At 65.3% G+C, this 57671-nt stretch carries 50 protein-coding genes and 1 tRNA gene (2 of these 51 running past the window's edge); 11 read left to right on the top strand and 40 right to left on the bottom strand.

What is annotated here, in order from left to right; translation table 11 throughout:
- Positions 1-581, top strand: the 3' portion of a protein-coding gene (locus HY57_RS07085) for an NADP-dependent oxidoreductase (protein WP_026034114.1). 436 nt of this gene lie to the left of the window's left edge; 581 of the gene's 1017 nt are visible here — the last part of the coding sequence; its start codon lies off the left edge, out of view; the stop codon is at positions 579-581.
- An 80-nt stretch (positions 582-661) separates the two neighbouring features.
- On the opposite strand, the gene HY57_RS07080 is transcribed toward HY57_RS07085, so the two are convergent.
- The 6 genes from HY57_RS07080 to HY57_RS07065 all read right to left on the bottom strand — a co-directional run bounded on the left by HY57_RS07080 (position 662) and on the right by HY57_RS07065 (position 11403).
- Positions 662-1771, bottom strand: coding sequence for a hypothetical protein (locus HY57_RS07080; protein ID WP_019466346.1), 1110 nt, complete (start codon positions 1769-1771; stop codon positions 662-664).
- 342 nt (positions 1772-2113) lie between these two features.
- The gene (locus HY57_RS21525; protein ID WP_144240788.1) at positions 2114-2857 is read right to left on the bottom strand and encodes a hypothetical protein; all 744 of its coding nucleotides are present in this window, start codon (positions 2855-2857) and stop codon (positions 2114-2116) included.
- Between the two features lie 29 nt (positions 2858-2886).
- A complete protein-coding gene (locus HY57_RS21520; RefSeq protein WP_144240787.1) occupies positions 2887-3378 on the bottom strand; it encodes a hypothetical protein in 492 nt (163 codons plus the stop codon).
- Between the two features lie 8 nt (positions 3379-3386).
- Positions 3387-5900, bottom strand: coding sequence for a transglycosylase SLT domain-containing protein (locus HY57_RS07075; protein ID WP_019466345.1), 2514 nt, complete (start codon positions 5898-5900; stop codon positions 3387-3389).
- A 198-nt stretch (positions 5901-6098) separates the two neighbouring features.
- Positions 6099-8423, bottom strand: a complete 2325-nt coding sequence (locus HY57_RS07070; protein ID WP_019466344.1) for a type VI secretion system Vgr family protein — start codon at positions 8421-8423, stop codon at positions 6099-6101.
- A gap of 295 nt (positions 8424-8718) precedes the next feature.
- Positions 8719-11403, bottom strand: coding sequence for a M1 family metallopeptidase (locus HY57_RS07065; protein WP_019466343.1), 2685 nt, complete (start codon positions 11401-11403; stop codon positions 8719-8721).
- A 540-nt stretch (positions 11404-11943) separates the two neighbouring features.
- Between HY57_RS07065 and HY57_RS07060 the strand changes: the two genes are divergently transcribed.
- From HY57_RS07060 to oxyR, 3 genes are all read left to right on the top strand, one after another.
- Positions 11944-13971 (top strand): tetratricopeptide repeat-containing sulfotransferase family protein, encoded by a 2028-nt coding sequence (locus HY57_RS07060; RefSeq protein WP_019466342.1) that lies wholly within the window; start codon positions 11944-11946, stop codon positions 13969-13971.
- 42 nt (positions 13972-14013) lie between these two features.
- On the top strand, positions 14014-16536 hold the full coding sequence (locus HY57_RS07055; RefSeq protein ID WP_192813463.1) for a TonB-dependent receptor: 2523 nt from the start codon (positions 14014-14016) through the stop codon (positions 16534-16536).
- A gap of 407 nt (positions 16537-16943) precedes the next feature.
- The gene (oxyR, locus tag HY57_RS07050; protein ID WP_019466340.1) at positions 16944-17888 is read left to right on the top strand and encodes a DNA-binding transcriptional regulator OxyR; all 945 of its coding nucleotides are present in this window, start codon (positions 16944-16946) and stop codon (positions 17886-17888) included.
- Positions 17889-18098: 210 nt separating this feature from the next.
- On the opposite strand, the gene HY57_RS07045 is transcribed toward oxyR, so the two are convergent.
- Complete coding sequence (locus tag HY57_RS07045; protein ID WP_026034112.1) at positions 18099-18620, bottom strand: adenine phosphoribosyltransferase; 522 nt, start codon at positions 18618-18620, stop codon at positions 18099-18101.
- A 112-nt stretch (positions 18621-18732) separates the two neighbouring features.
- Complete coding sequence (locus HY57_RS07040) at positions 18733-19011, bottom strand: DUF2007 domain-containing protein (RefSeq protein ID WP_019466338.1); 279 nt, start codon at positions 19009-19011, stop codon at positions 18733-18735.
- Between the two features lie 195 nt (positions 19012-19206).
- Here HY57_RS07040 and HY57_RS07035 point away from each other — a divergent pair, with 195 nt between their 5' ends.
- The 4 genes from HY57_RS07035 (at position 19207) to HY57_RS07020 (ending at position 24316) form a co-directional block, all read left to right on the top strand.
- On the top strand, positions 19207-20991 hold the full coding sequence (locus HY57_RS07035; RefSeq protein ID WP_019466337.1) for a glutamine--tRNA ligase/YqeY domain fusion protein: 1785 nt from the start codon (positions 19207-19209) through the stop codon (positions 20989-20991).
- 24 nt (positions 20992-21015) lie between these two features.
- Entirely contained in the window at positions 21016-21573 is a 558-nt protein-coding gene (locus HY57_RS07030; RefSeq protein WP_019466336.1) for a deaminase, read from the top strand.
- Complete coding sequence (locus HY57_RS07025; RefSeq protein WP_019466335.1) at positions 21570-22307, top strand: TVP38/TMEM64 family protein; 738 nt, start codon at positions 21570-21572, stop codon at positions 22305-22307. The genes HY57_RS07030 and HY57_RS07025 overlap by 4 nt, the downstream gene beginning before the upstream one ends.
- Before the next feature lie 110 nt (positions 22308-22417).
- A complete protein-coding gene (locus HY57_RS07020; RefSeq protein ID WP_038579473.1) occupies positions 22418-24316 on the top strand; it encodes an ATP-binding response regulator in 1899 nt (632 codons plus the stop codon).
- Between the two features lie 289 nt (positions 24317-24605).
- Here HY57_RS07020 and HY57_RS20785 read toward each other — a convergent pair whose 3' ends face one another.
- On the bottom strand, positions 24606-26369 hold the full coding sequence (locus HY57_RS20785; protein WP_081500700.1) for a type VI secretion protein IcmF/TssM N-terminal domain-containing protein: 1764 nt from the start codon (positions 26367-26369) through the stop codon (positions 24606-24608).
- A gap of 543 nt (positions 26370-26912) precedes the next feature.
- Between HY57_RS20785 and HY57_RS07010 the strand changes: the two genes are divergently transcribed.
- Complete coding sequence (locus tag HY57_RS07010; RefSeq protein ID WP_026034110.1) at positions 26913-27596, top strand: LuxR C-terminal-related transcriptional regulator; 684 nt, start codon at positions 26913-26915, stop codon at positions 27594-27596.
- Positions 27597-27737: 141 nt separating this feature from the next.
- Complete coding sequence (phnD, locus tag HY57_RS07005; RefSeq protein ID WP_019466331.1) at positions 27738-28733, top strand: phosphate/phosphite/phosphonate ABC transporter substrate-binding protein; 996 nt, start codon at positions 27738-27740, stop codon at positions 28731-28733.
- A gap of 136 nt (positions 28734-28869) precedes the next feature.
- Here the strand turns inward: phnD and HY57_RS21820 are convergent, their stop codons facing one another.
- A complete protein-coding gene (locus HY57_RS21820; RefSeq protein WP_157786197.1) occupies positions 28870-29394 on the bottom strand; it encodes a DUF3617 domain-containing protein in 525 nt (174 codons plus the stop codon).
- Between the two features lie 335 nt (positions 29395-29729).
- On the opposite strand from HY57_RS21820, the gene HY57_RS20780 reads away from it, so the two are divergent.
- On the top strand, positions 29730-31166 hold the full coding sequence (locus tag HY57_RS20780) for a sensor histidine kinase (protein ID WP_019466328.1): 1437 nt from the start codon (positions 29730-29732) through the stop codon (positions 31164-31166).
- Positions 31167-31240: 74 nt separating this feature from the next.
- Here the strand turns inward: HY57_RS20780 and HY57_RS06990 are convergent.
- From HY57_RS06990 to btuB, 30 genes are all read right to left on the bottom strand, one after another.
- Positions 31241-31316, bottom strand: a tRNA-Lys gene (locus tag HY57_RS06990).
- 61 nt (positions 31317-31377) lie between these two features.
- Positions 31378-32064 carry a 7-cyano-7-deazaguanine synthase QueC gene (queC, locus tag HY57_RS06985; RefSeq protein WP_019466327.1) on the bottom strand — a complete coding sequence of 229 codons (687 nt, stop codon included), beginning with the start codon at positions 32062-32064 and terminating at the stop codon, positions 31378-31380.
- A 167-nt stretch (positions 32065-32231) separates the two neighbouring features.
- A complete protein-coding gene (gene queE / locus HY57_RS06980) occupies positions 32232-32924 on the bottom strand; it encodes a 7-carboxy-7-deazaguanine synthase QueE (protein WP_019466326.1) in 693 nt (230 codons plus the stop codon).
- Between the two features lie 10 nt (positions 32925-32934).
- Complete coding sequence (gene ybgF, locus HY57_RS06975; protein WP_019466325.1) at positions 32935-33798, bottom strand: tol-pal system protein YbgF; 864 nt, start codon at positions 33796-33798, stop codon at positions 32935-32937.
- Positions 33798-34304 carry a peptidoglycan-associated lipoprotein Pal gene (gene pal / locus HY57_RS06970; protein ID WP_019466324.1) on the bottom strand — a complete coding sequence of 169 codons (507 nt, stop codon included), beginning with the start codon at positions 34302-34304 and terminating at the stop codon, positions 33798-33800. The genes ybgF and pal overlap by 1 nt, the downstream gene beginning before the upstream one ends.
- A gap of 248 nt (positions 34305-34552) precedes the next feature.
- Positions 34553-35875, bottom strand: a complete 1323-nt coding sequence (gene tolB / locus HY57_RS06965) for a Tol-Pal system beta propeller repeat protein TolB (RefSeq protein WP_026034107.1) — start codon at positions 35873-35875, stop codon at positions 34553-34555.
- A gap of 11 nt (positions 35876-35886) precedes the next feature.
- Positions 35887-36831: a cell envelope integrity protein TolA gene (locus HY57_RS06960; RefSeq protein WP_019466322.1), complete on the bottom strand. Its 945-nt coding sequence runs from the start codon at positions 36829-36831 to the stop codon at positions 35887-35889.
- On the bottom strand, positions 36828-37265 hold the full coding sequence (tolR, locus tag HY57_RS06955) for a protein TolR (RefSeq protein ID WP_019466321.1): 438 nt from the start codon (positions 37263-37265) through the stop codon (positions 36828-36830). Before tolR ends, HY57_RS06960 begins: the two co-directional genes overlap by 4 nt.
- Before the next feature lie 12 nt (positions 37266-37277).
- On the bottom strand, positions 37278-37964 hold the full coding sequence (gene tolQ, locus HY57_RS06950; protein ID WP_019466320.1) for a protein TolQ: 687 nt from the start codon (positions 37962-37964) through the stop codon (positions 37278-37280).
- Between the two features lie 33 nt (positions 37965-37997).
- Complete coding sequence (ybgC, locus tag HY57_RS06945) at positions 37998-38426, bottom strand: tol-pal system-associated acyl-CoA thioesterase (RefSeq protein WP_019466319.1); 429 nt, start codon at positions 38424-38426, stop codon at positions 37998-38000.
- Positions 38419-39468, bottom strand: a complete 1050-nt coding sequence (gene ruvB / locus HY57_RS06940) for a Holliday junction branch migration DNA helicase RuvB (protein ID WP_019466318.1) — start codon at positions 39466-39468, stop codon at positions 38419-38421. The genes ybgC and ruvB overlap by 8 nt, the downstream gene beginning before the upstream one ends.
- A 99-nt stretch (positions 39469-39567) precedes the next feature.
- On the bottom strand, positions 39568-41445 hold the full coding sequence (locus HY57_RS06935) for a potassium transporter Kup (RefSeq protein ID WP_019466317.1): 1878 nt from the start codon (positions 41443-41445) through the stop codon (positions 39568-39570).
- Positions 41446-41472: 27 nt separating this feature from the next.
- Complete coding sequence (ruvA, locus tag HY57_RS06930) at positions 41473-42072, bottom strand: Holliday junction branch migration protein RuvA (protein ID WP_019466316.1); 600 nt, start codon at positions 42070-42072, stop codon at positions 41473-41475.
- On the bottom strand, positions 42069-42587 hold the full coding sequence (gene ruvC, locus HY57_RS06925) for a crossover junction endodeoxyribonuclease RuvC (RefSeq protein ID WP_019466315.1): 519 nt from the start codon (positions 42585-42587) through the stop codon (positions 42069-42071). Before ruvC ends, ruvA begins: the two co-directional genes overlap by 4 nt.
- A gap of 35 nt (positions 42588-42622) precedes the next feature.
- Complete coding sequence (locus tag HY57_RS06920; protein ID WP_019466314.1) at positions 42623-43357, bottom strand: YebC/PmpR family DNA-binding transcriptional regulator; 735 nt, start codon at positions 43355-43357, stop codon at positions 42623-42625.
- 102 nt (positions 43358-43459) lie between these two features.
- Positions 43460-44095 (bottom strand): esterase/lipase family protein, encoded by a 636-nt coding sequence (locus HY57_RS06915; protein ID WP_019466313.1) that lies wholly within the window; start codon positions 44093-44095, stop codon positions 43460-43462.
- Positions 44096-44329: 234 nt separating this feature from the next.
- Positions 44330-46099: an aspartate--tRNA ligase gene (aspS, locus tag HY57_RS06910; protein WP_019466312.1), complete on the bottom strand. Its 1770-nt coding sequence runs from the start codon at positions 46097-46099 to the stop codon at positions 44330-44332.
- A 129-nt stretch (positions 46100-46228) separates the two neighbouring features.
- Positions 46229-46819 (bottom strand): DUF3011 domain-containing protein, encoded by a 591-nt coding sequence (locus HY57_RS06905; protein ID WP_019466311.1) that lies wholly within the window; start codon positions 46817-46819, stop codon positions 46229-46231.
- A gap of 150 nt (positions 46820-46969) precedes the next feature.
- On the bottom strand, positions 46970-47248 hold the full coding sequence (locus HY57_RS06900; RefSeq protein ID WP_019466310.1) for an FmdB family zinc ribbon protein: 279 nt from the start codon (positions 47246-47248) through the stop codon (positions 46970-46972).
- 138 nt (positions 47249-47386) lie between these two features.
- The gene (locus tag HY57_RS06895; protein WP_026034106.1) at positions 47387-48106 is read right to left on the bottom strand and encodes an adenosylcobinamide-GDP ribazoletransferase; all 720 of its coding nucleotides are present in this window, start codon (positions 48104-48106) and stop codon (positions 47387-47389) included.
- Positions 48103-48681 (bottom strand): histidine phosphatase family protein, encoded by a 579-nt coding sequence (locus HY57_RS06890; protein ID WP_019466308.1) that lies wholly within the window; start codon positions 48679-48681, stop codon positions 48103-48105. The genes HY57_RS06895 and HY57_RS06890 overlap by 4 nt, the downstream gene beginning before the upstream one ends.
- Entirely contained in the window at positions 48678-49727 is a 1050-nt protein-coding gene (gene cobT / locus HY57_RS06885; RefSeq protein ID WP_019466307.1) for a nicotinate-nucleotide--dimethylbenzimidazole phosphoribosyltransferase, read from the bottom strand. Before cobT ends, HY57_RS06890 begins: the two co-directional genes overlap by 4 nt.
- On the bottom strand, positions 49724-50245 hold the full coding sequence (cobU, locus tag HY57_RS06880; protein ID WP_019466306.1) for a bifunctional adenosylcobinamide kinase/adenosylcobinamide-phosphate guanylyltransferase: 522 nt from the start codon (positions 50243-50245) through the stop codon (positions 49724-49726). The genes cobT and cobU overlap by 4 nt, the downstream gene beginning before the upstream one ends.
- The gene (locus HY57_RS06875) at positions 50233-51717 is read right to left on the bottom strand and encodes a cobyric acid synthase (RefSeq protein ID WP_019466305.1); all 1485 of its coding nucleotides are present in this window, start codon (positions 51715-51717) and stop codon (positions 50233-50235) included. The genes cobU and HY57_RS06875 overlap by 13 nt, the downstream gene beginning before the upstream one ends.
- Positions 51714-52712 (bottom strand): threonine-phosphate decarboxylase CobD, encoded by a 999-nt coding sequence (gene cobD / locus HY57_RS06870; RefSeq protein WP_019466304.1) that lies wholly within the window; start codon positions 52710-52712, stop codon positions 51714-51716. The genes HY57_RS06875 and cobD overlap by 4 nt, the downstream gene beginning before the upstream one ends.
- The gene (cbiB, locus tag HY57_RS06865) at positions 52705-53634 is read right to left on the bottom strand and encodes an adenosylcobinamide-phosphate synthase CbiB (protein ID WP_019466303.1); all 930 of its coding nucleotides are present in this window, start codon (positions 53632-53634) and stop codon (positions 52705-52707) included. Before cbiB ends, cobD begins: the two co-directional genes overlap by 8 nt.
- The gene (locus tag HY57_RS06860; protein ID WP_019466302.1) at positions 53631-54929 is read right to left on the bottom strand and encodes a cobyrinate a,c-diamide synthase; all 1299 of its coding nucleotides are present in this window, start codon (positions 54927-54929) and stop codon (positions 53631-53633) included. Before HY57_RS06860 ends, cbiB begins: the two co-directional genes overlap by 4 nt.
- Positions 54930-54975: 46 nt before the next feature.
- Complete coding sequence (gene cobO, locus HY57_RS06855) at positions 54976-55575, bottom strand: cob(I)yrinic acid a,c-diamide adenosyltransferase (protein WP_026034105.1); 600 nt, start codon at positions 55573-55575, stop codon at positions 54976-54978.
- 17 nt (positions 55576-55592) lie between these two features.
- The gene (locus HY57_RS06850; protein ID WP_050997956.1) at positions 55593-56126 is read right to left on the bottom strand and encodes a hypothetical protein; all 534 of its coding nucleotides are present in this window, start codon (positions 56124-56126) and stop codon (positions 55593-55595) included.
- 113 nt (positions 56127-56239) lie between these two features.
- Positions 56240-57671 carry the 3' portion of a TonB-dependent vitamin B12 receptor gene (gene btuB, locus HY57_RS06845; RefSeq protein ID WP_081500698.1) on the bottom strand. Its footprint extends 530 nt past the window's final position, so the window shows 1432 of its 1962 coding nt (coding positions 531-1962); the start codon falls outside the window, past its right edge; the stop codon is at positions 56240-56242.

Here is a 57671-nt window from a genome sequence, read left to right as displayed (position 1 = left end):
CTCCCGTTGAAGCCGGCGAGACGCTGGTGGTATCCGCGGCGGCGGGCTCGGTGGGCTCCATCGCCGGACAGATCGGCAAACTGCGCGGCGCTCGCGTGGTCGGCATTGCGGGTGGCGCGGAAAAGTGCCGTCATCTCGTCGAAGATCTCGGCTTCGACGCCGCCGTCGACTACAAGGCCGACGACTTCAAGCAAAAACTTGTCGCCGCGACACCAGACGGCGTACACGTCAACTTCGAGAACGTCGGCGGCCCGGTGATGCGCGCGGTACTGTCGCGCATGGTCAACGGCGGTCGCGTCGCGCTGTGTGGGCTTATCGCCAACTACGCCAGCGGCGGCAAATCCTCCGACGACTACGGCGTCATCATCGTCAAGCGACTCACCGTGCGCGGCTTTCTCGCCTTCGACTACAAACACCAGGCGGAAGCCGTGAAGGATCTGGTGGGCTGGGTGATCAGCGGCAAGATCAAGGCCGGCGAAACGGTGGCGGAAGGTTTGGAGAATGCACCACTCGTGCTCAACCGCCTGTTTGATGGCAGCCATACGGGCAAGCTGGTGCTGAAGGTAGCTGACGACGGTTGAGGTAACCTGGGATAGTCCAACCTGACCCTAGTTGTAACTCTAGTTGTACTCCTGCGGGGTAGTCCAGACTTTACCCATTTTCAGCCGCCAAACAGCGCAGGATTGTTTTTCTTGAGCTCGCCGTAGGGAATAAACGACCATTCTGGGTTGTCGCAAGCTTTCTCGGCCCGTGCGAAATAGGCGCCGACGTACATGCCCTTTTCGGCCAGACGCCACGAACCGAACTTCCAGACGTCCGGATCGGCATAGTTGCAGCCATTATCGTCGCCAACCGGCATCATTTCCTTTGGGTACAGCCGCTTGAGCAACTTCACCACGGCAGGGCCGAATACCGCGTCGCGGTATTTCATCCAGGCATCCGAGTTTGGGGCAGGCTTCGAACCGATGCCGAGCCAATACACATCTTCCTGAGTGAGCCGCTTGCCGGTCTTCGCATCAATGGTCGTTCCGCCTAAAGCAAAGTCCGGGTGCGCCGCCCCAGCGCAAAACCAGCTATTGGACACGGCGTAGCTCACAAAGCGGTCGTCCAGATAACGGTCCGAGACCTGCAAAGTGTCCGTGCCTGGCTTGCCGGTTTCGTCCGAGCAACCGAAATAGCCACTTAGGTTTTCGTAGAAGTCACTGTCGATCACGTTGTTGATCGACGCGATGACCGGCGCCGGATAGCCACTCACCACACGGAACATCGACACCTTGGAACGCGACTCGGTGTACCACTGGATCACGTATTTGCCACCAACGGTCTCCGTCTTGCCGGGCGCGAAGGTAAGATTCGCCAGCTGCAGCTTCTCGTAGTCATCTAGACCCCGCGAGAAATGCAGGCCCGGCTTGGGTTCGGGCACTGCCCCGGACGGAATGACGTGCAAATCTACCGGCAACTGCTTGCCACTCCCGCTCGTGAAGGCACCCTTGATGCCATCCTCGGCACGGGTCAGCTCCAAGTGGTCCACATCCTTGTCGTCGTTGCCGTAGATCGATGAGCTCAGCACATAGCCTTGCCCATTGAGCTGCCCTCGCAGCGGGATGTCTTGTTTGTACTTCTCATAGAAATACGAACCCGACACCTGGCCATCAGCATTGGCCAGCTTCATCACGACAGGGTACTTTCCAACCGTGCCACGCAGCAGCAACGTCTCCGCATGAAGGCTCGCCATCGTCAAAGTTGCCGCAAGTATGGCGACGTACTGCATAGCTTTTTTCATAGCACCCGACTCATCGACGTCTCGTTTGAAATGAATATGATCACATTTTGGCTAAGTTCCAACTTCTGACATAAGCCATTCAAGACGCGACTTCATCGTGTCCAAGATGCACTTTTCATCGTGACTACAAGCATCGCGTCTCGGATTCCACGCGCGTTGATCGCCAACAGCCCTTATTACATCAGCGTTAGCGTTTTTTGCTTGCTTTATGAGTTGCTGATACGCCTCTGCGACACTTTTATCAAATGAAGCGAGTTCGCAATAGAGCCCTGCTTTTATATGTCGCAGACATGAGTGGATGCCTCATTTAAGATGAGGTGGCTAGGGGCGTCACGGACAAAAGTCTATCGCCTTGCAGGCTACCCATCCCTCAAAGGGTTGGCCGTCATCTCGGACATATTGAACCTTCCAAAACTTCAAATCATCGGATATCGCGACCGGCTTTACGTACTGACCTTTAACAATTGTGTCTTTTAATTCAACCGATCTTTTTGGCATGCGATACAGATGAGTTTTATCCAATACAATAACTCGCTCACCTGTGTGCAAATCCTTTTGCTCTGCTTTTAGCTCTGCCTTAAAAGGTCCATAGAAGAAATCCCCCTGTGGCTCTTTCTTTACGTCCCATAGAAGCCTGTCGTTAATTAAAGTCAGCTCAGCTATCCCGTCTTTTGCGCCAAAGAAGGAATAGAAATGTACAACGGCCTTTCTTCCTGTCGCGCCGGCGCGGCCTGCAATGTTTAATTCTTTTCCACGGTCGTCGCAATCAATTCTGTTGCCAGACTGCAGTATGAAACAGTATGACCCTCGAATTGATCCGTCCTTATCCTCCAGAAGCTGAATCTGCAAAGTCGAATACGGCACTTCCGATCCTGCATGATGCTCAACAAATGACCATCGCCCCGTAAAAGCGCTATTTTCAAGTGCCAGGACGGAAATGCTTACAATTAAACAGCCAAGAGAAAGTATGAAAAGGATTTCCTTTCTAATCTTCACATGCGGACCTGCAAAGGGACTGACAAGTACATCATCTTTATTGGGGCAATGGCATCCTGTTTTATATGCCGCAAACAAGAGTGAATGCCTCATTTGAGATGAGGTGGTTAAGGTGGCGCGATCCCCAGCTTCTTCCGCACGTATGACTTGCCATTGTAGATGTATGTTGCAGACTCTTCTCGCCCCGCAGTTCCACCTGAAATGACTATGTCGACCATGCCTTTATGAATTCCTTTTGATGCAGTTATTGAGTAGCCCCCCGTGCAAAGAAGCACGGAGACTTTGTGTGCACCCATCGCCCCAACTATCCAAATGGGGCCCATCGCCGCTCCCCAACCGCAGCCGTCTGCGGTGGTAACGAACCATGCCCTATTTGATTTATTTTCAGAAAGGCCAAGTTCCACTCCTTTCGTTTGGCAATTTAGTTGTGCAAACACACCGAAGGACTTGCTACGGATCAGCATAGAGTTGATCTCGCTGGGAATGGCCTTTAGCTCAGCGCTCTCAACGGAGGCCAGGGGCACTTCGCAGCGAGATGGCGGACTAAAAAGGCAAGCAACGAGAAAAGCTGAAAAAACTGCTATGAAGCTTAATTTCATACGAGTCCTCAATCCGCAATATTCAAGCAAATGTGACTCAATATGGTGTCAAACCATGGCATCACGCTTGACTCCGATATCTGCCGTCCACCGTAGGCTAATGACGGACCATCATGATGATAGGCGTACGTCATGGTGAACAAGTTGCGTCCTGTCGCACCGCCGTTCTGAGCTAGCCTCTTATTTTCCATGTAATGCTTGACCAGAGCCTCAGCACCCTTCTCAACATCGAAGCGCTGTTCGTCGGAGTTAATACCGTAGGTGCTAGCTGTTTGATCGACAAACTGCCCGAGTCCAGATGCTGACGTTGTCCCCGCAGCTGCATCCGGATTAAACCCGGACTCATGCCTTGCTGTGGCTAAAATCATTGCAATATCTTCTCGACACAGATGACGCGCTTTCGCTTTCTCTACGAGTGCGTCAATCGCCTTTATTTGAACTTGCTTGATTGCATCTCCCGCGCGCCGGCTGTTGCCGGCAAACCTCCCTGAACTACGGTCAATCGGCGTGCGATAGTGACTATGAATAACAATTTGGCTATCGCGGTACTCTGGCGAGGCCCTCTCGACCAAGATTGCGTCGTAGACGATGCACTTGCATGGAGACGCAAAATTCCCCACCAACGCCACCGGATGGATGTGATACACGGCGGGGCTCTCAGGAAACCCTTCCACCTTGCCTCTCACCTCATCCCACCACTGCAACTTTGCGATGCGCTGCATCTCGCACTGCCAGTTCTCACGCGCGTCGCGCATGAACGGCGTGAGCGCCTCCCAGCGGCTCATGCTGCCGCCCCATTCGCTCTCGTAGCGCAGGATGAGATGGCTGATGGCGTGAGCGAGCCACGGGATACGCAAGGCTTCCTGCATGGCGCGTGCGTTTACCGGGTAGTCGGTGAGCAGCCTGTGGAGCACACCCTCGCGCTTGCGCTTGCCGAGGATGGCGGCTAACCGCTGGAACAGTGGGCTGGCCTCCACGCGGGCGATGGCGCCTTGGTATTTATAGACTTCCAACCCTTCCGCCGAGCCGGTGGAAACGAGGTTGCGCTGAAATGCGTCGGCCAGAGCCAGCGTGGTGGCGTCCACCAGTTCGAAACCGGGCCACGCCCACGAGCTTTCCCAGGTGGTGCCGGTGTGCGTGTCGCGGACCCAGCCACGGGCGGCGCGCCCGTCGGTCGTGCCGATCTCGATGCGCCACCAGTGATGGCCCTGGTCGTCGCTGGCGCGGTCGGCGCCGTCGAGCGCATCGAGGGCGGCGCGTGTATAGGTGACGGCCAGTGCATTGACCGGTCCGTTGTCGGCCGGTTGCAGCGGAAAGCGGCTCCAGGCTGGCGTGGTGGCGGTGACGGTGGCCAGTTGCGTGCGCTCGATCCACACCGGCGGTCCATCCGGTTGGTCGATAGGGAGGTTCGGGGTCGGGCGGCCATACGGCTGCACCTTGACCCAATGGCCTTCGGCCGGGCTATCCGGTGTCGGCTTGGCACTGCTGAAGCGCTGGGTATACCGGTCACTCACCTGGCGATCGGCGCGCGAAGGCTCGTTAGTGAGGGTGGCACCCGCCGTGATCAACAGCGTGGTTTTCTGATCGGCCGGCAGGGATGCAGCGCGGGCCCGGCTGCGCGCGAGCCATGCCGCGAAGCCGTCGTCGGCGAACACCTCCAGATGCAGCAACTGACGCGCCGGTACGGGCGGCAGCGGCGATGCGTGTTCGTAGTCGATGTATTCGCCCAGTTGGCCCAGCAAGGTGCCGGCCTTGATCGGAATCGGGGTGGGGGGAATGACAACGCTGCCAACACGGGTCGGCTCCGTGACGGCGTGTTGCTCGTGCAGGTAGATCCAGCCCCAGTCACCGGTCGGTGTGACAGGCGCATCGTTAGGCGCACCGTCGGAGCGATGCCAGGGACCATACAGATCGTCGTCGCCGCCAAACACGCCGCCGCTGTCCGCACTGATCATGGCGCCCGCCGTGATGGCGGCGATATGGCCCCAGGGTCCGCGCTTTTCGTCAATGCGCACTTCGCTGCCCTCAGGCAGAAAGCCGACGAGTTGGCCGGACGTGTAGCGTCCGCGCGCGGCGGGTTTGGGCTCGGTGCGTACGCGTGCGCCCTTGGCGGTGCCGCCGCTTTGGGTATCGGCGTGGCCGATGCGGAACGCTTCCACGCCGATCCACCAGCCCGGTCGCTTCAGTGCCCCATCCGCCAGATAGGTCGACCAACTGGCCAGATGCATGTACAGGCTGTACAGCGTTTGGGCGTCATCGGCTGACGCGCCGCCGCGGGGATCGGGCGGCAAGGTGAGGGTGTGACGCACCAGCACGAAGCCGGTGGAGTACATCGCCCAGTGATTGTCCTGGGTGAAGTGCAGCTTGGGGTAGGTGTCGTCGAGCTTGTAGGCAACGATCTCGCCATCGGCCAGGCAGCGCACACCGCTCGCCTGATCACAGGTGTGCGCGGTGTGGGCACCGAAGTGCACGCCGCCATGTGGGAAGCCGTTGACGCCGAGCGGAAAGAAGCCGTCGTCCATCTGACCCAGTGCGTCGTAGAGCGCTTGTGGCCGGGAGACCTCGGAGCCATCGCGAGACAGGAAAGGGTATCGCCAGGTGAGCGGCGGTGTGCTGTCGGTCGCGGGTAGTGGCGCCGGAGCGGACGAAGGGCGCGATGGTGAGGGCGTCGTCATAAAGGATTCGTTCGATGCTGGAAAAGGACAAAGCGCCTCCGGCGTTTAGCCGGAGAACTTGGAGCCGTGGCGGGTTAGGCCGGCGAGCACCTGTGCTCCTGGCAGCGCAACACTTTTTGTCTCGGAGCACGCGCCCTGTGTCCCCCACCACGCGCACTTTTCGTAGATATCGCCTGGTGTGCCGCTTTCGATGCGGTTGCTGTTGATCTTGATGTACGAGCCGCCGGCGCCGATCCACACTTCGTCTTTGGCGCTGAGGATCAGCCTGCCGTTGCTGCTGGTGATGGTGAGGTCTTTCAGGGCGGCCAGATTCATGTCGTCGTTCTGGGCCTGGATCGTGACCTTGCCTTTGGCGGCAAACAGTTTGATACCCAGCTTCTGCGCGAACAGGCTGATCGCCTCGCCCGCCGCGACGGTGAAATTTTTCAGCACGCCCACGTCGGCGTTGTCGCCTGCGGTGAAGGTGAGGTTTTTGCCGGCGCTGTGCTGGATGGTTTCCGGCGTGGTGATGGCGATGGACGCTTTGGCGGAGAACAGCATCACCGCCTCGTTGAGGTCTTTCAGTTGCTGCTGCAGAACGGCCTGCACCGCCTTGGCGTCGGCGGCGTCGGCCTGGGCGGCCTGCGCGACTTGGGCCAGGCTCTCCAGCTGCGCGTGCGCGGCGCTCAACTGCTGCACCGCCTCCTGCATGTCCAATTGCTTGCCCTGGGCACGCGGACGATCATCGGTGGTGACGAATAGACCTTGGCCCGCCCGCACCGCGCCCTTGGCGGAGGTGCGCAGTTCAAAGCCCTCGCCGCGCGTCTCGCGCTGGCCGTTGACCATCGCGCCGCTCACCATGTGGCCGAGCGTGAGTTGGCTCTTGCCGGCATGCTCGGTGCTGAGCTTGACGTGCTCCTGGCCTTCCCAGTCTTCCATCTGCAGCTTGTTGTCGCTTTGCGTGCGGATGACGTTGCGCGACATCCAGCGATCCTGGTTGGTGATCAGGTCGGTGGCTTGGCTGTGGTGATGGAACGCGGCGATGTAGGGTTTGTTGGGGTCGCCGTCGCGGAAGGCGATGACGGCTTCGTCGCCATCCAGCGCCGGGAAGTGCATGCCGGTTTGCAGCTTGCCGGCGAACGGCTTGGCGAGGCGCAACGGCACGCTTTCGCCACCGGGGTTCCAGGGGTCGAAATCCAGGTCGAAGCGCACGACATACTCACCCGCCTGGGTGAGATAGGCGTACTTGTACTTGCTTGGTGAGGTAACGCGGGCGGAGAGCGTGCCCGGGATGACCGGCCACTGGTCTTCGTGCAACGCCAGACGGAAGCGCCGGTCGGCCGGGATGGCTTTGAAGGTGTTGCGATAGGCCTGATCGCGGGCGCCGGTGTGTTCGACAGCGGTGATCACCATGCCATGGGGTGCATCCGGCAACGCCAAGTCGGTTTGCACGACGCGCGCACATGTCAGCCCGGCGTAGGTGCTGGCGCCGTCGTAGATGACCTGGCCGGCGAGGGCTGCTTCGTGGCGAAGCTGTGCCTCCCATCTCGCCTGCTCCTGGTCGAGATGGCCGGTGCCGTAGACGTAGGGTTGCCCGTAGGTGGTGGGATCTTTGCTGGCGAGGTTGGCGTCGGCCTTGAAGCGCTCCCACGCCTGCCGGGGGTTGTAGTCGGCGACCAGCACGGATTGCGGAACGGTGTACGTGGCGGTGGCAAGCGACAGGATGGCGTCGCGGTTCGTTTCCAGGCCGGCTGATTCGCGGTACGGCAAGGCCAGTGTCGGCTGGTACAGGTAGTGATCGATGTCATCACCCAGCACGAACACATCGCCGTGTTCGCCGGCGAGGAAATAGCTGTAGATGCCCTCCTGCTCCATCAGAAGACGGAGGTAATCCCAGTCGCTCTGCTGATATTGCAGGCGAAATGCGTGCGTGGGGTACGTGCGGCGCAGCTTGAAGGCGAACTGATGGCCCTGGAGGCCGTGGCGGCGCAGGATAGCCTCGATGATTTGCGGGGCGGTCTGTTGCTGAAAGATGCGCGAGGCGCGGGTGAGCTTGAGGCGGGCGACGTGGGCCTCGATGACGAATACGTAGGTGACTTCGTCGCGGGTGCGTTTGAGCTGGCTGAAGCCGGTGATGCAGCCTTGCCACTGGCGCGGTTCACCCCCAGCCGGTGCCATGCGGAAGGTGGCATCTTTGCCAAGGTAGTCCTGCCGCGACAACGCCTCGGGATGGGTCAGCGTGAGCTCGATGTGGTAAGGCTCGCCGAGCGCTTCCTTCAGCGTGAAGCGAACCAGCGAGAGCGCGCTGGCGCCTGGCGTGCCGGTAACGTCAACGAAGTACTGCTGCTGGCCGGGAATGAGCGTGGCGAGTCGGTCGATGGCGTCCTGCATGGCCGGGTTTCCTTGAGCGTGATCGAGCGAGATGTTTCGCGCGCGATCCTCCCGTGGCCGTGCGCGATGGAAGAACGACCTTAACGTGACTGGGCGTCGCCATCGGTACACATGGCTGCTTTTCGCCTGAATTTCAGAACTTCCCCACGCAACCCGCGCAGGGCTGACGGGCGCGCACGGGGCGCTCGCCCAAGCCTGGAAGTCCGTTTGATGTCTTTGTCTTGATCCTTGGGAAACGCCCAAAAAAAACGCCGGGCGGTTTGCACCGCCCGGCGTTGATGGAACCCACTAACGATCAGCGAAGGATGACAGCCGGATTCTGCTTCTCCACCAGTGCCGAGCACAGCACGGTGGCTTCACTGGTCTGTGCCAGGCCACGTTCGGCGCCGCTCACCTGCTTCGCGCGATCCTTGAAGAAGGCCTGCAGGCGATCGGCTTCGTCCTGCGAGCAACCGCCGCCGCCCACAAGGTCAGGCAGACGGCCGCCGGAGAAGCTGCCGGTGCGCTCCACGATCTTGTCGTAGTTGGTGGTGGCCCACTGCCATGCCGCATCGCGCTCGGTGCGGGTGTCGCGGCCGCCGCGCAGCAGCATACCCATCTCGCCCACCTTCACCTTCTTGTCGAGGGCGAAGTTGCGCACCTGCTGGGTCAGCGCCGGATCGTTCGCTTCGGCGAGGCCATCGAGCATGGCGTTGCGCAGGGCCGGGTCGCTGGTCTGCGGCAGTTCGGCGATGAGCGCATCCACCGCCGGCTTGCCGCGCTCCTGCACGGCCACGGCGAGCGCGCTGCCGATCAGGTCCGGGTCGGCGGCGGCGAGGTCGAGGCGGCCATCGGCCTTGCGCTTCAGCGCGGCGTCGCCCTGCTTGAGCAGTTCGGCTCGCACTTCCGGCAGCTTCACCACCAGCGCGAGTTCATCGGCCAGGGTGTTGCGCAGCAGCGAGTCGCTGTCCGCCTCGTTGGCCTTGCGGTGGTAGCCGAGCTGGGTCATGCGCGGCAGATAGGCTGCCTTGGCCCACGCGGCCAGCTTGGCGCGTTGCGCGTCGGTCTGTGCGAGGTTGCGATAGATCCAGTTGAAGCTGCTCAGCGGCGCAATGGCCACTTCGCGCGTCTTGGACGACGTGAGCGGCTTGAGCGCGGCGAGCACGTCGCCCGCATCGAGGTCGCCATGCTTGAAGCTGGCGTTGACGGCGTCGGCGTAGGCGAGCTGTTCGGCATCGTCGAGCTTGCCGATCTGCTTGCCGAGGCTGCCCAGGTCGTTCTTCGCCATGGCGAAGCGGTAGTAACCCGTAGCGTTCGCATTGGGCAGCACCCAGGTGCCCTTGCTGGCGCCTTCGAGCACCATGGAACCGGTGGCCTGGTTGAACAATTCGCAGCTCACCTTGCTGCCGCTGGCGGTGCCGTAGCGCACGCACATCGGCACGCCCCACACCTGCTTGGTGTCGCCCTTGCTGCCGTAAGGCAGGTAGCGGCTCTGGCTGAGCTTGAGCACGGTCTTGCCGCCTTCCTGGCTCAGCTCGGTCTGCACGTAGGGCACGCCAGGCTGGTTGAGGAAGCTCTTGAACGCCTGCTTGAAGTCGTCGCCCTTGTCGGCGGCCTTGGCGATGGCGTCGATCAGGTCGTCGGCGGTGGCGTTGCCGAACTTGTGGTCCTGGATATACGTGCGCATGCCCTGCTGGAACGTCGGCTCGCCGACGTAGCCTTCGAACATGCCGAGCACCGCCGCGCCCTTCTGGTAGGTGATGCCGTCGAAAGCGGTTTCGATGTCGCCATTGCCGGTGATCGGCTGGCGGATCTTGCGCGTGGTGACCAGGCTGTCGCCGTTCATCGCGCCCTGCGCGCCGCGCACGCGGTCGAGATCGGCACGGTATTCCGGGTGCACCTTCTGCGTCACCTTCTGCTGCATCCAGGTGGCGAAAGCTTCGTTGAGCCACAGGTCGTCCCACCAGGCCAGCGTGACGGTGTCGCCGGTCCACTGGTGCGCGAGCTCATGCGCGGTGACGTTGAACGAACCGCGCACGTAGTTGGCCGAGGAATCCGGATCGATCAGCAGCAGCCAGTCGCGGAAGGTGACCAGGCCCGGGTTTTCCATCGCGCCCGCGGAGAAGTCCGGCGCGGCGAGCAGGTCGAGCTTGTCCCACGGGTAGCCGAAGCCGTAGTAATCCTCCAGCGTGTGGATGATGCTCGGCGTTTCGCCCAGCACGTGTTGCATGCGGTGGCCTTCGCCCTTGGCGGCGATGCCGCGCAGTTCCAGCTTCTCGCTGCGGTACTGGCTCGGCAGGATGTCCAGGCCCTTCACCACGTCCCACGGACCCACGCCGAAAGCCACGAGGTAGGTCGGCAGCGGCTTGGTGGTGGAGAAGGTCAGCTTCTTCCAGCCCTTGCCGGCGGTCTCTTCCTTCACCTGCTTGGTGTTGGCCACGCCCACTTCGTCGTCAGGGATGGTCAGGCGGATGTCGAAGGGCGTCTTGAAGCCCGGTTCGTCGAAGCCGGGGAAGGCGAAGCGCGCGCTGATGGGCTCCATCTGCGTCATCGCATACGGCTGGCCCTCGTGGCTGACCTTGTACAGGCCCTGCAGCTGCTGGTTGAGCGGCGCGGTGTAGTCGAAGGCCAGGGTCAGTTCCTGCGGCTGCAGGGTGCCGCCAAAGTCGATACGCACCACACCTTCCTGCGGTGCCACTTCCACGTATTTCGCCGCGTGCTTCTTGCCGGCGGCGTCGGTGACGGCGACCTTGCCCACCTTCAGTTCGCGGCCGTGCAGCCACAGGTGGTCGGAGGCCTGGGTGAGCTTCACCTTGATGACGGTGGTGCCGGAGAAGTCTTGCTGGCGCGGATCCACCTTGAAGTCGAGCTGGTAGGACTCCGGCTGGGCCCAGCCCGGCAGCCTGCCGTGCGGCTGGTCATCGGTGGCCGGCGCGGCCAGGGCGGCGCCGCAGCAGGCAGCGAGTGCGGTGAGAACGAACGGGCGGACAAGACGACGCATGCGAGGGAGCTCCCCTGGGGAAAGACAATCGCTCACGCTAGGTGCTGCCATGACGAATGACCCAGTGCCAGAAGGCATAGCCTTCCCCGTCCTTGCGGGGCGCGGCCTATCGAAAGCCCCGTGTCAGGCCCGGTTAACGCGCAACCGTGATCGCCGTCGCTGCTTCACGCAGATGCCCCCGCCCTCCGACATTTTCCGATACCCACCCGCCAAGGCGGGGCGTAGGGTGGACCGCAAACCAGAACAACAGCGGGCGTGAGATGAACCTTTCTTGCGGGCATGGCAGGCGATACCACCGATCGTTGCACACACCCTTCGCCACGCCACCGGACGCCGCAGGCGCCCGCCAACGCCCCCACCGAATACCGCTCGCCGGCTGATCACCCCGCTCGCTTCATCAGGGCGCCAAGCATTGCGCCTGATGGATGCCCTTGTTTTGTCCAGGAGTCGCAATCGCCCCATGCCCCACGCCGTACCTGCGCCGCTTCGCCAGATAACCTGCCTGGAAAGACCCCTCGCACCGCCATCGGTGCGCGGCGCATGAGGGCTCCCGACGACGCCACCGGCACCCTGCAACAAGCGCTGCAACACACGGCGCGCCTGCTCCAGAACCAGCCGGCGCTGGCCGCCGAGCAAGCCGCGGAAATCCTGAAGGTCGTACCGGAACACCCTGCGGCGCTGCACCTGCTTGCGGCGGCGCGATCGGCGCAAGGCGACACGCAAGCGGCCATCGACATCCTGACGCCTCTTGCCCAGGCGCAGCCGACGTGGTCCTTCGCCCATGCTGATCTCGGCGTGGCGCTGGCCAGCGCGGGACGCCACCACGAAGCCATCGAAAGCCTGCGCAGGGCCGCCGCACTGAAAGCCGACTTGCCGCAGGTATGGCGCGCACTGGCAGACAGCCTGCACGCCGTGGGCGATCACGCCGCAGCCGATGCTGCCTACACGCAGCACGTCCAGCACGCCACGCATGATCCGCGCCTGCTGGCCGCTGCGGCGGCGCTGGCCGAGAACCGCCTGCCCGACGCGGAAACCCTGCTGCGTGAGCAACTGAAGCAGGCACCCACCGACGTCGCCGCGCTGCGCATGTCCGCCGAGGTGGCCGCGCGCTTTGGTCGTCACGACGAAGCACGCCAGCAGTTGGAGCATTGCCTGGCCCTTGCGCCGAGCTTCGATGCGGCGCGCTTCAACCATGCGCTGATCCTTCATCGCAGCAACCAGCCCGAACAGGCGCTGGCGGAAATCGACCGGCTGCTGTCCACGGAGCCGGCGCATGCCGGCTATCTCAACCTGAAGGCCGCCGTGCTGTGCCGCATCGGCGACTACGAGCCGGCCATCCGCATCTATGGCGAGCTGGTAGCCAGTGATGCACGTCATCCGCGCGTCTGGATGAGCTATGGGCATGCGCTCAAGACCGCCGGCCACGCGGATCGCGCCATCGAAGCCTATCGCCGCGGATTGGCGCTGGAGCCGTCCTGCGGCGAGATCTGGTGGAGCCTCGCCAACCTCAAGACGTTCCGCTTTGGCGGCGACGACCTCGCCACGATGCGCCAGCAGTACGCGCGCCATGATCTGAACGAGGACGATCGCCTGCACCTCGCCTTCGCCATCGGCAAGGCGCTGGAGGATGCCGCCGAATACGAACCGTCATTCCAGCATTACGCCCAGGCCAATGCGCTACGGCGCGGGCAGCTTCGCTATCACGCCGAGGATACGAGTGCGCGCGTGCGCTATATCCGCCAGCGCTACACGCACCAATTCTTCGATGCGCGCGCCGGCATGGGCAGCGAGGCGCGCGACCCCATTTTCATCGTCGGCCTGCCGCGCGCCGGCTCCACCCTGATCGAGCAGATCCTGTCGAGCCACAGCCAGGTGGAAGGCACGATGGAGTTGCCGGAGATCACCTCGATCACGCGCGTATTGCGCGAGCGCGGCGAGGCGGAAAGCGACGCGCCCTACCACGATGTGCTGGCGACGCTGGACGCGGCGGCGCTGCGCGATCTTGGCGAGCGTTACCTGGCCCACACGCGCATCCAGCGCAAGACCTCGGCACCGCTGTTTATCGACAAGATGCCGAACAACTTCATGCACATCGGCCTGATCCACCTGATGCTGCCCAACGCCAGGATCATCGATGCGCGACGCCATCCGCTGGCGTGCTGCTTTTCAGGCTTCAAGCAGCATTTCGCGCGCGGCCAGAGCTTCAGTTACAGCCTGGAAGACATCGGGCGCTATTACCGCGACTACGTGTCGTTGATGGCGCACTACGACGCGGTGTTGCCGGGCCGCATCCACCGCGTCGTGTACGAACGCATGGTCGAGGACACGGAAGGGGAGATCCGGCGTCTGCTCGACTACTGCGGCCTGCCCTTTGAAGCGTCCTGCCTGCGGTTCTTCCAGAACGACAGGCCGGTGCGCACCGCAAGTTCGGAACAGGTGCGCCAGCCGATCTACCGCGAAGGCGTGGATCACTGGCGGCACTACTCGCCATGGCTGGCACCGCTGGAGGAAGTATTGGGGCCGGTGCTGGGGAGCTATCCCGACGCACCGGCGTGCGAGGCGACATAACAGATAACCATCAGTCGCCGTTTTTGTTGGGGAGGGAAGTCGATGCACAAAGTCAGGCTGAGGGGGCCGACAAGTACGCGGCACATCACGTTGTCCCGGTTGCCGCTGGCGGCGGCGATCTGCCTTGCCATGGCGTCACCCGCCGTGGCGCAGGACGCCGGGCAGAACCCGGCCAGCAATCCGGCACCGGGCCCGCTGGAGAAAACCAAGACACTGAGCGCGGTGACGGTCACGGCGCAGAAGCGCGAGGAAAACCTGCAGAAAGTGCCGATCAGCCTGCAGGTGCTGGATACGGACAAACTGCAGGAACTTCACGTCCAGAATTTCAACGACTATGTGAAATACCTGCCCAGCGTGTCGTACCAGACGTACGGCCCGGGCTTTGCGCTGATCTACATGCGCGGCGTGGCCAGCGGCGGCGACGGCAACCATTCCGGTTCGATGCCAAGCGTGGGCGTGTACCTGGATGAGCAGCCGATCACCACCATCCAGGGACCGCTCGATGTGCACATGTATGACATCGCGCGCGTCGAATCGCTGTCGGGCCCGCAGGGCACCCTGTATGGCGCCAGCGCCGAAGCCGGTGCGATACGCATCATCACCAACAAGCCCGACCCCAGCGGTTTCGCCGCCAGCTACAGCGCGGGTGTGAACTCCGTCGATCACGGCGGCGTGGGCTATACCGCGGAAGGCATGGTCAATATTCCCATGTCGTCGAACGCCGCGATTCGCCTGGTTGGGTGGGACGAGCACGACGCGGGGTATATCAACAACGAAGTAGGCTCCCGCACGTTCCCGACCTCGGGCATCACGGTGAGCAACGCCAAGGGCTGCTCCAACCCGCCCAGCCTGGTGTGTACCGGCCAGGCCAAGAAGGACTACAACGACGTCGACATCCAGGGTGGCCGCCTGGCGTTGAAATACAACATCAACGACGACTGGTCGATCAGCCCCACCGTCATGGGGCAGCACACCATCACCAACGGCAACTTCGCCAGCGACCCGCAGGTGGGCTCACTGGCATTGACGCACTACTACCCCGACTACGCCAATGACCGCTGGGTGCAGGCGGCGCTGACGGTGGAAGGCAAGATCGGCAATTTCGACCTGACTTATGCGTACTCGCACCTGACGCGCAGCCAGGAAGAAGACAACGACTACAGCGACTACTCGTTCTGGTACGACACCATCGCCCACTACGGCGCTTACATCCAGGACAACGCCGGCAACCTGATCAACCCGTCGCAGTACATCCAGGCGCACAACCACTACACCAAGCAAAGCCACGAGCTGCGTATCGCCTCGCCGGCGGACGAGCGCCTGCGCGTGGTGGGCGGCGTGTTCTTCCAGCGGCAGGTGCACGAGATCCAGCAGGATTACCTGATCAATGGCCTGGCCAATTCGCTGTCCGTACCGGGCTGGCCGAACACGCTGTGGTTGACCCAGCAGGAGCGCGTCGATCGCGATGAAGCGTTGTTCGGCGAGCTGTCGTACGACTTCATTCCGGAAACGCTTATCGGCACCGTCGGCGGGCGCTGGTTCCACACCAACAACAGCCTGAAGGGCTTCTACGGTTTCAGCGCGGGCTTCTCGCCCACGTCGACCTATGGCGTGGCCGGCTGCACCTCGTCGAACCCGTTCCACGGCGCGCCGTGCATGGATTTCGACAAGGCCACCAAGGAGACCGATTCGCTGGGCAAGGCCAACCTGACCTGGCAGATCTCGCCGGACAAGATGATTTACGGCACCTGGTCGCAGGGCTTCCGGCCCGGCGGCATCAATCGCCGTGGTTCGCTGCCGCCGTACAAGTCGGACTTCCTCACCAACTATGAGCTTGGCTGGAAGACCACCTGGTTCGACCACCGGCTGTCGTACAACGGCGCGGTGTTCCGCGAGAAATGGAAGGACTTCCAGTTCAGCATCCTCGGCGCCAACGGCCTCACCGAAATCCGCAACGCGGGACAGGCGCGCATCAACGGCATCGAGCAGGACGTGAACTGGGCGGCCACGTACAACCTGCAGATCGGTGCGGGCATGGCCTACTACGACGCTAAGCTGACGCAGGACTACTGCGGCTTCACCGACACCAGCGGCAACCCGATCTCCAACTGCCCCGCCGGTTCGATCAACCCGATCACCGGTGCCGTGGTGACCGGCCCGCTAGCGCCCAAGGGAACACGCCTGCCGGTGACGCCGAAGCTGAAGTACAACCTCAACGCCCGCTACACCACCAACATCGGCGACTACGAGGTGTTCGGGCAGGTCGCGGTGGTGCATGTGGGCGAGCGCAGTTCGGACCTTCGCGTCTTCGCCAACGACCTGGTCGGCAACATGCCGGCCTACACCACGGCGGATTTTTCCGCTGGCGCGAAGTACCACGGCATGTCTCTGGATCTGTACGTCAACAACGCCTTCGACAAGCGGGGCCAGCTGTTCCGCTACACCGAATGCGCCGCCGCGACCTGTGCCGCCCACAACGTGGTGCCCGGGTATCCGGACGGGCAGGTCTACACCGTCATGAACCAGCCGCGCACCGTGGGTATCCGCTTCAGTCAGGAGTTCTGAGCAAAAAAACAGTTGTCACCCGACCTTTGCCCCGGTGCATGCCGGGGCATTTTTTTTGCGCGGCTACCATGATTCGGCGGCTGTTCTTTCGCTCGTCATCCCAGCGAAGGCTGGAGGCGATCTTCAACAGTCTTATGGCTGGTCATCCAGCGACTTCGTCTTTGCCTCGATGGCAGCTCTTTCGCTCGTCATCCCAGCGAAGGCTGGGATCCAGTGACTTTGCCCCCTGGCGCGGCTATCAATGGACTAAAGACGCTGGATCCCAGCTTTCGCTGGGATGACGGATAGAAGGGTGCCCGTAGCCATAGGAGTGCCCCTAACGAATTCATTGGGCGGGCATTGCCTCCGCCGATGACAACCACCAATATGATAGACACAACCTATCGGCAATCCCGGGGCAGCTGACCATGAACCTGCGTGACCTGCACTACCTCGTCGCCCTCGCTGAGCACCGGCATTTCGGACGCGCCGCCGAGGCGAGCTTCGTGAGCCAGCCGACCTTGTCCACCCAGATCAAGAAGCTGGAGGATGAGCTGGGCGTGGCGCTGGTGGAGCGCACGCCGCGCAAGGTGCTGCTGACGGAAACCGGGCGAGAGATCGCGCGCCGTGCGCGTGGCGTGCTGTCGGAGATCGAAGAGATCAAGGCCATTGCGCAGCGCACGCGCGATCCGGAGTCGGGCACGTTGCGCCTGGGTATCTTCCCTACGCTGGGCCCTTACCTGCTGCCCCATCTGGTGCCGCTGGTACGCAAGCAGTTCCCGAGGCTGGAGCTGCTGCTGGTGGAGGAGAAAACCGAGCAGGTCATCCGCATGCTGCGCGAGGGTTCGCTGGACGTGGGCATCCTCGCGCTGCCGCTGCACGAAGAAAGCCTGCATTCGGAATTCCTGTTCGAGGAGCCCTTCGTACTCGCGGTGCCGGAGGACCACCCGCTCGCGCACAAGCAGAAGCGCCTGAAGCTTGACGATCTGGAAGACGAAAGCCTGCTGTTGCTCGAAGATGGTCACTGCATGCGCGACCAGGCGCTGGAAGTCTGCCAGCTGGCCGGTGCCGGCGAGCGTTCGGGTTTCCGCGCCACCAGCCTGGAAACACTGCGCCAGATGGTGGCGGCGAACGTCGGCATCACGCTGCTGCCGACACTCGCCATCAAGCCGCCGGTGGCGCGCACGGACAACGTGCACCTGCTGGAATTTGCAGGGCGCCCGCCGAGCCGGCGCATCGCACTGGTGTGGCGCAAGAGTTCGTCGATGGGCACGTTCCTGGAGCGCTTTGCGGCGGTGATTCGCGACCTGCCTGCTGGCCTGCTGCAGCCGGATATTCTCGAAGCCAAGCCCGCGCGAACGCCGGCTCGTTGACGCGCGACGACGCCGGTGAGGGGGCGTGCGGGTTTATGTGGAGCGCGTGGGGCTGGCGGCGTGATCTGCGGCGATTCGGCGAGTCCCGTCGCGCACAGGGTGCGCTCCCACAGACAAGCCGGCGAGTCCCTGTGGGAGCGCACCCTGTGCGCGACGGCTCTTCGCCGCATCCGCCGGGCAAATCAAGGGCGCGACGCGCCGGCCCTGCACTCAGTAACGCAGCAAGGCATGCAGCGGCGCACCCTCGTCCGGCCAGCGCGCACGCCCCTGCAATGCAGCCAGTTCGATCACCACACTCGCCCCGACTAGTTGCGCGCCGAGTTTCAACACCAGTGCGCGCGCTGCGGCCAACGTGCCGCCTGTCGCCAATACGTCATCGACAATAAGCACCCGCTCGCCAGGCCGCAGGGCGTCGTTGCGCGCCTCCAGGCGATCCACGCCATATTCGAGCTGGTAGTCCACCGACACGACAGGGGGCGGGAGTTTGTTGGGCTTGCGCAAGGGCACGAAACCCGCGTGCAGCTTCTGCGCCAGCGCCGCGCCAAAGATGAAGCCGCGCGATTCGATGCCGCAGACTGCCTGCACGCCGCTGCCCTGCCACGGCTGCGCCAGGGCGTCGATGCAACGCGCGAAACCGCCGGCATCGGCCAGCAGCGGTGTGATGTCGCGGAACATCACGCCGGGCTTGGGGAAATCCGGCACGTCGCGGATCAGCGACGCGATCTGTTGCAGCGAGGTATCCAAGGTCTGTCACTCCGCAGGGTCAGGACGGCCGCAGGGCAGGATAACGCGTCGCTGCCGGGCCACCGGGCACGGCAACGGCGTCGTCTACCGGGGGGTGCGTTCAGCAAAAAGCGGGATACGGCGCGTCGGGGTCTTCGTCCGGGTCGCTCAGCGCGAGGCGAGCCTCCCGCAGATCCCGCTCCACCTCCCGCACCACTTGCTCGGCGGCCTCTTGGCTGGCCTCGGGAACCAGCACGGCCACGTAGTCCAGGGCGGGCAACTGCCCGACGGCCCCGGTCAGGTATTCGCCGGACACGAAGGCAGGGATCTCCGCGCGCTCCAGCGCATCCTTCACCAGATGGGCGTCGATCAGGCTTTCGGCTCGGTAGGCAATGCGCATGGGGCCACGCTAGCGCCGGGGCGGGATGAGGGCAAGTTCTTGTCACAGGCGTGTTGCCGGGGTGAAGACGACCGTTCGCGGCCATTTGCCGCCCTTTGGCCACTGGGCCCGGCGGCTGAAAAGCCGGTAAAACACCCCCACCTAAGGACAGGGTAAACTCCCCTGTTTCCACCACCGCGTACGAGCCTCGCTCCGATGTCTACCGAAAACACCGCCGTTGAACCCGTCATCTCGCCCGCTGCCGCGCAGGCCGAGGGGCAACGCGCCGATGTTCAAAGGGACTTCATCCGCCAGATCATCCGCGAGGACCTGGCCAGCGGTAAGCATCACGCCATCCGCACGCGCTTCCCGCCCGAGCCCAACGGCTACCTGCATATCGGCCACGCCAAGGCGATCTGCCTGAACTTCGGCATTGCCAGCGAGTTCACCGGCTGGTGCAACCTGCGCCTGGACGACACCAACCCCGGCAAGGAAGACCCGGAGTTCGTCGAGGGCATCAAGGACGACGTGCGCTGGCTGGGCTACGAGTGGCACGACCTGCGCCACGCCTCGGACTACTTCGAGGTGTTCTACGACGCGGCGGTGAAGCTGATAAGGGACGGCGTGGCCTACGTGGACGACCTGAGCCCGGAAGACATGCGCGCCTATCGCGGCACGCTGACCGAGCCGGGTCGCAACTCGCCGTTCCGCGAGCGCAGCGTGGAGGAGAACCTCGACCTGTTCCGCCGCATGCGCGAAGGCGAGTTCGCTGATGGCGCCAAGACGCTGCGCGCGAAGATCGACATGGCCTCGGGCAACATGAACATGCGCGACCCGGCCATCTACCGCATCCGCAAGGTGCCGCACCAGAACACCGGCGATGCGTGGCCGATCTACCCGATGTACGACTACGCGCACTGTCTGTCCGATGCGCTGGAAGGCATCACGCATTCGCTGTGCACGCTGGAATTCGAAGACCATCGCCCGCTGTACGACTGGTTCGTCGACAAGGTCGACCTGGTCAACCATCCGGAGCTGTGGCAGCACCTGCGCGAAGGCGGTTTCCGCACGGAGCCGGCCAAGCCGCGACAGATCGAGTTCTCGCGCCTGAACCTGTCCTACTCCATCACCAGCAAGCGCAAGCTCGCCCAGCTGGTGAACGAGAACCTGGTGGACGGCTGGGACGATCCGCGCATGAACACGCTGCGTGGCCTGCGTCGTCGCGGCTTCACGCCGGGCGGCCTGCGCCTGCTCATCGAGCGGCTGGGCGTGAGCAAGCAGAACAGCATCATCGACTACTCCATTCTCGAGAATTGCGTGCGCGAGGATCTCGACGCCTCCGCGCCGCGCCGCATGGCCGTGCTCGATCCGCTGAAGTTGGTCATCACCAACCTGCCGGAAGGCCACGAAGAGACGCTGACGTTCTCCAATCATCCCAAGGACGAGAGCTTCGGCACGCGTGAAGTGCCGTTCTCGCGCGAGCTGTGGATCGAGCGCGACGACTTTGCCGAGGTGCCGCCGAAGGGCTTCCATCGTCTCAAGCCGGAAGGCGAAGTGCGCCTGCGCGGCGTGGGTATCGTGAAGTGCGAGGCGATGGTGAAGGACGCTGACGGCAACGTCACGGAACTGCATGGCACGCTCGACCTCGAATCGCGCCAGGGCATGCCGGGCGCCGACCGCAAGGTGAAGGGCACCATTCACTGGGTGAGCGCCAAGCACGGCGTCGCCACCGAGGTGCGCGTGTACGACCGCCTGTTCAACGTGGCCGACCCGGACGATGAAACCGACGGCAAGACCTGGATCGAGCACATCAACCCGGAGGCCAAGCGCGTGGTCACGGCGTGGCTCGAGCCGGCCGCGGCGAATGTCGACCCGGAGCAGCGCTTCCAGTTCGAGCGCCTGGGTTACTTCGTGGCCGACCGCATCGACCACACGGCCGCCAGGCCGGTGTTCAACCGCACCGTCACCCTGCGTGACGCGTGGACCACGAAACAGGCCTGACATCCGCATCACAAGGACCGTTTCATGCTGCGCCAACAGATTCACCTGACCCTGCCGCCGTGGATCGGCGATGTGGTCGACACCAACAAGCGTTACACCACCGACGAGGAACGCGTGGCGCTGGCCATTGAACTCTCGCGCCTGAATGTCGAGCGCAGCCATGGCGGCCCGTTCGGCGCGGCGGTGTTCGACGGTCACGGCCGCGTGGTGTCGGTGGGCGTCAACCGCGTGGTGCCGCAGACCTGCTCTGTCGCGCACGCCGAAATGATGGCCTACATGAGCGCGCAGCAACGCCTTGCCGCCTTCCGTCTCAATGCGGATGGCGGCCGCTACGCGCTGGCCACCAGTGCGCAACCCTGCTGCCAGTGCTACGGGGCCACCGTGTGGGCCGGCGTGGACGAGCTGCTGATCGGCGCGCGCGCCGAGGACGTGGAAGAACTCACCGAGTTCGACGAAGGCCCGCTGCCGGCGGACTGGATCGGCGAGCTCGAGCGCCGCGGTATCGCCGTGCGCCGCGACATCCTGCGCGAGCAGGCGCGCGGCGTACTGGCCGCCTACGGCCAGAGCGGGCAGCACTATTGAGCCGCCTGCGCGCCGCCCTGCCGCTGATCCTGCTGGTGATCGCCGGCATCGCCTTGTTCAGCTCGGGCCTGATGGACCGGCTGCACCCGGAACAGCTGGTGCAGCACCAGGCGCAGATGCGCGCCGACATCGATACCGCCCCCTGGCTTAGCAGGATCACCTACATCGGGCTGCTCACGCTGGCGATGTCCACGGGCATCCCGGGCACGGTGATCATCATCATCGCCGGCGGCTTCGCCTTCGGTGCGGTGGAAGGCACCATCTACTCGTCCATCGGCCTGACCCTGGGCACGCTGATCCTGTTCCTGGCCAGCCGTTATGCCTTCGGCGCCGGCAGCAAGCATCCGCCTGCCCTGGTCGACAAGCTGCATCACGGGTTCGAGCGGCACCCTGTGGCCTACACCATGTTCCTGCGCTTTGTGCCGGTGGCGCCGTTCGGCCTGGTCACGGTCGCGCTGGCGTGGCTGCGCTGCCCGCTGTGGCTGTTCCTGGGCGCCAGCTGGCTGGGCGGAACCGTCTCCCTGGTGTTCGAGACATCGATCGGCGCCGGCCTGGGCGAAGCCCTGGCCAAGAGCCACGGCCAGTTCGGGCCGGGCCTGCTGATGCAACGAGGCATCTGGATGCCCCTCACCGCCATTGCCGTGCTGGCCCTGCTGCCGCTATTGGTCGAACGGTTTACCCGTCGTCGTCACCAGGCCGTCATGGCCAACGAGGCAAACCCGCGCCAGGATTGAATTCCGCGGCCACCTTGGCCAACGCGGCTACACCAGTCGGCCTGCTGTCTCATCTGAAAAATCGCGCTAGGCTGATTCCGCCTGACGCTTCACGCGTGCAAGGGGATCCGATGGGTACAGGGGCCAACTCGCGGACGGTGCAATGGTGGCGTCGCACGTCGCTGATGCAGCGGCTTGCGCTGGTGACCCTCGTGCCCACCCTGGTGACGGCCACGCTGCTGGTCGCCATGCTCGCGCCGCAGCAGCTGATGACCCTGCGCAGCATGGAGCAGAACACGGCCGATGCCATTGCCACCCAGGCGGCATCGGTAACGGCCGCGCCGCTGCGCGACATGCAACGGCGCGAGCTGGTGCGCATCGCCGAATCCATCGGTGACCTGCCCCATGTCGCCCGCGTGCAGATCCGCGCCGCCGACGGCGAGATCCTGGCGGACAGCCTGGGTCGCAGCGGCGCCGACAACAACGAAAGCCTGACCGTGGTGCGCGACGTGGTGGACACGGAGCGCCCCGGCCTGCCGGTGCTCGGCTCGGTGGTGATCGACGTGAGCCTGCGCGATGCCATCGCCATGCAGCAGGCCAGCCTCCGGCACGCGCTGATTGCCCTGGCGATCAGCCTGATACTGGCGGCGATCATCGCCTGGCAGGCAGCCCGCTGGATCAGCGCCCCGCTGCGCCGCCTCGTCGACGCCGTGCATCAGCTGGGCCGCGGTGATCGCCGCGTCGAGGTGGAGGTCACCGACCAGACCGAGATCGGCGAACTGCAACGCGGCTTCAACAGCGCGGCCATGGCGCTGTTCGACGTGCAACGCGGCATGGAGCGCGAGATCGAGCACGCCACCGTGGAACTGGCACGCAAGAACGCTGCGCTCGAAGCCGCCAGCGTCGCCAAGGCACGCTTTCTCGCCGCCGCATCGCACGACCTGCGCCAGCCGCTGTATGCGTTGACCCTGTTCTCCTCGGCGCTGGCCGAGGACGAGCGCGACCCGATCCGGCTGGACCGCATCGCGCACATCCAGGAATGCGTGGAGGCACTGGACCATCTCTTCAGCGAGCTGCTCGACCTGTCGCGTCTGGAAACCGGCGCCATGCAGATCGAGATCGCGGAATTCCCGCTCGACCATGTGTTCCAGGAAGTAAGCCGCAACTTCCGCATGATCGCCGAGCAGCATGGCCTGCGCCTGATCATGCGCGCCACCCACCTGTGGGTGCGCAGCGACCGCACGATGCTTTCGCGCATCCTCAACAACCTGGTGAGCAACGCGCTGCGCTATACCAGTCGCGGCGGCGTACTGGTCGTGGCGCGCCGCCGCGAGGACGGCACCGTGCGCGTGGACGTGTGGGATACCGGCAGCGGCATCGCGCCGGAACACCAGGTGCGCGTGTTCGACGAGTTCTACCGCGTGGAATGCCACAGCAACGAGCACGACGCGGGACGCCGTCGCGGCCTCGGCCTTGGCCTTGCCACCGTACAGCGCCTGGCCGAACTGCTCGACACGCGGGTGCAACTGAAATCGAAGCCGGGGCATGGCAGCGTATTCACCTTCCACCTGCCCGAAGTGCCCGCGCAGCAGCTGCCGGCGGCCGGTGGCCATGAACCGTCGCCCGACGTCTCTGGCATGCGCGTGCTGGTGATCGACGACGAGCCGGCCATCTTGTCCGGCATCCGTTACCTGCTGGCGAGCTGGGGCTGCGAGGTGGCCGTCGCCGAGGACCGCGTGCAGGCGCTGCAGGCGGCGGAGGAATGGAACGTGCCGCCGGATATCGTGATCTCCGACCTGCGCCTGCGCGACGGCGAAAGCGGCCTCGACGTGCTGGCCGCGCTGGACGCCCACTACCAGATCGACGGCATTCCCCCGTTCTCGCGCCTGCTCATCACGGGCGAAACCCGCAGCGACAGGCTGCGCGAAATCATGGCCGCGCGGATACCCGTGCTCTACAAGCCCGTATCGCCGGAACAGCTGCGGGAAGCCTTGATGGCCGCGTGGAGCGCATCGCGCGCCGCCGCCTGAACACCACAGCGACGAGAGGCGGACTTAGAGCGGCTTAGAGCCTGTTCACGATCTTGCTTGAACGCTCATTCCCCCTCATCGTCATTCCCCCTCATCGCCCCCCTCATCGTCATTCCCGCGAAAGCGGGAGGCGTCTTTCAACAGCCGAACGGCTGGTCATCCAGTGACTTTCAGCTTTCGATGGCGTTTAAAAGGCGCTGGATGACCAGCCATTCGGCTGTTGATACAGCGCCTCCCGCTTTCGCGGGAATGACGATATTGAAACATCACAGGGTTTTGTCAGCCGCTCTTAACCCTTGGGCGCCACGCGACGTGCGAGCACCCGGTCGGCGGGCAGGAAGCGATGGAAAAGATCGTCGACGAAGTCGCCGCCCGGCGCCTCGCCGCGCGAGCCGCCCGTGACATACAGCCCCTGCCAGTACAGGCGATGCTCGCCACCGGCGTCGTTGGCCTGGAGCCGTTCCACGAACGTGTGCAGCCCACGCTGCAAACCCTGCAGCGCCTGGAGAAAGGCAAATGCCTCGCGACGCCGGTGCGGATCGCGCTCCACCGCCAGCACGGCGAGCGCAGCGGAAATCAGGCGACCGGACACCATGTCGGCATGGACGTCCATACGTCCATCCAGCATGCCGTCGCGTACCGGGTTCGCGTGGCGCCATCCCAGCACGCGACGAAACACCGACGAGGGCAGCGCGGCGCGGAAGGCACCGTGGCCCGGCAAGGCTTCCAGCCCGGTCACCACCACGTAAACCGGCAGCTGCAACTGCAGGAGGCGTGTCGCTTCGTCGGCCAGCCGGTGCAGGCGATCGGCATGGGAGGCGACTGCCCCCTCCGCCTCGCGCAGGCTCTGCGCCGCCATACAGACCACCAGCCCATCGAGCGGAAGCTTGCGACGCTCCCTGGCCAGCAGGGACAAGGCTTTCGTCCACGGCGCATCGCCCTCGCCGATGGTGGCGTGCGGATGCGAGAGGCGCGGACCGGGCTCGATCGCCACCAACGAGCGGAACACCCACCAATGCCAGGGTGTATCGCTGGCGCGGGACAGCTCCCGCGCATGGGGCGAAACCACGGCAGCCTGGAGCAGGGAGCGCACATCGGCCGCGCTGTCGCCCACAAACAGCAGCCAGGGATGGCGGGACAGCTGTCGCCATTCGCCACGCCGGCGGAAGGGATGGAGCAAGGCGCCACGCAGGCGGCGGGCGGCGTCCGTCACCACGGCGGAAAAACTGCCGATGCCGTAGCCGGCCTCGGTACTGTCCGCCACACGCGTGTGTGCGCGCATCATCACCAGCGACTGCCAGGCGAGCACGCCCGTCCAGCCAAGCAGCCCCAGCACGGCCACTACGATGCCGCCCACGAACCATGCCTGCTCGGACACTGCCTGACTGAAGACCGGTGCCACGAAGGCGACGAACACCAGCACCACCACCACGGCGGCGACCAGCTGCGCCAGGCGGCGCCCCACCCACGTCGCCGGCAGGCGCAGCACCGGCGACCCGGGCGTCATATAGGGTTGCGGCGTCACGGACTCGCGCTGCAGCGACTGCAGCACGGCCTGTGCCGTCGTGCCTGCCGGGCAGTACAGCGCCTTGATGCGCCCCAGCTCGCCGCTATCGCCCTGCTCGTAGTAGTACTGGCCGGAGAAGCCGAGCAGCAGTGCCATGCTGAACACTTCGCGGACTTCTTCCTCGTTGTTGCCGAGCCGGCCGAGCTGGTCGAAGAACTCCGTGGCGGCACTGCCGGTGCGGAACAGCGTCTGCTGCAACGAACTGACCCGATGGCCCCAGCCGCCGCACCGCATCGCCACCTCGTCGAGCCAGGCAACCGCCGCGAATGCCGCCAGCTCCACCTCCGCCAGCGGCTTGCCCAGCGCGAACGCGGCACCACGCCCCTGCTCCACCAGCGCGAGCGCGCGCGCGTGGATGGACGGCCATTCGTCGTCGGGGAGGTTCTGGGTTGCCGCCTGCTCGTCGATCAGCAAGCCGTAGGCGAACAAAGGGGCGAAACATTCCAGCAGCCGCATGGCATCGATAGCCGTCAGAGCCCGTTGCATGTTGCTCCATAGCCCCCGCAGGAACGTGCCGCGCCTGCAGGGGACGCGCGCCGAAGTCTACGACGATAGATGCCTTCGTGCCGACCACCGCCTGCCCGTGGTGAGACTCCGCGCCGGAAAACCGGCATCCGCCCCACGGCGACTGGGGGGCTGGGCCGCAAAGGCAAGGCCGTCAACGCCCTCGTCACGCCCGCTGCCTTGCCGGCACCGCCGGCTCGCAGGAGCGCGGGGCAGCCCTCATGCCCGGCCGGGCCGATGACGCTACGCGTGGCTTTCATGCAGGTGTCGGGCTCGTTGATCGGCGTGGGCCATGTCGAAGGTTTGCCCGGCCCGAGTCGCCATCGCTTCCCTCGAAGCGCGGCACCTGAGTGACTCCCCTGTTGCAGTGGGCGGATTTTCACGGCCGGTGCCCCGGGGCGGCCATACCCCGTTGAGACTATGCCGTTCGTACGCGCTTTGAGGTTGCCGCGCACACAGGCTGGGGCTATGTTGCGCAGGCGGATGCGCGGCGATGGGAGTGCCGCTGACGCCATGGGGAACGAAATGCGCATATTGATCGCGGACGACCATCGGCTCATCGTCGAGGGTGTCAAGCTGAAGCTGGCCGAACTTGGGCCGGCCACGGATTTTGTCACTGCCATGGACATGGCGGAGCTTCGCGAGGCGATCCATGCGCCGGAGGCACCGTCGCTGTCCCTGGCGCTTATCGACCTGGCCATGCCGGGAGTGCATGGCAGCGAGCATCTGGCCGAGGTCATCGAACATCTGCCGCACGTTCCCGTGATGGTGCTGTCGGGTTCCGAAGACGCCACGCTCATGAAGAGCCTGTTGGCCATGGGCGTGCAGGGTTTCATCCCGAAGGCTTATTCGCCCGACGTCATGCTGTCCGCCGTGCGCCTGGTGCTGTCGGGCGGCATTTATGTGCCGCCGCTGTTGCTGCAGGAACGCACGGATGGCGCCGCCGCCACGCCGGCGCCGTCGGCCGCCACGCAGCCGCCGCCGAACACCGCCGACTCACTGGAAGAGCGCCTGCGCAAGCTGCTTACCGAACGGCAGATCGATGTCCTGCGCCTGCTGTCGCAGGGCAAGCCGAACAAACTGATTGCCCGCGACCTGGGGATCAGCGAAGGCACGGTGAAGATCCATCTGGCCGCCATCTTCCGCGCGCTCAACGTACGCAACCGGGTCGAGGCCGTGGTGGCTTCGCGTCGCATCAGCGGTCTCTGAGGACCTGTCCTCCCCAGTCAACGCCATCAGCCCCATGTTTCGCCGGGATGCTCTGATCTGTTCGGAGATCACGCCGTGTCGAAAGAAAGGATCGCCAGGACTCGCCGGAAGGCTCGTCCTGGAGGCTTCATCCCAGCGCTGATGGCGGCGCTGCTCCTGCTTGCCCTGCCCGCCGCACCCACGGCATGGGCCGGTCCGGCGCAGGACAGCGGGCATATCAATGCCCTGACCTTCGGCATTCTGCCCATGGGTGGCCCGTCCGAATCGCTCGCCGCCTGGCGCCCGATGCTCGACGACCTGAGCCGCACGCTGCACTTGCCCGTCCACAGCCTGTCGGTGAGCACCTATGAGGGCCTGGGGCAGGCCATGGCCGAGGAGCGGGTCGACTTCGCCTTCGTCTCCGGCCGGCTGGCGCTGGATGCGGTCGTGCACGACCGCATGCAGGTGATCGCGCAGCTCACGCGCACCAACGGCTCACGCGGGTATTACTCCGTGCTGATCGTGGTCAAGGACTCGCCCCTGCAGCACCTAGACGACCTCTTCAGACAGCCGGGCAAGCTGCGCTACGGACGCGGCGAGGTGTTGTCGGTGTCGGGCTATCTGGTCCCCGAAACCCAGGTGTTCGCCAACCGCCGGCTGGATTCGGACACCTTCTTCGCCACGGTCGCGGTCGACAACCACCAGAACAATGCGCTGGCCGTGGCCAACAACGAGGTGGACATCGCCACCAACAACACCGCCGACCTGGAACGGTTCGCGGTGCGCTTTCCCGACCAGTACGCGCGCCTGCGCGTGCTGTGGACCTCCAGCCTGATTCCGCATGCCGTGGTGGTGATCCGCACGGACCTTCCGGCCGAGCTGCGGCAGCGCGTGGCCGCGGCGCTGACGTCGTATGCGAAGGGCAGGAACGCCCAGGCCGAACTGGCCAAGCTGCGCCTGATCCACGACATCAGCGGCTTTGCCCCCGCTGGCAACGAGGCCCTGGTACCCTTCGCCGACATCGAGTTCAACCTGGACCGCCGCCGCGCCTACAGCGCGCAATGGGTCAGCGATGCCGCCATGCAGACGCGGCTCAAGAAGATCGACGCCGAGCACGAAGCGCTGGTGCGCCAGCTGATGGCGCCCAGCACTCCCTGACTGCCGCGGCGCCTGGAGCCTGCTCAAAATCCCGCCGTAGCACCTTGCTTGCCTTCACCGTCATCCCGTTTTGTGGGGTCCCCGCGGGGATGACGGTGAGGAAATCTGGCGCTTGAAGGAGGTCGCGAATGGGCTCTTAGTGCCCCTGCATGTCCTTGATGTTCATGGTCTGGCCGTTGGGCATGATCATGTCGCCCGGCTTCTGGCCCGCGGCGCACTGCCCGACCCAGCGACCGGTGCTGGTGATGGCCATGTCCGCATGGCCCATGATGGCGGGGTTGTACGTGATGTGGCCCTGCGTCGCGTAGGAGGTATCGCCCTGGTAGGTGGTCTCGCTGTGGCTGGTCATGTCGACCCCGCCGTTGGGCGTGTTGATCTTGCAGACGGCATCCGTCACCACCTTGTTGCTGCCCTGCACGTCGATCTTGAACTTGCTGCACATCTGGCCGCTCATGTGCGTGCCCATCTTGTACATCGCCGTGTCGGTATCGGCGTCAAGGCAGAACTTGGTCGTCTGAGACTGTCCGCCCATGCCGGAGGTCTGCATTTCCCACAGACCCGGCTTGCGCTTGGGCATGTTGGCGGGAATATCCTGCGCCAGGGCCGCACCGGCCAGGCCCAGCAGGGAAACGGCGATCATCCAGCGACAACGTGAGGACATGGGGTTCTCCAATCCGCCCGGGGTGGGCGTGCGGGTGGCAAGGTAGCGCCAAACGTGGCCGCCGTCATGCCAGAGGATGCCGCAACGCAGCACCATACGGCGTCCGGCCCATAGTCCGTTAGCACTATGGCGCCTCGCGCTAGAACGAAGTGCGTATCGAAGGGGCCCTCTGGATTCTTTAGAGTGCCAACCAGGGCCTATCCGCGCCGCGGTGCGTCCCTGGGCCCTTTCGTACCCTGATTGCCGGGATCCAAGACATGTCGTCAATCTGCGTCTCCCCGTACTCCAGGCCCGCATCGCCACCGGCGCACGGCCGCGCCCGGGAGGCCTGACGCATGGAGCCGCGCGCGCAACTGCTGCCCCGCCTGTTCATCGATGTGGTTTTGCCAAGCACCATCGCCGCCGTGGCTTTGATCCTGGCGCTGTGCGTGCAGCAGAGCCATGCCCTGGCCGAACGCGTGGACTCCACCGCCAGCCTGCGGTTGGCGCGGCTGGCCGGCGAGCTCGACGTGCCCGGCGAACTGTCGCCCCAGATCGCCCTCGACCGCACCCTGCAGGAAGGCCAGGCCGACCGGGTGGTGCGCGTGGAATGGCATGGCGCCGACGGCACCCTGTGGAGCAGCGGCAAGCCCTCGTCCAGCGACGGCACCACCTACCGCAGCGAGGTAAGGCCCCACGGCACTGCCACGTCCTGGGTAAGCATGCAGGTGGACACGCGCCCGCTGCGGCAGGCGCAGGCCATGGTCTGGCTGCTGGGGGCGCTGTGCGTGGCCGGGGTGCTGGTGCTTGCGTGGCTCGCCCGCGTATCCATTCGCCATCGCGTGCTCGAACCGCTGTCGCAGGTGCGCTATGCGGTGCATGAGCTGGTGAATGGGCGGCATCCGCAGCTGGACAACACCCCTGCCAGCGCCGAGTTCATCGAAGTGCGCAAAACCCTGCAGCGCCTCTCCGAGCTGCACGAAGAGCAGCGACGCGACTGGAGTGCGATGCAGCACGACAACGCCGTCGAGGCCTTGGATCGCCTGCGCCAGAGCCAGGCGGCGACGCGCAGCAAATCGCAGTTCATTGCCCTGGTCAGCCACCACTTCCGGCAGCCGCTGCAGGCGCTGGAACTGTTTGCGGCTGGCCTGGACCAGAACGTCAGCAACGAGCAGCAATCGCTGTTCCAGCAGATGCGCCACAGCATCGCGTCGATGACCCGCCTGCTGGATGCGCTGCTGGAGATCTCCCGCCTCGACGCCGGCGTGATCGCCGTGAAGCCCATCGGCTTCACCGCCGCAGAACTGTTCATGCGTGATCGCACCTCGCTCAACCACGAGGCCGCGCAGCACCGCGTCACACTGGCCTGGCGAGGCAGCCAGCACCAGTTGCACGGCGACGCCGATGTGGCGGCCAGCCTGCTCTATCAACTGGCCAGCAACGCCATTGCCAATGCGCCCGAAGGACGCGTGCTCATCGCGGCACGCCGTCGCGGCCAGTCCATCCGCATTGAAGTGCGCGACAACGGTCCGGGCATCGCCGTGATCCATCAGCAACGCATTTTCGAAGAGTTCGTGCAGTTGCAGGGCGGGGAAAGCGAGCGGCGCGGTGGCTACGGCCTCGGCCTGGCCATTGCCGAACGCCTGGCGCGCCTGCTGGGCACCCGTATCGGGCTGCGTTCGGAACCGGGGCGTGGCAGCACCTTCTGGTTCGACCTGCCGCGCATGCCGATGCTGGAGCGCCACTCCTGCCCGCAGAAGCAACCTGCCGCGGCGTGGCGCGAGGCGAGCTGAGTCGCCGCCCTTCCCGCCCAACCGGCTTCCCACAGGCAAAAAAAGACCCGCGTTTCCGCGGGTCTCATGCGTTCTGGTGGGCCGTGATGGATTCGAACCATCGACCAATAGATTAAAAGTCTACTGCTCTACCGACTGAGCTAACGGCCCACACTTGAAAAGCAAGCCCGACATTTTATGGGCTGGGCGCCCACGGCACAAGCAAGCCCGTTCAGGCGTAGCGGGTGGGGTCCGGCAGACCGGCCGCGCTGAAGCCCTGCGCGCGCAGGCGGCAGGCGTCGCAATGGCCGCAGGCGCGTCCCTCGGCGTCGGCCTGGTAGCAGCTGACCGTCTCAGAGAAATCCACGCCCAGGCGCTGGCCCTCGCGGGCGATGTCGGCCTTGCTCATGCGCATCAGCGGGGCATGGATGCGGATGCCCGCCCCTTCCACGCCAGCCTTGGTGGCCACGTTCGCCAGCTGCTCGAACGCCTCGATGAAGGCCGGGCGGCAGTCGGGATAGCCCGAGTAGTCCACCGCGTTCACGCCGCACCAGATGTCGTTGGAGCCCAGCACCTCGGCCCAGCCCAGCGCGATGGACAGCATGATGGTGTTGCGTGCCGGCACGTAGGTCACCGGAATGCCCTGCTCGCCCGTCTGGTCGAGCGGCACGTCGATGTCGGCCGTCAGCGCCGAGCCGCCGATGGTGCGCAGGTCCACGTGCACGGTCTTGTGCTCCACGGCGCCCAGCAGTCGCGACACCCGCTCGGAGGCCGCCAGCTCGGCGCTGTGGCGCTGGCCGTAGGCCACGCTGAGCGAGTGCACCTGATAGCCCTGCTCGCGGGCGATGGCGATGGTGACGGCCGAGTCCATGCCGCCGGAGACGAGCACGACAGCCTTGCGGGGAGAGGTTTGGGTCATGGGATGACTTCCACTAGGGGTTCAGGCCGGTGATCCGGCCGACAGGCGCCACCGGCAAGACAGGCCAGCGCGCGTAAGGCGAGAAGTGAGTGAAGAGGAGTGAGAAGTGAGGGAAGAGCCGGGTCGTCGCGCGCCCACTTCTCACTCCTCTTCACGCATTCCTGATGTCAATGTCCGGGCGCGTCGTTCCACAGCAGCTTGTGCAGCTGCAGCTGGAAACGCACGTCCAGCTTGTCCTCGATGATCCATTCCGCCAGTTCACGCGGCTGGATGGCCCCGTGGACGGGCGAGAACAACACCATGCAGCGCGCGGTGATCTGATGCTCCGCCACCACCTCGCGTGCCCACTCGTAGTCGGCGCGGCTGGCGATGACGATCTTCACCTGGTCATGCGGCAACAGCTGTTCAAGGTTCGACCACAGGTTGCGCGCGGCCTCGCCCGAATCCGGGGCCTTGAGGTCCATCACCTTGCGTACGCGCGGATCAACCAGCGACACGTCCAGTGCACCGGAGGTTTCCAGCGACACATCATGGCCCGCATCGCACAGGCGCTTGAGCAGGATCAGGCAGCGCTTCTGCGCCAGCGGTTCGCCGCCGGTCACGCAGACGTGCCTGGCGCCATGCGAAGCCACTTCGGCCACGATGTCGTCGATCGCGCGCCAGTTGCCGCCGTAGAAGGAATACTCGGTGTCGCACCACACGCAGCGCAGCGGACAACCGGTGAGCCTCACGAACACCGTGCGCCAGCCGATGGCATCGGCCTCGCCCTGGATCGAATGGAAGATCTCGGTGATGCGCAGGCGCTCAGCGGGCGCCTGCGTCGACGTGGGGGATGCCACGCTCGCGTTACTGCCGGTCACAACCACAACCTCAATTGGCCGACTGGCCCTGCAGGCGCCGCAGGCGCTCCTGCGCCAGGCCGGCCGCCTTGGAGCCCGGATACTTCGCGCTGACGTTCTTCAGCGTGGCCTTGCCTGCATCGATCTGCTTCATCTCAAGCTGGCTGTAGCCCACCTTGAGCATCGCATCCGGCACCTTCTCGCTCTGCGGGAACTGGCTGACCAGATGCTGGAACGCTTCCATCGCCACCTGGTAGTTGCTGGTGGCGTAGTACGACTCGCCCAGCCAGTAGAACGCATTGGGCAGCAGCGGACTGTCCGGGTATTGCTGGATGAAGTTGCGGAAATCGCGCGAGGACTTCACGTAGTCGCCAGCACGCAGCGACTTGAAGGCATCGTCGTAAGCCGACTGCGCCGTCGAGTTGTTGGTTGCCGCAGCCTTGCCCGCAGCGGGCTTGCCAGCAGCGGCCGGGGCCGGCGTGGGAGCTGCCGCAGGCGGCGTCGGGGCCGCGTTCGCCGATGGCGGCGGATTGTTCGGGTTGGCGGCATTCCCCGGATTGGCAGCCGCAGCACCGGCACCACTTTCGAGGTGGCCCAGGCGCGAATCGAAATCCGAGGCTTGCGCCTTGTTCTTGTCGTTGGCTTCCTGCAGCTGGTGCTGCAGTTCCTCGATCTGGCCCTGCATCTGCTGCACTTGCGACTGCAGCGCCTGGACCTGGTTGACCAGCGCGGTACCGTTCTGGTTCTGCGCCTGCTGCTCAAGCCGCGATACGCGATCGGCGAGACTGAGGCGGGAATCCTGTGCGTGGGCCGGCATACCAAAAAGCATGGCGGACGCGATCGCGCCCGCCATGCCCATCCTGGCCGTGAAGCTGTTAGCCAGTGTCTTCTTCATTACTTCGCCGTGTAGACGATCTCGACGCGACGGTTCTTGCTCCAGCAGTCTTCGTTGTGCTCACGGCACACCGGCTTTTCCTTGCCATACGAGATCACATTGATCTGGCTGGCCGAGCCGCCGTTCGACTGCAGGGCGCTGGACACGGCGTTGCCGCGGCGCTCGCCGAGGCCGAGGTTGTACTCGCGGGTGCCGCGCTCGTCAGCATTGCCTTCCAGACGGATCTGGGCCATCGGGCGGTCCTGCAGGTACTTGGCGTGGCACGCCATGATCTGCTGGAACTCCGGCTTGATTTCGTCCTTGTCGAAATCGAAGTACACAACGCGCTGACGGAGGCAGGCGTCGGTGTCGAGATCGGCCGGGGTGTACTTGCCAGCGGTCGACGGAGCCGGGGCAGTCACGGGCGCTTCCGGAGCCGGCTGCGGCTTGACTTCCTGCTTCTTCGAGCATGCGGCCGCGCCAACGCAGAGCAGGGCGACCAGGGCGACGCGAACGGTCTTATTCATGGTGGACGTTCCTTCAAACAGGTTTGAGTTCCGACAGTCAATATTGATTGCGGTTTCGGGACAGTGTTCGCCGGTGAACCGGCTGTTATTTTGACATTTTGCTGCCGGCGGCGCGCTGTCTCGCAACCACCTGGCCCGCCAACCGCGACGGAGTGCCGCGGCCGGCAAGCTGTTTGATCCGACGTGTGCCTAGGCTTTCACGTCCAGATCACATGACCGTGACACTTACGCGCCCCGGCATGAACTGCTTATCGCTGACGATAGGGACCCCAAGCCGGTTCGCGAACGTCGCCGTCGGCCAGCACCAGGCGCTGGCGGACGAGACCATCGGCGGACACGGCGTACAACACGCCACGCCTTCCTTCGGAGGCGGCGTACAGCAACATGCTCGCGTTCGGCGCGAAACTCGGCGTTTCGTCGATCGGACCCGGCGAGATGAAGCGCACCTGCCCACCCAGACTGCGATCCATGATAGCAATACGATACACGTTCCCGTTGCCCTGCACCATCGCGATCTGCTTGCCGTCGTAGCTGATCGAGGCATTGGCGTTGAACTGGCCCTGGAAGGTGATGCGCTCTGCCCCGCCGCCACCGGCCGACATCTGGTAGAGCTGGGGCTTACCGCCACGGTCGGAGGTGAAGATGATGCTCTGGCCGTCCGGGGTCCAGCGCGGCTCGGTATCGATGGCCAGGTTGTTGGTGAGGCGGGTCTCCGAACGGGAGCCGACGTCCATCACGTAGATCTCGGGGTTGCCCTGGTAGGACAGGGCCAGGGCCAGCTTGCTGCCATCCGGCGAGAACGACGGCGCGCCGTTGATGCCCTTGGCGCGTGCCGACACCAGCTGACGCGAGCCGGTCGTAATGTCTTGCACGTAGATGGCGGAGTTGCCGCTCTCGAAGGACACGTAGGCGATCTTGCGGCCATCCGGCGACCAGGCCGGGGACAGCAGGGACTCACGCGAACGGGCCACGACCTGCGGGTTGTAGCCGTCCGAGTCGGCCACGATCAACGAGTAGGTGGTGTTGTTGCCCAGGCCCACGGCGGTGATGTAGGCGATGCGGGTCCAGAACGCGCCACGCACGCCGGTGATCTTTTCGTAGATCGCGTCAGCGATCTGATGGGCCACGCCGCGCAGGTCGCCGGCCGGGGCGGTGTACGCCTGGGCCAGCAGGTTCTGCTGACGGTTGACGTCCCACAGTTCGTATTCGATGCGCAGCATGCCGCCGCCGGCATCGCTGATGCGACCGACCGTAATGTAGTCCTGCTTGAGCAGGCGCCAGGTGGCGAAGTTGACGTCCGCACCCTTGGACGGCGTTTCCACGATGTCGCTCTTGGCGAGCGAGCGGAATTTGCCGGAGCGGTTGAAGTCATTGCGCATGACATCGGCGATGTCGGTGGGCAGCGGCGCGCCACCGGCCTGCGCGAACGGCACGACCACGATCGGCGTGGCCGACTTGGTCACACCTTCCACCGTACCGGTGAGGGTGGAGGTCTGCGCGGACGCCAGGCCCGCGAACAGCAGGCCCAGGATGCCAAGCAATAGGACCAGATAACGGGAAGTCTTTTTCATCAGGTCATCACCTATGGCTTGAAGAACATATCAACGTTGCGACTAAAGACACTTTCAAATCCCTTGTAAGGCAACTGGTTGGCCCTCATGGCCGCGTCTTCGACGGACTTGCGCCCTGCGTCATCGAATGGGCAGCTCGAGTCGACCTTGGCACTGACCACCTGGCCACCCTGCAACTGCACGATATGCAGCAGGCATTGCTGGTTGGCCGGCATGTTATCCGGGCCGACCCAGTTCTGTTTGAGCGTATTCTGAATCGCAGCCAGATATTGGGCACGCAGACTCGCATCCGGGCCATTGGCGCCGGTCTGCTTCTGGGCCGCGTAAGGCACGTTGTCCACGCCGTTGTCCTGGGCGTTCTTCAGGTCTTCCATCTGCTGCTTGGCCTGCTTGGCCTTGCTTTGCGCCTGCTTCACGGACTTGTCCGCGGCGTCCATCTTGGCGAACAGCTCGTCGATCTTCTTCTGCTCTTCCTGCTTGTGCTTGGCCGCCTGGGCGTCCAGTTCGGCAGCACGCTGGCGCTGCTTCTCTTCCTGTTCCTTCTTGGCGTCCTCGGCCTTCTGGATGCCCTCGGCTACCACCTTCTCCTGATCCTTGGTATCCGGATGCTCGGGCGGCGGCGGCAGGGTCTTGATCTTCGGGGTTTCTTCCGATGGCGGCGGCGGCACGCTGGGCGGCGGCGGCACCGTGTTCGGCGTGGGCTTGGCCGGCGTGTGCTTCGGCGGGGGCGCACCCGTGATGCCCACCAGCTCGGCCTCGATGATTTCGCCTTGCAGCGACACCGGCTTGGTACAGGTGATGGGGTTCCAGCTCGCCGGCAGGTGCAAGGTCTCGAACAGGCTTTCGTAGAACGAGCACGGCACCACCGCGAGGGCCAGGAAGCCCACGATGCCTAGATGGAGAATGGCGGAAAGGACAACCGCCTTGGACGTGCCCTTGGGGGAGTCGGCCCTCATTTCTTGTTGCTCGACTCCGGCGCGCTCATCAGACCGACCTTGGCCACGCCGGCCTGCTGCAACTGGGCCAGCACCTGGTACACGCCTTCGTACTTGCCGTCACGGTCGCCAGCGACGAGCACGCTGACCTCCGGATTGACCTTCACGAACGCACTGACCTTGGCCTGCATGGTGGCGACGTCGACGGGCTGGCGCTTTTCCGTACCCAGGGTCAGGAACAGCTGGCCGTCCTTGTCGACCACCACGATCACCGGGTCCTTCTTGTCCTGCAACGACTTGGCATTGGCCTGTGGCAGGTTCACGTCGACGTTCTTGTTGATCATGGGCGCGGTGACCATGAAGATGATCAACAGCACCAGCATCACGTCGATGTAGGGAACGACGTTGATCTCGGATTTCAGCTTGAAGCGCTTGTGGCGCGCAGAGCTACGCATGACTGAAGATCCTCAAGCCGCTTCGTCGGTCTGGATCTGACGCTGCAGCACCGAAGAGAACTCCTCCTGGAACACCTCATAGCGCGAGGCAACGCGCTCGACCTTGTTGGCGAAGCGGTTGTACGCCCACACGGCCGGAATCGCGGCGAACAGGCCCATGGCCGTGGCGATCAGCGCTTCAGAAATGTGCGGTGCGACCACGGCGATGGTCACGTCCTTCATCTCGCCCAGGCCCTGGAAGGCGCCCATGATGCCGATGACGGTGCCGAACAGGCCGACATAGGGACTGATCGAGCCCACGTTGGCGAGGAATTCCAGGTTGCGTTCCAGGCGGCCGATCTCGCGGGTGCCGGCCACGCGCATGGCGCGCTCGGAACCTTCGATGACGATGCGCATGTCAAGCACGCGGCGCTGGCGCTGGCGCACGAACTCGCGGAAGCCCGACTCGAACACATTTTCCATGCCGCCATTGCCCGCACCGCGGTTGCTGACTTCGCGGAACAGCTGGGCGAGATCGGCGCCGGACCAGAAGCGCTCCTCGAAGCCCTCGGCCTCTTCCATCGCCGACTTCAGCTGCTGGTGCTTGCGGATGATGATCACCCAGGAAAGGAAGGAGAACACCAGCAAGACCAGCATGACGGCCTGTACCAGAACGCTCGCTTCCGCGATCAGCTTGAAAATGTTCAGTCCACCGTTCATTGCTCGAAGATTCTCCAGCGCACGTACTTGAATTTATTGAGGGGGAAGGCCGGGGATGAGGTCGGCCGGAATCTGCACCGGGCGCATACGGCGAACGTCGACACATGCCACGCGCACCTTCGCGCGGATCAGCTCCACGCCGTCCGCCCGGCGGATCGTCTGGGCGAAAAGGATACTGGCTGCCCGCCTCTCTTTGACCTCGACGCTTACCGACAGTTCATCATCCAGCAGGGCCGCGCGCAGGAAATCGATCTGCATCTCGCGGACCAGGAAGGCCAGCCCGGTGCTTTCCTTGACGGTGGACTGGTTGATGCCCAGGGCCCGCAGCCATTCGCTGCGGGCGCGCTCCATGAAGCGCAGGTAGCTGGCGTGGTAGACCACCCCGCCGGCGTCGGTGTCTTCCCAATAGACGCGCACCGGCCACTGGAACGGGTCGGTGGCGGCCTGCATGGCATCAGTCATCGGCTTGCCCGGCGGTGAAAAGGTCGGCGGCCACCGGGTGCCGCGGCGGCGGGGTCAGGCCCAGGTGGCGCCAGGCCTTGGCGCTGGCCATGCGGCCGCGCGCGGTGCGCACCAGGAAACCCTGCTGGATCAGATAAGGCTCGACCACGTCCTCGAGGGTGCCGCGGTCTTCGCTGAGGGCAGCCGCCAGCGACTCGACGCCCACCGGGCCGCCGTCGAAGCTCTCGATGATGACGGACAGCAGGCGGCGGTCCAGCTCGTCGAAGCCCTCGGCATCCACCTTGAGCATGTCCGTCGCGGCACGGGCCGCGTCACGGGTGATCTGCCCAGCGGCGCGCACTTCGGCGTAATCGCGCACGCGTCGCAGCAGGCGGTTGGCGATACGCGGCGTGCCGCGCGAGCGTCGGGCGATTTCCTGCGCGCCTTCCAGTTCGCACGGGATGTTCATGATGCGCGCCGAGCGCCGCACGATGGCGGTGAGCTCGTCAGGCGTATAGAACTCCAAACGCTGCACGATGCCGAAGCGATCGCGCAACGGGGCCGTGAGCAGGCCTGCGCGCGTGGTGGCGCCGATCAGCGTGAAAGGCGGCAGGTCCAGCTTGATGGAGCGGGCGGCCGGACCTTCGCCGATCATGATGTCGATCTGGAAGTCTTCCATCGCCGGATAGAGCACTTCCTCCACCACCGGCGAGAGGCGATGGATCTCGTCCACGAACAGGACGTCGTGCGGCTCGAGGTTGGTCAGCAGCGCGGCCAGATCCCCGGCACGCTCCAGCACCGGGCCGGAGGTGGAGCGCACGTTGACGCCCAGTTCGTTGGCGATCACATGGCTGAGCGTGGTCTTGCCAAGGCCCGGCGGCCCGAAGATCAGCACGTGGTCCAGTGCGCCGCCACGCTTCTTGGCCGCTTCGATGTAAATCGACAGCTGCTCGCGCACCGCCTGCTGGCCCAGGTACTCGGTCAGCCGCTTGGGGCGGATGGAGGCTTCCAGGGCCTCGTCGTCCATCTGGGCGGCGGCGGTAACGATGCGGTGTTCGGTCATGGGGCGAAATTATGGCAGAGCCGGATGACGCAGGCTTGAAAATCGCCCTCCGGATCAGGCCCCGCAACGAGAAAGGGTGCCCTGGGGCACCCTTTCTCGTCAGATTTCGACCTGGGCGCCCAGCTCGATCAGGCGATTGCCGGGAATCTGGAAGAACGCCGTCGCTGGCAATGCGTTGCGGGCCATGAAGGCGAACAGCTTGTCGCGCCACAAGGCCATGCCCGGCCGCTTGGCGTCGGCGATGATGTTTTCGCGCGACAGGAAGAAGGTGGTGTCCATCATGTCGAACGGCAGCCCCTTCTTGGAGCAGATGGTCAACGCGCGCGGAATATTCGGGTCTTCCGCGAAGCCGAAACGCAAGGCCAGGCCATAGAAGTCACCACCCAGCTCGGTGATTTCGATGCGCTCGCCCGGATCGGCCGTGGGCGTTTCCAGCATTTCCACGGTCAGCAGCACATTGCGCTCGTGCAGCACCTTGTTGTGCTTGAGGTTGTGCAGCAGCGCATGCGGCACGGCGGCCTGGTTGGCGGTAAGGAACACGGCGGTGCCCGGCACGCGCAGCGGCGGGTGCTCAGCGATGTTCTCGATGAAGGGCTGCAGCGCCAGGCCCGACTGCTTGATCTCGCGCACCACCAGCTCGCGACCGCGACGCCAGGTGGTCATCACGATGAACACGCCGACGCCCAGCACCAGCGGGAACCAGCCGCCGAACTCGATCTTGATCAGGTTGGCGCCGAGGAACGAGAAGTCGATGGTCAACAGGAACAGGCCCGCGACGATGACGGTGAGGCGGCTCCAGTGCCACTGGCGACGCGCCACGATCAAGGCAAGGATGGTGGTGATGGTCATGGTGCCGGTCACGGCGATGCCGTAGGCCGCACTCAGGTTGTCCGAGCTGCGGAAGCCCAGCACCGCGGCCAGCACCATGATCAGCAGGAAGTTGTTCACCCAGGGCACGAAGATCTGGCCGGACATCTCGCGCGAGGTGTGCACCACCGGCATGCGCATCGAATAGCCCAGCGACATCGCTTCACGGGTCATGGAGAACGCGCCGGAAATCACCGCTTGCGACGCGATCACGGTGGCAATGGTCGCCAGACCGATCATCGGCAGCAGCAGCGGCGCCGGCGTCAGTTTGAAGAACGGGCTGTCGATGGCTTCCGGGTGATCGAGCAACAGCGCGCCCTGACCAAAATAGTTGAGCACCAGCGCAGGCAGCACGAAGCTGAACCAGGCGAGGCGGATCGGGCGCTTGCCGAAGTGCCCCATGTCGGCATACAGCGCTTCCGCGCCGGTCAATGCCAGCACCACGCCGCCCAGCGCGATGAACGCCTGCAGGCCATGGGTAAAGAAGAACTTCACGCCGTAGTAGGGGTTGATTGCCCACAGCACGTGCGGGTTGCGCACCACCATGTTGGCGCCAAGCAGCGCAATGACGATGAACCACACCACCATCACCGGGCCGAACAGCTTGCCCACGCGCTCCGTGCCATGGCGCTGCAATGCAAACAGGAAGAACAAGATCACGGCGGTGATCGGCACCACCCAGTGCTCGAGGTTCGGTGCGGCGACCTTGACGCCTTCCACCGCCGACAACACCGAGATGGCTGGCGTGATCACGCCGTCACCGTAGAACAACGAGGCACCGAAGATGCCGATGATGGCGAGCAACCAGCGCTGCCGCGCATCGCCGCGCACGCTGCGCAGGGCCAGCGCGAGCAGCGCCATGATGCCGCCCTCGCCCTTGTTGTCCGCGCGCATGATGAAGACCACGTACTTCAGCGACACCACGATGATCTGCGCCCAGAAGATGAGCGACAGCACGCCATAGATGCTTTCCGGCGTCGGCTTCATGCCGTCGTGGCTGAGCGTGGTCTGCAAGGTGTACAGCGGGCTGGTACCGATGTCGCCGTACACCACGCCGATCGCGCCAAGCGCGAGTGCGGCCAGGCGGCGTTTGGTATCGGCGTCGGTCATGCCGTGAGTGGAATCCGGGGTCACGTCTCAGTTCCCTAGTGCGGCGCGCAGCGCCTTGCGGATGATGGCTTCGGCGCTGTCGCCTTCGGCGGCGACCTTCTGCACCAGACGGGTGACTTCGGCTGGCTTGTAGCCAAGCTGTTGCAGCGCGACGGTGGCTTCGCCGGCCGGATCGAGCGGCGCGCCATTCGTCGCCGGATGCGCGCCTGGCAAGGTGGTGCCCAGGCCATCCACACGATCGCGCAGCTCGACCACCATGCGTTCGGCCGTCTTCTTGCCGATGCCCGGGATCTTGGTCAGCGCCACCACGTCGCCCGCCTGCACGAGGCGCGCAAAATCGCCGGTGGATACGCCCGACAGCACGGCCAGCGCGATCTTCGCGCCAATGCCGCTCACCTTCTGCAGGTTGCGGAACAGGGTGCGCTCGGCTTCGTGCAGGAAACCGTACAGCGCGACGCTGTCTTCCTTCACGGCGTAATGCGTGAGCAGGGTCACTTCCTTGCCGGTCGCCGGCAGGTCGTAGATGGTGGACATGGGTGCTTCGAGTTCGTACCCCACGCCGCCCACTTCCACCATCAGCCACGGTGGCTGCTTGGAAACGAGGGTGCCGCGCAAACGACCGATCATCGACGCCTCCAGGCGGTACGGGGAATGCCAACGCGCGCGAGGCTCGCACGGGTGTGTGCGTGGGTCACCGCAATGGCCAGTGCGTCCGCCGCGTCGGCCTGCAGGGGCCCCTTGAGTCCGAGCAGAACGCCGATCATGTGCTGCACCTGGGTCTTGTCGCCGCGACCACTGCCGACCACGGCCTGTTTGACTTCCGTCGCTGCGTACTCGTGCACCGCGATCCCCTGGCTGACCACCGCGCAGATCGCGGCGCCCCTCGCCTGCCCCAGCTTCAATGCCGAGTCCGCGTTGCGCGCCATGAACACGCGCTCCACGCCGCACTCGTCCGGCCGATGGGCGGCGATGATGTCACACAGCTCGTCAAATATGCGTTTCAGGCGCAGCGGAAAAGTGGCCTCGCCAGCCACTGCCAGCGCGCCATGGAACACATGGGACAGCCTGCCACTGGCGTCGACATCGATGATGCCGACACCGGTGCGCTGGCTGCCCGGGTCAATGCCGATGATGCGGGTCATGGGCGGTATACGCCGGGCCTGAGCGGCTCAGCGAATCAGCTGGCGGCCTCGGCCGGCAGCAGTGCGTTATGCGAAACCTCGCTGACGTCGTCCAGGCCGTCGAGCTTCTCGAGCAGGTCCAGCAGCGGCTCCAGCGCTTCTTCCGGCACCGGCACGCGATTGCTCGGGCGCATGCCGACGCCCGCATGCTGTGCGTTGAGGCCAGCGGCGGTCAGCGCCTGCTGCACGGCTTCGAAATGTTCCGGCGCGCATACCACGGTGCTTTCGCCGTTCTCGTTCACCACGTCGTCGGCACCCGCTTCGAGCGCGGCCTCGAGCACCTTCTCCTCGGCCGCTTCATCGCCACCGGTGGCGAATACCAGCTCACCGACGCGGGCGAACTGGAAAGCCACCGAACCGGACGTGCCCAGGTTGCCGCCGTGCTTGGTCAGCGCATGGCGCACGTCGGCCACGGTGCGGGTCGGGTTGTCGGTGAAGCAGTCGATGATGAGCGCGATGCCGCCCGGGCCGTAGCCTTCGTAGCGCAGTTCTTCCATCGCCGCGCCGCCGTCGGCACCCGAGCCGCGCTTGATCGCACGCTCGATGGTGTCCTTGGGCATGTTGGCCGACAGCGCCTTGTCCACCGCCGAGCGCAGGCGCGGATTGAGCGAAGGGTCGGGCACGCCGGCACGGGTGGCGACGGTGATTTCGCGGATCAGCTTGGTGAACACCTTGGCGCGCTTGGCGTCTTCGGCGTTCTTGCGACCTTCGATGGACGGGCCTCTACCCATGGCATTTCCTGCAAATCTGGTGAACGGACAAGCCGCGAATTGTATCGCTTCAGGGTGTCAGGCGGGCAAGCGCCACCCGAAAAGGCGCGGAACCGCCCCCAGTCAGGCCCCGGAATGGTTGAACCGGCCCTGCTGAAGGAACAGCGTCACCTGTCGCGCGGCCTCCTGCGAAAACAGCAGGCCCGTATGGTTGGTTTCGATGGCGCAGTGGTCGGCGATGCCCGGCAGGCAGGTCTCGTCCACCGTCACGCAACCGTCATTGTCACCGGCGAACTGGCCGATCATCGCGCCCAGGCCCAGCGGGACGCGGCCCGCGATCACCCCGACCTCGCGCTCGCCGCTCCAGCGGTCGAAGCCGTATTCCAGCAACTCGCGATTGTGGCCCAGCAGCACCTCGCCACCCCGCCCCATGCCCGCAAAGCGGCGCGCGGCGGCACTGCCCTTGAGCGGCGAGCCCAGGCAGACGACACGCCCGGGTGGCAGGGAACCTTCGGCGCAGGCGCGCAGGGCCAGCAAACCGCCGAGGCTGTGCCCGACAAGATGCACGACATGCCCATCCTGCCCCAGCTCCTGCACCCGCGACTGCAAGCTGCCCAGGATGCGCGGCTGCGACGCGGCCACGCTCATGTAGTCGAAGCGATGGACGCGAAAGCCGGCCTCCATCATCCGCCGGTGCAGCATGAGGAGCGCGAAACCGCGCATCCACAGGCCGTGCAGGAGAATGACGTGGTCGGTCATGGGGCGGACGAGGCGTTCATCGATGAAGGAAGGAATGACCGGGCAAGAACATCCGGTCATTCTGATGAGTCCATTCTGCAAGAAAAGTTGCGATGAGGTCGCGACGCCGTGCCGCGATTGGCGCACGGGGTGCGGGGTCTATCGCGCCTCGGCGCCCTGCGTGTTCGGCTCGTCATTCCGGCGCACCCCACAAAAGGGGGCGCCGGAATGACGGTCAAAAGCTTTCCAGCCGCATCAAGCCGGCTTGGCTTCCACCGCCACCTTCACGTGCAGCTCCTTGAGCTGCGCATCGCTCACCAACGACGGTGCATCCGTCATCAGATCCTGCGCGCTGGTGGTCTTGGGGAAGGCGATCACGTCGCGGATCGACTCGGTGCCGGCCATCAGCGCGGCGATGCGGTCGATGCCGAAGGCCAGGCCACCGTGCGGCGGCGCGCCGAACTTCAGCGCCTTGAGCAGGAAGCCGAACTTGGCCTCCGCCTCTTCCGGGCCGATGCCGAGCAGGTCGAACACCGTGCTCTGCATATCCGGGCGATGGATACGGATGGAGCCGCCGCCGATCTCGTTGCCGTTGAGCACCATGTCGTAGCCGCGGCTCACCGCGATGGCGGCGTTGGCGCGCAGGTCGGCGACGTCGTCCACCTTCGGCGCGGTGAACGGGTGATGCAGGGCGACGAAGCGCTTCTCTTCCTCGTCGTACTCGAACATCGGGAAGTCGGTGACCCACAGCGGCTTCCAGGTGTTTTCCACCATGCCGCGGTCCTTGCCGACCTTCAGGCGCAGGGCGCCCATGAAATCGGTGACGGCCTTCCAGGTGCCCGCGCCGAAGAACACCATGTCGCCGCTCTCGGCGCCGGTGAGCTTGAGCACCCCTTCCAGCGCCTTGTCGTCGAGGAACTTGGCCACCGGCGAGTTGATGCCGTCGCGGCCCTTGGACAGATCGTCCACGCGCAGCCAGGCCAGGCCCTTCGCGCCGTACTTGGCGACGTATTCGGTGAGCTGGTCGATTTCCTTGCGGGTGAAGGTGGCGCCGCCCGGCACGCGCAGCGCGGCGACGCGGCCGTTCTGGGCGTTGGCCGGTTCGGCGAACACCTTGAACTCCACATGCTTCACGGCGTCGGCGATGTCGACCAGCTCGAGCGCAATGCGCAGGTCCGGCTTGTCCGAACCGAAGCGACGCATGGCTTCGGCCCAGGTCATGCGCGGGAACACGTCGTCGAGCTCGACGCTCACCACTTCCTTGAAGACATGGCGGATCAGTGCCTCGACGAAATCCTGCACGTCCTTCTCTTCGACGAAGGCGAACTCAAGGTCGAGCTGGGTGAATTCCGGCTGGCGGTCGGCGCGCAGGTCTTCGTCGCGGAAGCAGCGGGCGATCTGATAGTAGCGGTCGAAGCCGGCCATCATCAGGATCTGCTTGAACAGCTGCGGCGACTGCGGCAGCGCGTAGAACTGGCCCGCATGCACGCGGCTGGGCACCAGGTAGTCGCGCGCGCCTTCGGGCGTGGCCTTGGTGAGGATGGGCGTTTCGATGTCCTGGAAGCCGCGCGCGTCCAGGTAGCGGCGCAGCGCCTGCACCAGCTTGATGCGCGTGCGCATCATCTTCTGCATCTCGGGGCGGCGCAGGTCGAGGTAGCGGTAGGTCATCCGCATGTCCTCGTTGGGATTCTCGTGCAGCGCGAACGGCAGGTCCTTCGCGGCGTTGAGGATCTCGACCTTGTCGGCCAGCAGCTCCACCGTGCCGGTGCGCAGCTTGTCGTTCACCGACAGGCGCTTGCGAATGGTGCCGGTGACGCGCAGGCAGTATTCGTTGCCGATCTCGTTGGCCACGGCGAACGCGTCGGCGTTCTCGCGCTCGATCACCACCTGGGCAAGGCCCTCGTGGTCGCGCAGGTCGACGAAAGCCACGTGGCTCTGCAAGCGAAGGGTGTTGACCCAGCCACAAAGGGTGACGGTCTGACCGACCAGTGCCTCATCGATGAGGCCGCAGTAATGCGTGCGCATGCGCTTGGAACTCCGGGCCGCGGGGCGGCGTGATGCGTGGACAAGAACCGGGAATGTTAACACCGGCATGCCCGGAGGCGGGTGTCGGACGTGGCGCGAAAACCACGTCCGATACCGCGTTTCAACCACTTACCAGCGGCGATTCACCGAAAACAGGCCGCGGCAGCCCTTGGAAACCCACACGCCGGCGCGGTTCCAGCCCCAGTTGTAGCCCTCCTCGCAATCCGTGCCGGAAAGCTGCCTGAGCAGGCGCACGTCGCCGCGCCCGCCCACGTCCACCTGGCAGAACTGGTAGCGGTGGTCGTTGCTTTCGCACTGGAAACGGATCTCGCGATCCCAGTCAGGGCCCGGCCGCCAGCCGTTGTCCGGCGGGCGGTAACCCGGCGGAGGGCCATAGCCCGGCGGCGGGTAATAGCCGCCGTTCGAAGGTGGGTAATACCCGCTATCCGGCGGACGGTAACCGCCGCGCCCCATCTCGACGAACTGGCCGCGGCAACCGCGGTCCACCCACAGGCCACCGCGATCGACGCCCCAGGTTTCCCCGCGCGTGCACGGGCTGTTCGATTCCTGGCGGATGATTTCCGCGTCACGCCAGGGCACCCCGCAACGCTGGAAGCGGCCATCTTCGCTGCCGCAGCGGACCACGTCCCGCCCCTGCGCATGGGCGACCGGTGCGACGACCCACATCAGGCCCGCCAGCAGGCCCGTCGCGACACCCATCAAACCCGCTCTTGTCCGGAACATCCACCCACTCCTTCACTGTGACGGGACGTCACGCTAGTGGGCGCATCTTCAACCGGGTTTGAATATCTTGCGACTGCTCGCAGAAACCTGCCGGCCGGCTATCCGGCATTCAGGCATGCCGCCGGATCAGCTTTCGCTGGAGGAGCTGGAGGAGCTGGATGAACCGGAAGAACCCGACGAGGGCGCGGCGCTGTCGCCCGCCAGGTTCCGCTTCTTGTCGCCGTCTTTCTTGAAATCGGTTTCGTACCAGCCGCTGCCGGCCAGGCGGAATCCCGGCGCGCTGAGGCGGCGCTTCACTTCGGCCACGTCACAGGCCGGGCAAACCGACGGATCGGGATCGGACATCTTCTGCAGGCGGTCGAACCGGTGGCCGCAACTGCTGCATTCGAATTCGTAGATAGGCATGGAAACTCCGGGAATATCGGTCGCCGCCGGCCGGGAATGCTCACCGGCATCGCCACGCGACAGCTCTCCATTATCGAGCCGAACGGCGCAATTTCAACGATCCGGGCCGCCTGCGCCCCTTGTGAGTGGCAGGGGCGGCTAAAGCGCCCACGCCACCAGCACGGCCATCTCCGTCAGCTCGGCGAGGGCGCCGCAGGTATCGCCGGTCATGCCGCCGAGGCGACGCCGGCAGGTCCATCGCCACCAGGCAAACACCAGCGCGGCCACGATGAGGGCACGCACGCCATGCCAGCCGGCAAACAGGCTGATGAGGGTCGTCGCCAGCAATGCCACCGTGCAGGCCAGGCCCGACTCGCCGGCCAGCCCGCTGCCCAGCCCACCGCTGCGCACGTAAGGCGTCGTCATGAAAGCCAGGGTCAATGCGGCACGGCCCAGCAGCGGCGCCACCCAGATCACCGCCGAGGGATGCGGCAGGCTGGCCAGCGCGGCGAATTTCAGCAGCAGCACGAGCACGACGGCGGTGACGCCGATCGGGCCGCTGCGCGGGTCCTTCATGATCGTCAGGGTGCGCTCGCGATCGCCCAATCCACCCACCCAGGCATCCGCGCTGTCGGCCAGGCCATCCAGGTGCAGCGCGCCGGTGAGCACCACCCACGCGGCCAGCAGCAGGGCCGCCGCCAGCAACGGCGGTGCCCCGGACAACAGCCAGGCCAGGCACCAGAGCAGGCCACCGATCAGCAGCCCCACCGCCGGATACCACGCCAGTTGCGCCGAAGGCGAACCTTCCTCGTCGAACACGCTCGCCGGTACCGGCAAGCGCGTGAGGAAACCGATGGCGGCGAACAGCCCCCGCATCACGTGCCTACCTGCGCCCCTTGTGGCACGGCCCAGTGCAACGGATGCAACGATGCGTGCGGCACATCGATGTTGGCCATCTCGCCAAAGTCGCGCCCCTCCGCCTCGCAACGCAGCAGCCTGATCACGCCGCCGTGCGTCACCACCAGCACGCGCTGCGTCTGCGCCGCCTCGGCCACGTCGTTCAATGCCGCGCACAGGCGATCGCGAAACGCGGCGAAGGGTTCGCCACCCGGCGGCGGGTGGGCCACCGGGTTCATCCAGAAGTGCGTCAGTGCCTCGCCCTGCTCTTGGGCTAGGGTTTCAATGGGCACGCCCTGCCACTGGCCGAAGTGGTACTCGGCCAGGCGCGGATCGATGCGCAGGGGCACGCGGCGCGCCCCGGCAAGCTCCTGGGCAAATTCCGCACAACGGCGCAGCGGCGAGGTCACGATGGCATCCCAGCCGCGCCCGAAGATCGCCGCACGCAGTTGGCTCCAGCCGAGCGGGCTGAGGCTGTCGTCCAGTTGGCCGCGATAGCTGCGCTGCCCGGTGTCGCCATGGCGCAACAGGTCGATGCCGATGTGCTTTCCGATCATGCGCCGCTCACCCCCGCCTGTGCGAAGGTCGCCATGCGGGAGTGCAGGTCGCAAGCCAGACGCATCAGCGGCACCGCCGTTGCGGCGCCGCTGCCCTCGCCCAGGCGCAGGCCAAGGTCGAGCAGCGGGTCGGCTTCCAGTACGGAAAGCAGGCGCGCATGACCGCGTTCGCGCGAGCGATGCGCAAAGAACATCCACTCGCGGCTGGACGGGTTGATGCGCACCGCCGCCAGCGCGGCGGCGGTGGTGATGAAGCCATCCACCAGGATGGGAATGCCACGCTGCGCCGCGCTGATATACGCGCCGCACAAGGCGGCGATTTCGAAGCCGCCCACGCGGCTGAGCCAGGCCAGGGCGTCATCGTCGTCGGAGGGATAAAGCGCCAGTGCGCGCTCGATCACCGCCACCTTGTGCTGGATGCCCTTCGCGTCCAGGCCGGTGCCCGCGCCAGCCAGGGTGCCCGGGGTTTCACCCAGCAGGCCACAGGCAAGCGCCGCGGCCGACGTGGTGTTGGCAATGCCCATCTCGCCGCCGATGAACAGTTTGGCGCCGGCGTCCTGCGCCGCCTGCGCACTGGCGGCACCAGCACGCAACGCCAGCTCCAGCTGCATCGCGCTCATGGCGGGACGCTCGCAGAAGTTGTTGGTCTGCGGCGCGATGATGGCGCGACGCACATTAGGCAGCTCGCCCGGATCGTTCACCGTGCCCAGGTTCACCACCTCGAGCATGGCGCCAAGCCCGCGCGCAAGCACGCTGATGGCCGCACCGCCGTTGGCGAAATTGCGGATCATCTCGCCCGTGACCACCTGGGGAAACGCGGACACGCCTTCGGCGGCCACACCATGATCGCCCGCGAAAACACTGATCCACACCGACTGCACCGACGGCGTCACCACGTGCTGCATGCCGGCCAAGCGCACGGCCAGGGCTTCCAGCGTACCCAGTGAGCCGGGCGGCTTGGTCAGCTGCGACTGATGTTCCAGCGCGCGCTCGCGGCTGGCTTCATCGATGGCGAAGCAGGGCTCGGTCAGCCAGTCTTGGCTCATGCAAGGCTTCCTTTGAGGGACATCGGCAATCCGGCGGCGACCAACAGCACCCGCTCGCACTGTGCGGCGAGCGCCTGGTGCAGCCGTCCGGCTTCATCCACGAAACGTCGCGTCAATTCACCCATGGGGACGACGCCCAACCCCACTTCGTTGCTGACCATCAATACCTGCCCCTTCAGCGCAGGCAGCAGCCGGAGCAGCGCTTCGCGCTCCTGCCCGAAGCGGTCGCCGTCAGGCGCGCCCAACAGGTTGCTGAGCCACAGCGTGAGGCAATCCACCAGCACGCAGCGACCGGGGCGCGCGTGCGCTTCCAGGGCGGCGGCCAGCGCCAGCGGCTCTTCCACGCTCAGCCAGTGAGCAGGACGCTGCGCGCGGTGATGGGCAATGCGCGCCGCCATCTCCTCGTCATGCGCCTGCGCGGTGGCGATGTAGACCACCTCGTGCCCGGACTCCACCGCCAGCCGCTCGGCCAGCGCGCTCTTGCCGGAGCGGGCGCCGCCAAGGATCAAGGTACGCATGGCGCAGATTCCGTCGCCGGTTGCAGCAGGCGCAGCAGGGCCGGGGTGTCCAGATGGGTTTCCACGGCATCGGCCACGCGGTCGATGCTCGCCTCGCGCAGGCCCTGCACGTCGAGCGGCGCGGCGTCGCGCAGGCCAACCCAGGCGAGCACGGCCGCAAGGGCTTGCGGTTCGTCGAACAATCCATGCAGGTAGCTGCCGAGGATCTGGCCGTCGGCCGACAACGCGCCGTCAGGCTCACCCTGACCAAGGATGCTCGAGGGCCTTCCCAATGCTTCACCACGACTGATGCCGCAATGGATTTCATAGCCGCTCACGCACGCACCTCCAAGGACCAGCTTTCCCTCCACGCGTCGCAATTGCTTGCGCGCTTCCAGCGTGGTCTCCATCGGCAACCAACCCAGTCCATCGCTCGAGCCCGGCGTGCTCTCGATACCCTGCGGATCATGCACGAATCGCCCCAGCATCTGGAAGCCACCGCAGATGCCGATGAGCTTCCCGCCGTAGCGCAGGTGGCGGGCGATGGTCTGTTCCCAGCCCTGCGCGCGCAGCCATGCCAGGTCCGCGCGCGTGGACTTGGAGCCAGGCAGCACGATGAGGTCGGCCGGCGGGTGCGTTTCGTCAGCACTGACGAAACGGAAGCCGACGTCCGGATGGGCGCGCAAGGCATCGAAGTCGGTGTGATTGCTGATGCGCGGCAGCACCGGCGCCACCACGCGCAGTCTGGCTTCCGGGTTCACGGCAACCTCACGCGGCAGCGCATCCTCGGCTTCCAGTTGCAGGCCGTGCAGGTAGGGCAGCACGCCGAGCACCGGCTTGCCGGTTTCCCGCACAAGCCAGTCCAACCCGGGTTGCAGCAGAGCAAGGTCACCGCGAAAGCGGTTGATGACGAAACCGGCCACGCGCCGTCGCTCGCTTTCCGACAGCAGGGCCAGCGTGCCGACCAGATGCGCGAACACGCCACCACGATCGATGTCGGCAATGAGGACGACAGGGCAATCCACCGCCTCTGCATAACCCATGTTGGCGATGTCACGGTCGCGCAGGTTGATCTCGGCCGGGCTGCCCGCGCCTTCGACGATCACCGCGTCATAGCGGTCGATCAGTCGATGGTGCGAGGCGAGCACGGCGTCCATCGCCATGCGCTTGTACTGGTGGTAGTCGCGCGCATCCATGTTGGCGACGGGGTGGCCGTGCACGATCACCTGCGCGCCGACGTCGCTGTTGGGCTTGAGCAGCACGGGATTGAAATCCGTATGCGGAAGCAGGCCCGCCGCCTGGGCCTGCACGGCCTGGGCGCGCCCGATCTCGCCGCCATCGATCGTCACCGCCGAGTTCAGCGCCATGTTCTGCGGCTTGAACGGCGCCACGGCGACGCCGCGCCGGCGCAACCACCGGCACAAGCCGGCAACCAGCGTGCTCTTGCCCGCGTCGGACGTGCAGCCCTGCACCATCAACACGGCGCCGCTCATGGCGAAGCCCTCCCTTGTTCAAGTGATCCGAGTGCATCGCCCAGCCGGTGCAGACCTGCTTCGTCGGCGGGCAAGCCGAACCGCAGGCTGGCCGGCGTCGTAAACAACCGCGTAAGGATGCCCCGCTGTGCCAGCGCCACATGCACGGATTCGGCCTGAGCGCTCTTCCACCAGTGGAAGAAGGCGCAACCGGCCGTGGGCGGCATGCCATGTCGTGACAACAGGGACGACAAGCCATCGCTGGCCGCGTGCAACCATGCACGGGCCGTGGTGTGCCACGCGTGATCGGCGAGCGCCTGCTTCAGTGCGTAGCGTGTCGGACCACTGAGTGTCCATGGACCGAGCCGCTCGCGCAGTGCTTCCAGCAAGGCAGGGTGCGCCGCGACGAATCCCGCACGCGCGCCCGCCATGCCGAAGAACTTGCCGGAAGAGCGCAGCACGATCAGCCCTTCGCGTGACGACTCACGGCAAAGACTCTCCTCCGGCGTCGCGTCCATGAAGGCTTCGTCGACGATCAGCCACCCACCCCGCGCCGCCAGGGCCTCGTGACAGGCGAGCAAGCGCGCGCGTTCAAAGCGGTCGCCACCGGGATTATTGGGATGGATCAGCACGATCACGTCAAAGCGCGATACCTCGGCCAGCAGCGTCGCCGCAGGCAGCGCTTCCACCGCGTGCCCGGCGCGGCGCCACGCATGGGCGTGTTCGTTATAGCCGGGCGCGATGACACCGACGCGCGACGGCCGCCGCAACGCGGGCAGCGCCTGGATGGCGGCCTGGGAACCGGCCACCGGCAGCAGATGCGTTGCGCCGTAATACGCGCATGCCACCTCGACCAGGCCATCGTCGTCTTCCGGCAACCGCTGCCATACCGACGTCGGCAGCGGTGGCACCGGCCACGCGAGCGGGCTGATGCCGGTGGAGAGGTCCAGCCAGTCTTCCGGCGGAATGCCGTACTCGCGCGCTGCACGCAGCAGGCGTCCGCCGTGTTCAAGCATGGCCTGTACTCCATCGAACAAAACCGAACAGTGCAATGACAGCCAGCCACAGGACGACGCCGCGCCGGACCAGCCGCAGCGCACGCACGATGGCTTGCGCATCCGGTGGCCTCCCTTCGCCCAAGGCGGGGCGCAACTCCCACACGCCATGGTAGGGCGCAGCGCCGCCGAGGCACACGCCCAGCGCACCGGCGCCGGCCGCCATCACCGGCCCCGCGTTGGGGCTGTCCCACTGCGGGGCTTGCGCATGCCAGCAGCGCCAGGCGCGCGCGGCATCGCCCAGCAACACGTAGCTGAGTGCGGTAAGCCGCGCCGGGACAAAGTTGAGCACGTCGTCGATGCGCGCCGCCGCCCAGCCGAAGCGCTCATACCGCTCCGTGCGATAACCCCACATCGCATCCAGCGTATTGGCCAGGCGATACAACACGGCGCCGGGAGCGCCAAGCAAGGCAAACCAGAACAGAGCGCCGAACACCGCGTCGTTGCCGTTCTCCAGCACCGATTCCGTCGCGGCCGCGGCCACCTGCGCGTCATCGAGCACAGCGGTATCACGACTCACCATGCGGCCCACGGCGGTGCGGGCGGCGGCCAGATCGCCTTCCGTCAAGGCACGCGCCACCGGCCGGGCATGGTCGGCCAGGCTGCGCAGGCCGATGACCAGGTAAAGCACGACGACATCGAAGGCAAACGACAACCACGGGGCTGCGTGCCACAGCCATGCGCGCAGCAGCCATGCCAGGGCTACCGCCGGCAGCACCGCCAGACCCCAGGCAAGCACGCCCGCGCCGCGTCGGTCGGCGTGGCAGCGTGACTCGATGAAAACGGAAAGACGTCCAAACAGCACCAGCGGATGCCACCGTCGCGGCTCGCCAAGCCATGCATCCAGCCAAACCGCCAGCACCATGGCCAGGGCCGTCGTCATGGCTTGAACAGAGCCACCGCCGCCGCGGGATGGGACGGAAAATAAAGATGCATGAAGCTCGCCGTGAAACGCCCGCGCCGGTACACGCCTTCCTGGCTCGGCCCACCATCGGGATTGGTCGCCATGACCAGCGGCGCCTGCTCGATCTGCGCATGCGCATAGTGGAAGGTGTGCCCGCGCAGCTCGCCTTCAGGCAAGGCCACCGCCTGCATGCCCAGCCCGCCCAGGCGCGCCTGCATCGCCGCGCTTCCGCGCAGCAGGCCGGCCATCGGAAAGGCGGTGCCTTCGACATCAGCCAGCGAATCCAGCGCGTACAACATGCCGCCGCATTCGGCGAGCAACGGACGACCGGCGTCGACGTGCTTGCGCAGCGCCCGGCGCAAGGCATCGTGCTGTGACAACGTCAGCAGGTGCAGCTCCGGATAACCACCGGGCAACCAGGCCGCATCGCACGCCGGCAGCGCCTCGCCGGCCAGCGGCGAGAAGAAGCGGATATCCGCCCCGGCCTCACGCAGCACATCCAGATTGGCGGGATAGAGAAAGCAGAAGGCGGCATCGCGTGCCACGGCAATGCGGACGCCGCGCAGCGCCGGAGGCACGGGGGCACGCGAGGCTGCGGGAAACGTGACCGGCGGCGGAAGTTCGGCCGATGCGTGGGTGGCCCAGGCGTCCGCCAGTGCATCGAGCCGCGCATCGATGTCGCCGAGCTCGGCCGCGGCCACCAGGCCCAGGTGCCGCTCGGGCAGCGCAAGCGCCTCATCGCGCGGCAGCGCGCCCAGCCAGTGCACGTCAGCAGGCAGGCTCCCGGCGAGCAGTTGCGCGTGATACGCGCTGCCCACGCGGTTGGCCGCCACGCCGTGCACGCGCAGGCCATCGCGATAGCGCGCCAGCCCCAGCGCCAGCGCGCCGAAGGTCTGCGCCATCGCCGAGCCGTCGATCACCGCGAGCACCGGCAGGCCGAAGCGTAGCGCAAGGTCGGCGCTCGACAGGCCGCCGTCGAACAGGCCCATCACGCCCTCGACAAGAATGAGATCAGCATCCTTGGCCGCCTCGTGCAGGCGGGCGCGCACGTCGTCCTCGCCATTCATCCACAGGTCGAGCTGGTAGACCGGCGCACCGCTTGCGCGCTCCAGCACCATAGGATCGAGGAAGTCCGGCCCCGTCTTGAACACGCGCACGCGCCTGCCCTGGCGTGCATGCCAGCGTGCCAGCGCCGCCGTCACCGAGGTCTTGCCCTGCCCCGAGGCCGGTGCGGATACCAGCAGTGCGGGACACGAGGCGTTGTTGCCGGTCATGGACGACTCCTGTTGGTTCAATGGCTCGCCACGCCCGACGGGCGCGTCAGAGTTCTATGCCTTTCTGCGCCTTGATGCCCGCCTGGAAGGCGTGCTTCACGACGCGCATCTCCGTGACGGTGTCCGCCAGCTCGACCAGCGCATCCGGCGCACCGCGGCCGGTGATCACCACGTGCTGCTGCGGCGGACGTGCCCGCAACGCATCGCATACCTTCGCCACGTCGATGTAACCCTTCACCAGCGCAATATTGAGCTCATCGAGCAGCACGAAGTCGTAGGACGCATCGGCCAGCATGCGCGCTGCCACCTGCCACGCGGCATCGGCCGCCTGGATGTCGCGCGCCTTGTCCTGCGTTTCCCAGGTGTAGCCCTCGCCCATCACGTGGTAGTCGAGTTCCTCAGGGAAACGGCGAAAGAAGGCTTCCTCCCCGGTGGAAAAACTGCCCTTGATGAACTGCACCACGCCGCAGCGGAAACCATGCCCCAGCGAACGCGCCAACATGCCGAAACCGGAGGAACTCTTGCCTTTGCCGTTGCCGGTATTCACCACCAGCACGCCACGCTCGATGGTGGCGCGGGCGATCTTGCGGTCGACCAGTTCCTTCTTCCGCTGCATGCGCTCGCGGTGACGCTCCTCCGGACTCATCGGTTCGTCGTGCCCGCTCATGCCCGTGCCCCTCCCTGCGCGTTGGCAGGCGTGGCGACACGTGAAACGACTGCCTGCAAGGCCAGCGCCGTCGCCACGTAGCCCATGGTGGTTCCCACGAACAGCGGACCCCATTGCCACAGGCGCGACAGATACTCACTCATGTGCGGGTTCGCGTAACGGCCACCGAGCCAGTAAAACGAGCCATTGGAGATGGCGAACGAACCGATGGCCGCCAACAACGCCACCATGAATGCACCGGCATAGGACATTGCACTTCCGCTCATGCGCGGCGCAAACCACCGCCCCGCGTACCACAGCACGGCGTAGGCCAGCGGCAGGAACGAGTAGGCCAGGGTGATGCAGAAGTCGCTCACGCCCGCATAGCTGATGGACACCCAGTCCAACGCCACCGCAAGCAGCACCATCACCACGAAGGTCCAGTGGCGGCGCAGGGTCAGGCCGCCCAGGAAGAACACGGCCATCGACGCGTCGGGCAGGTGCAGCATGTCGCCGAAGTGCTTGAAGCGCGTGGCGATCATCACGGCCATAAGCACCAGCCACAGCGCGTTGAAACGGGAAACCGACAGTGCTTTCACGGGAGCTCTCCTGATCGATACGTCGCGGCGCGACGCCGGGCCCCCATGGGGCCCGGCGTCACGGGTTACTGCGCGGGCTGATAACGCAGGGTCAACATGTAGTTACGACCCGGCTGGTTGTAATACCACGCCGTCTCGTAACTCTTGGCGAAGGCATTGTTGAGCGCCAGCTGCAGCTTGAAGTCACGCGAGATCGCGTACGCCACGCGCAGGTTGGTGATCGCATAGGCGCCCAGCGGATGCTGGTTGGCCAGATCGTCGTAGCGCCGGCCCGACACGAACCAGGTGCCCCCCACGCTGAAAGCGCCGAAGGTGCGATCGATGTCGATGTTGCCCGTCTGGCGCGCACGGCGCGGCAGCAGCTTGCCTTCGTAGTTGGTGGATTCATCGCGCGGATCCAGCCAGGTGGCCGTGCCCGTCACCAGCCAGCCGGCGACGTTGCCGCTCACCACGCCTTCCGCGCCGCGGATGCGCGCCTTGTCCACATTGGCCGCCGCCTGCGTGGACGCATCGTAGGTGATGAGGTTGTTCACGTTGTTGCGGAACGCGTTCAACGACCAGTAGCCCCAGCCGTAGCTGCCGCGCAGGCCGAGTTCGATGTTCTGCGACGTCTCGGGCTTGAGGTCCGGGTTGCCGTAGTACGGGTAGTACAAGTCATTGAAGGTCGGCGCCTTGAACGCCGTGCCATAGCTGGCCGTCAGGCGCAGCGTCTGGGTGAAGTCCCAGCCCCACAGCAGGCTGCCGGTGTTCTTGCCACCGAACTGGCTGTTGTCGTCGTGGCGCACGCTGGCCTGGACCGACTGGCTGCCGAAGGTCTGCTGCCATTGCGCGAACACGCCACGGTTGATGCGGCCGTCCACCGGCACCTGCGTGAACGGATTGATGTAGCCCGCCGTGCTGTCCACGTGGTCGCGCTGCCAGTCGAAGCCCGTGCTGAGCAGCCCACCCCAGAAGCCGACGTCGGCCTGCAGCGAACCCAGATCGCGGTGCGTGTCGAAGCGGCTGACGTACACGCCCTGCAGATAGTCCTTCTCGAAGTCGTCGCTGGTGCCCGCACTGAGGGTCAGCTTGACGTTGCTGGCCGGGCGATAGTGCACGCTGCCGCCCACGACCTGGGTGGCGCTCTTGTCGGAGTCGGTGTACGTACCGGCGTAGTAGTTGTGGCCTTCGCTGCGATACAGGCGTACGTCCGCATCCCACTGCTCGTCGAACTTGTAGCCGCCCTGCAGCGTCACGGCGGTGTTGCGGTAGCCATCCTTGTTGGACTGGTCGGCAAAACAGGCCGCACCCACCTCGGCCGCACCCCATCGGCAGGCAGCGATGCCGTGCGTCTGGCTATGCGACGCCTCCAGCGAGTACCAGCCATCGCCGCTCTTGCCGGCGAAACCCGCCGAGCCGTTGAGCGTGCGATAGCTGCCCACGCCCAGGCTGAAGGACGGCACGAAGGCGCCTTCCGGGCGACGCGTGAAGATCTGGATCACACCGCCGATCGCTTCC

This window comes from Dyella japonica A8 (genome assembly GCF_000725385.1).
GTDB lineage: Bacteria > Pseudomonadota > Gammaproteobacteria > Xanthomonadales > Rhodanobacteraceae > Dyella > Dyella japonica_C.
This window is presented reverse-complemented; position numbering and strand designations above follow the sequence as displayed.

Excerpts from the sequence above, each read along its gene's own strand:
- HY57_RS07080 (WP_019466346.1), bottom strand. The coding sequence starts at position 1,771 with ATGCAGTACGTCGCCATACTTGCGGCAACTTTGACGATGGCGAGCCTT.
- HY57_RS21520 (WP_144240787.1), bottom strand. The coding sequence starts at position 3,378 with ATGAAATTAAGCTTCATAGCAGTTTTTTCAGCTTTTCTCGTTGCTTGC.
- HY57_RS07075 (WP_019466345.1), bottom strand. The coding sequence starts at position 5,900 with ATGGACGACGGCTTCTTTCCGCTCGGCGTCAACGGCTTCCCACATGGC.
- HY57_RS07070 (WP_019466344.1), bottom strand. The coding sequence starts at position 8,423 with ATGCAGGACGCCATCGACCGACTCGCCACGCTCATTCCCGGCCAGCAG.
- HY57_RS07065 (WP_019466343.1), bottom strand. The coding sequence starts at position 11,403 with ATGCGTCGTCTTGTCCGCCCGTTCGTTCTCACCGCACTCGCTGCCTGC.
- HY57_RS07060 (WP_019466342.1), top strand. The coding sequence starts at position 11,944 with ATGAGGGCTCCCGACGACGCCACCGGCACCCTGCAACAAGCGCTGCAA.
- HY57_RS07055 (WP_192813463.1), top strand. The coding sequence starts at position 14,014 with ATGCACAAAGTCAGGCTGAGGGGGCCGACAAGTACGCGGCACATCACG.
- oxyR (WP_019466340.1), top strand. The coding sequence starts at position 16,944 with ATGAACCTGCGTGACCTGCACTACCTCGTCGCCCTCGCTGAGCACCGG.
- HY57_RS07040 (WP_019466338.1), bottom strand. The coding sequence starts at position 19,011 with ATGCGCATTGCCTACCGAGCCGAAAGCCTGATCGACGCCCATCTGGTG.
- HY57_RS07035 (WP_019466337.1), top strand. The coding sequence starts at position 19,207 with ATGTCTACCGAAAACACCGCCGTTGAACCCGTCATCTCGCCCGCTGCC.
- HY57_RS07030 (WP_019466336.1), top strand. The coding sequence starts at position 21,016 with ATGCTGCGCCAACAGATTCACCTGACCCTGCCGCCGTGGATCGGCGAT.
- HY57_RS07020 (WP_038579473.1), top strand. The coding sequence starts at position 22,418 with ATGGGTACAGGGGCCAACTCGCGGACGGTGCAATGGTGGCGTCGCACG.
- HY57_RS20785 (WP_081500700.1), bottom strand. The coding sequence starts at position 26,369 with ATGCAACGGGCTCTGACGGCTATCGATGCCATGCGGCTGCTGGAATGT.
- HY57_RS07010 (WP_026034110.1), top strand. The coding sequence starts at position 26,913 with ATGCGCATATTGATCGCGGACGACCATCGGCTCATCGTCGAGGGTGTC.
- phnD (WP_019466331.1), top strand. The coding sequence starts at position 27,738 with ATGGCGGCGCTGCTCCTGCTTGCCCTGCCCGCCGCACCCACGGCATGG.
- HY57_RS21820 (WP_157786197.1), bottom strand. The coding sequence starts at position 29,394 with ATGTCCTCACGTTGTCGCTGGATGATCGCCGTTTCCCTGCTGGGCCTG.
- HY57_RS20780 (WP_019466328.1), top strand. The coding sequence starts at position 29,730 with ATGGAGCCGCGCGCGCAACTGCTGCCCCGCCTGTTCATCGATGTGGTT.
- queC (WP_019466327.1), bottom strand. The coding sequence starts at position 32,064 with ATGACCCAAACCTCTCCCCGCAAGGCTGTCGTGCTCGTCTCCGGCGGC.
- ybgF (WP_019466325.1), bottom strand. The coding sequence starts at position 33,798 with ATGAAGAAGACACTGGCTAACAGCTTCACGGCCAGGATGGGCATGGCG.
- pal (WP_019466324.1), bottom strand. The coding sequence starts at position 34,304 with ATGAATAAGACCGTTCGCGTCGCCCTGGTCGCCCTGCTCTGCGTTGGC.
- tolB (WP_026034107.1), bottom strand. The coding sequence starts at position 35,875 with ATGAAAAAGACTTCCCGTTATCTGGTCCTATTGCTTGGCATCCTGGGC.
- HY57_RS06960 (WP_019466322.1), bottom strand. The coding sequence starts at position 36,831 with ATGAGGGCCGACTCCCCCAAGGGCACGTCCAAGGCGGTTGTCCTTTCC.
- tolR (WP_019466321.1), bottom strand. The coding sequence starts at position 37,265 with ATGCGTAGCTCTGCGCGCCACAAGCGCTTCAAGCTGAAATCCGAGATC.
- tolQ (WP_019466320.1), bottom strand. The coding sequence starts at position 37,964 with ATGAACGGTGGACTGAACATTTTCAAGCTGATCGCGGAAGCGAGCGTT.
- ybgC (WP_019466319.1), bottom strand. The coding sequence starts at position 38,426 with ATGACTGATGCCATGCAGGCCGCCACCGACCCGTTCCAGTGGCCGGTG.
- ruvB (WP_019466318.1), bottom strand. The coding sequence starts at position 39,468 with ATGACCGAACACCGCATCGTTACCGCCGCCGCCCAGATGGACGACGAG.
- HY57_RS06935 (WP_019466317.1), bottom strand. The coding sequence starts at position 41,445 with ATGACCGACGCCGATACCAAACGCCGCCTGGCCGCACTCGCGCTTGGC.
- ruvA (WP_019466316.1), bottom strand. The coding sequence starts at position 42,072 with ATGATCGGTCGTTTGCGCGGCACCCTCGTTTCCAAGCAGCCACCGTGG.
- ruvC (WP_019466315.1), bottom strand. The coding sequence starts at position 42,587 with ATGACCCGCATCATCGGCATTGACCCGGGCAGCCAGCGCACCGGTGTC.
- HY57_RS06920 (WP_019466314.1), bottom strand. The coding sequence starts at position 43,357 with ATGGGTAGAGGCCCGTCCATCGAAGGTCGCAAGAACGCCGAAGACGCC.
- HY57_RS06915 (WP_019466313.1), bottom strand. The coding sequence starts at position 44,095 with ATGACCGACCACGTCATTCTCCTGCACGGCCTGTGGATGCGCGGTTTC.
- aspS (WP_019466312.1), bottom strand. The coding sequence starts at position 46,099 with ATGCGCACGCATTACTGCGGCCTCATCGATGAGGCACTGGTCGGTCAG.
- HY57_RS06905 (WP_019466311.1), bottom strand. The coding sequence starts at position 46,819 with ATGGGTGTCGCGACGGGCCTGCTGGCGGGCCTGATGTGGGTCGTCGCA.
- HY57_RS06900 (WP_019466310.1), bottom strand. The coding sequence starts at position 47,248 with ATGCCTATCTACGAATTCGAATGCAGCAGTTGCGGCCACCGGTTCGAC.
- HY57_RS06890 (WP_019466308.1), bottom strand. The coding sequence starts at position 48,681 with ATGATCGGAAAGCACATCGGCATCGACCTGTTGCGCCATGGCGACACC.
- cobT (WP_019466307.1), bottom strand. The coding sequence starts at position 49,727 with ATGAGCCAAGACTGGCTGACCGAGCCCTGCTTCGCCATCGATGAAGCC.
- cobU (WP_019466306.1), bottom strand. The coding sequence starts at position 50,245 with ATGCGTACCTTGATCCTTGGCGGCGCCCGCTCCGGCAAGAGCGCGCTG.
- HY57_RS06875 (WP_019466305.1), bottom strand. The coding sequence starts at position 51,717 with ATGAGCGGCGCCGTGTTGATGGTGCAGGGCTGCACGTCCGACGCGGGC.
- cobD (WP_019466304.1), bottom strand. The coding sequence starts at position 52,712 with ATGCTTGAACACGGCGGACGCCTGCTGCGTGCAGCGCGCGAGTACGGC.
- cbiB (WP_019466303.1), bottom strand. The coding sequence starts at position 53,634 with ATGACGACGGCCCTGGCCATGGTGCTGGCGGTTTGGCTGGATGCATGG.
- HY57_RS06860 (WP_019466302.1), bottom strand. The coding sequence starts at position 54,929 with ATGACCGGCAACAACGCCTCGTGTCCCGCACTGCTGGTATCCGCACCG.
- cobO (WP_026034105.1), bottom strand. The coding sequence starts at position 55,575 with ATGAGTCCGGAGGAGCGTCACCGCGAGCGCATGCAGCGGAAGAAGGAA.
- HY57_RS06850 (WP_050997956.1), bottom strand. The coding sequence starts at position 56,126 with ATGGCCGTGATGATCGCCACGCGCTTCAAGCACTTCGGCGACATGCTG.